The 56884-nt window shown below is 61.7% G+C and carries 55 protein-coding genes (1 of these 55 only partly in view); 32 read left to right on the top strand and 23 right to left on the bottom strand.

Annotated features, from left to right (window positions below):
* Positions 1-59 precede the first annotated feature (59 nt).
* Entirely contained in the window at positions 60-353 is a 294-nt protein-coding gene (locus tag ACN9MX_RS06935; protein WP_426387435.1) for a hypothetical protein, read from the top strand.
* On the opposite strand, the gene ACN9MX_RS06930 is transcribed toward ACN9MX_RS06935, so the two are convergent.
* A complete protein-coding gene (locus ACN9MX_RS06930; RefSeq protein WP_363735854.1) occupies positions 348-809 on the bottom strand; it encodes a winged helix-turn-helix transcriptional regulator in 462 nt (153 codons plus the stop codon). The two genes, ACN9MX_RS06935 and ACN9MX_RS06930, sit on opposite strands and share 6 nt — an antisense overlap.
* 46 nt (positions 810-855) lie before the next feature.
* On the opposite strand from ACN9MX_RS06930, the gene ACN9MX_RS06925 reads away from it, so the two are divergent.
* Positions 856-1794 (top strand): aromatic alcohol reductase, encoded by a 939-nt coding sequence (locus tag ACN9MX_RS06925; RefSeq protein ID WP_426387434.1) that lies wholly within the window; start codon positions 856-858, stop codon positions 1792-1794.
* Positions 1795-1916: 122 nt separating this feature from the next.
* On the opposite strand, the gene ACN9MX_RS06920 is transcribed toward ACN9MX_RS06925, so the two are convergent.
* Positions 1917-2930 carry a LacI family DNA-binding transcriptional regulator gene (locus ACN9MX_RS06920; RefSeq protein ID WP_426387433.1) on the bottom strand — a complete coding sequence of 338 codons (1014 nt, stop codon included), beginning with the start codon at positions 2928-2930 and terminating at the stop codon, positions 1917-1919.
* A 182-nt stretch (positions 2931-3112) separates the two neighbouring features.
* On the opposite strand from ACN9MX_RS06920, the gene ACN9MX_RS06915 reads away from it, so the two are divergent.
* The 3 genes from ACN9MX_RS06915 (at position 3113) to ACN9MX_RS06905 (ending at position 8887) form a co-directional block, all read left to right on the top strand.
* Positions 3113-5338, top strand: a complete 2226-nt coding sequence (locus tag ACN9MX_RS06915) for a TonB-dependent receptor (RefSeq protein ID WP_426387432.1) — start codon at positions 3113-3115, stop codon at positions 5336-5338.
* A gap of 137 nt (positions 5339-5475) precedes the next feature.
* The gene (locus ACN9MX_RS06910) at positions 5476-7629 is read left to right on the top strand and encodes a beta-glucosidase (protein WP_426387431.1); all 2154 of its coding nucleotides are present in this window, start codon (positions 5476-5478) and stop codon (positions 7627-7629) included.
* A gap of 307 nt (positions 7630-7936) precedes the next feature.
* Positions 7937-8887 (top strand): glutathione S-transferase family protein, encoded by a 951-nt coding sequence (locus tag ACN9MX_RS06905; protein ID WP_426387430.1) that lies wholly within the window; start codon positions 7937-7939, stop codon positions 8885-8887.
* Between the two features lie 191 nt (positions 8888-9078).
* Here ACN9MX_RS06905 and ACN9MX_RS06900 read toward each other — a convergent pair whose 3' ends face one another.
* The 5 genes from ACN9MX_RS06900 to ACN9MX_RS06880 form a co-directional block, all read right to left on the bottom strand.
* The gene (locus tag ACN9MX_RS06900) at positions 9079-9819 is read right to left on the bottom strand and encodes a GntR family transcriptional regulator (protein ID WP_426387429.1); all 741 of its coding nucleotides are present in this window, start codon (positions 9817-9819) and stop codon (positions 9079-9081) included.
* A 193-nt stretch (positions 9820-10012) separates the two neighbouring features.
* Complete coding sequence (locus tag ACN9MX_RS06895; RefSeq protein WP_426387428.1) at positions 10013-11128, bottom strand: CobW family GTP-binding protein; 1116 nt, start codon at positions 11126-11128, stop codon at positions 10013-10015.
* Between the two features lie 8 nt (positions 11129-11136).
* Entirely contained in the window at positions 11137-12249 is a 1113-nt protein-coding gene (locus ACN9MX_RS06890; RefSeq protein WP_426387427.1) for an NADH:flavin oxidoreductase/NADH oxidase, read from the bottom strand.
* Between the two features lie 50 nt (positions 12250-12299).
* Positions 12300-13181 carry an NAD(P)-dependent oxidoreductase gene (locus ACN9MX_RS06885; protein WP_426387426.1) on the bottom strand — a complete coding sequence of 294 codons (882 nt, stop codon included), beginning with the start codon at positions 13179-13181 and terminating at the stop codon, positions 12300-12302.
* 31 nt (positions 13182-13212) lie between these two features.
* The gene (locus ACN9MX_RS06880) at positions 13213-13584 is read right to left on the bottom strand and encodes a DoxX family protein (RefSeq protein WP_363828260.1); all 372 of its coding nucleotides are present in this window, start codon (positions 13582-13584) and stop codon (positions 13213-13215) included.
* Between the two features lie 468 nt (positions 13585-14052).
* Between ACN9MX_RS06880 and ACN9MX_RS06875 the strand changes: the two genes are divergently transcribed.
* From ACN9MX_RS06875 to ACN9MX_RS06830, 10 genes are all read left to right on the top strand, one after another.
* Entirely contained in the window at positions 14053-15306 is a 1254-nt protein-coding gene (locus ACN9MX_RS06875) for a M24 family metallopeptidase (protein WP_133654752.1), read from the top strand.
* Between the two features lie 132 nt (positions 15307-15438).
* A complete protein-coding gene (locus ACN9MX_RS06870; protein WP_426387425.1) occupies positions 15439-17904 on the top strand; it encodes a TonB-dependent receptor in 2466 nt (821 codons plus the stop codon).
* A gap of 181 nt (positions 17905-18085) precedes the next feature.
* Positions 18086-19291, top strand: a complete 1206-nt coding sequence (locus ACN9MX_RS06865; RefSeq protein WP_426387424.1) for an MFS transporter — start codon at positions 18086-18088, stop codon at positions 19289-19291.
* Positions 19292-19423: 132 nt separating this feature from the next.
* A complete protein-coding gene (locus tag ACN9MX_RS06860) occupies positions 19424-20353 on the top strand; it encodes an N-acyl homoserine lactonase family protein (RefSeq protein WP_426387423.1) in 930 nt (309 codons plus the stop codon).
* A 104-nt stretch (positions 20354-20457) separates the two neighbouring features.
* A complete protein-coding gene (locus ACN9MX_RS06855; RefSeq protein ID WP_426387422.1) occupies positions 20458-21651 on the top strand; it encodes a cytochrome P450 in 1194 nt (397 codons plus the stop codon).
* A 69-nt stretch (positions 21652-21720) separates the two neighbouring features.
* The gene (locus tag ACN9MX_RS06850) at positions 21721-22113 is read left to right on the top strand and encodes a RidA family protein (protein ID WP_133654757.1); all 393 of its coding nucleotides are present in this window, start codon (positions 21721-21723) and stop codon (positions 22111-22113) included.
* Between the two features lie 110 nt (positions 22114-22223).
* Positions 22224-22604, top strand: a complete 381-nt coding sequence (locus tag ACN9MX_RS06845; protein ID WP_363755228.1) for a DoxX family membrane protein — start codon at positions 22224-22226, stop codon at positions 22602-22604.
* A gap of 140 nt (positions 22605-22744) precedes the next feature.
* On the top strand, positions 22745-23926 hold the full coding sequence (locus ACN9MX_RS06840; protein WP_363735869.1) for a cytochrome P450: 1182 nt from the start codon (positions 22745-22747) through the stop codon (positions 23924-23926).
* 123 nt (positions 23927-24049) lie between these two features.
* On the top strand, positions 24050-25546 hold the full coding sequence (locus tag ACN9MX_RS06835; protein WP_363735870.1) for a purine-cytosine permease family protein: 1497 nt from the start codon (positions 24050-24052) through the stop codon (positions 25544-25546).
* Positions 25547-25605: 59 nt separating this feature from the next.
* A complete protein-coding gene (locus tag ACN9MX_RS06830) occupies positions 25606-26376 on the top strand; it encodes a cyclase family protein (protein WP_133654761.1) in 771 nt (256 codons plus the stop codon).
* A 126-nt stretch (positions 26377-26502) separates the two neighbouring features.
* Here ACN9MX_RS06830 and ACN9MX_RS06825 read toward each other — a convergent pair whose 3' ends face one another.
* Both ACN9MX_RS06825 and ACN9MX_RS06820 read right to left on the bottom strand, forming a co-directional pair.
* Complete coding sequence (locus ACN9MX_RS06825; RefSeq protein WP_426387421.1) at positions 26503-27228, bottom strand: GntR family transcriptional regulator; 726 nt, start codon at positions 27226-27228, stop codon at positions 26503-26505.
* A gap of 3 nt (positions 27229-27231) precedes the next feature.
* On the bottom strand, positions 27232-27774 hold the full coding sequence (locus ACN9MX_RS06820; protein ID WP_363828270.1) for a VOC family protein: 543 nt from the start codon (positions 27772-27774) through the stop codon (positions 27232-27234).
* Between the two features lie 147 nt (positions 27775-27921).
* Here ACN9MX_RS06820 and ACN9MX_RS06815 point away from each other — a divergent pair, with 147 nt between their 5' ends.
* From ACN9MX_RS06815 to ACN9MX_RS06800, 4 genes are all read left to right on the top strand, one after another.
* Positions 27922-30111: an alpha-ketoacid dehydrogenase subunit alpha/beta gene (locus tag ACN9MX_RS06815; RefSeq protein WP_426387420.1), complete on the top strand. Its 2190-nt coding sequence runs from the start codon at positions 27922-27924 to the stop codon at positions 30109-30111.
* Positions 30112-30128: 17 nt separating this feature from the next.
* On the top strand, positions 30129-31412 hold the full coding sequence (locus tag ACN9MX_RS06810) for a pyruvate dehydrogenase complex dihydrolipoamide acetyltransferase (protein ID WP_426387419.1): 1284 nt from the start codon (positions 30129-30131) through the stop codon (positions 31410-31412).
* Positions 31413-31425: 13 nt separating this feature from the next.
* Positions 31426-32874, top strand: coding sequence for an NAD-dependent succinate-semialdehyde dehydrogenase (locus ACN9MX_RS06805; RefSeq protein ID WP_426387418.1), 1449 nt, complete (start codon positions 31426-31428; stop codon positions 32872-32874).
* A gap of 160 nt (positions 32875-33034) precedes the next feature.
* A complete protein-coding gene (locus ACN9MX_RS06800) occupies positions 33035-33463 on the top strand; it encodes a GlcG/HbpS family heme-binding protein (protein WP_426387417.1) in 429 nt (142 codons plus the stop codon).
* 176 nt (positions 33464-33639) lie between these two features.
* Here the strand turns inward: ACN9MX_RS06800 and ACN9MX_RS06795 are convergent, their stop codons facing one another.
* The 8 genes from ACN9MX_RS06795 to ACN9MX_RS06760 all read right to left on the bottom strand — a co-directional run bounded on the left by ACN9MX_RS06795 (position 33640) and on the right by ACN9MX_RS06760 (position 39707).
* A complete protein-coding gene (locus ACN9MX_RS06795) occupies positions 33640-34899 on the bottom strand; it encodes an NAD(P)/FAD-dependent oxidoreductase (RefSeq protein WP_363755222.1) in 1260 nt (419 codons plus the stop codon).
* Positions 34896-35855 carry a carbon-nitrogen hydrolase family protein gene (locus ACN9MX_RS06790; protein WP_426387416.1) on the bottom strand — a complete coding sequence of 320 codons (960 nt, stop codon included), beginning with the start codon at positions 35853-35855 and terminating at the stop codon, positions 34896-34898. The genes ACN9MX_RS06795 and ACN9MX_RS06790 overlap by 4 nt, the downstream gene beginning before the upstream one ends.
* A 131-nt stretch (positions 35856-35986) precedes the next feature.
* Complete coding sequence (locus tag ACN9MX_RS06785) at positions 35987-36586, bottom strand: GNAT family N-acetyltransferase (RefSeq protein ID WP_426387415.1); 600 nt, start codon at positions 36584-36586, stop codon at positions 35987-35989.
* Complete coding sequence (locus tag ACN9MX_RS06780) at positions 36583-36987, bottom strand: ketosteroid isomerase-related protein (protein WP_426387414.1); 405 nt, start codon at positions 36985-36987, stop codon at positions 36583-36585. Before ACN9MX_RS06780 ends, ACN9MX_RS06785 begins: the two co-directional genes overlap by 4 nt.
* Positions 36987-37298 (bottom strand): 2Fe-2S iron-sulfur cluster-binding protein, encoded by a 312-nt coding sequence (locus ACN9MX_RS06775; protein ID WP_363734394.1) that lies wholly within the window; start codon positions 37296-37298, stop codon positions 36987-36989. Before ACN9MX_RS06775 ends, ACN9MX_RS06780 begins: the two co-directional genes overlap by 1 nt.
* Before the next feature lie 3 nt (positions 37299-37301).
* Positions 37302-38144: an S-formylglutathione hydrolase gene (gene fghA / locus ACN9MX_RS06770; protein WP_426387486.1), complete on the bottom strand. Its 843-nt coding sequence runs from the start codon at positions 38142-38144 to the stop codon at positions 37302-37304.
* A 9-nt stretch (positions 38145-38153) separates the two neighbouring features.
* Entirely contained in the window at positions 38154-38561 is a 408-nt protein-coding gene (locus ACN9MX_RS06765; RefSeq protein ID WP_363734395.1) for a VOC family protein, read from the bottom strand.
* 33 nt (positions 38562-38594) lie between these two features.
* Entirely contained in the window at positions 38595-39707 is a 1113-nt protein-coding gene (locus ACN9MX_RS06760) for an S-(hydroxymethyl)glutathione dehydrogenase/class III alcohol dehydrogenase (RefSeq protein WP_363734396.1), read from the bottom strand.
* Positions 39708-39897: 190 nt separating this feature from the next.
* Between ACN9MX_RS06760 and ACN9MX_RS06755 the strand changes: the two genes are divergently transcribed.
* Positions 39898-40794, top strand: coding sequence for a LysR family transcriptional regulator (locus tag ACN9MX_RS06755; RefSeq protein ID WP_363755216.1), 897 nt, complete (start codon positions 39898-39900; stop codon positions 40792-40794).
* Positions 40795-40860: 66 nt separating this feature from the next.
* Here ACN9MX_RS06755 and ACN9MX_RS06750 read toward each other — a convergent pair whose 3' ends face one another.
* Complete coding sequence (locus ACN9MX_RS06750; RefSeq protein ID WP_426387412.1) at positions 40861-41877, bottom strand: LLM class flavin-dependent oxidoreductase; 1017 nt, start codon at positions 41875-41877, stop codon at positions 40861-40863.
* A 250-nt stretch (positions 41878-42127) separates the two neighbouring features.
* Between ACN9MX_RS06750 and ACN9MX_RS06745 the strand changes: the two genes are divergently transcribed.
* Positions 42128-42892: a FadR/GntR family transcriptional regulator gene (locus ACN9MX_RS06745; protein ID WP_363734399.1), complete on the top strand. Its 765-nt coding sequence runs from the start codon at positions 42128-42130 to the stop codon at positions 42890-42892.
* Positions 42893-42955: 63 nt separating this feature from the next.
* Here ACN9MX_RS06745 and ACN9MX_RS06740 read toward each other — a convergent pair whose 3' ends face one another.
* Positions 42956-44260: a sugar MFS transporter gene (locus ACN9MX_RS06740; RefSeq protein ID WP_363734400.1), complete on the bottom strand. Its 1305-nt coding sequence runs from the start codon at positions 44258-44260 to the stop codon at positions 42956-42958.
* A gap of 175 nt (positions 44261-44435) precedes the next feature.
* Between ACN9MX_RS06740 and ACN9MX_RS06735 the strand changes: the two genes are divergently transcribed.
* The 3 genes from ACN9MX_RS06735 (at position 44436) to ACN9MX_RS06725 (ending at position 47509) form a co-directional block, all read left to right on the top strand.
* Positions 44436-45533: an aldose epimerase family protein gene (locus ACN9MX_RS06735; RefSeq protein WP_426387411.1), complete on the top strand. Its 1098-nt coding sequence runs from the start codon at positions 44436-44438 to the stop codon at positions 45531-45533.
* Positions 45534-45546: 13 nt separating this feature from the next.
* Positions 45547-46404: an SMP-30/gluconolactonase/LRE family protein gene (locus tag ACN9MX_RS06730; RefSeq protein ID WP_426387410.1), complete on the top strand. Its 858-nt coding sequence runs from the start codon at positions 45547-45549 to the stop codon at positions 46402-46404.
* A gap of 91 nt (positions 46405-46495) precedes the next feature.
* Complete coding sequence (locus ACN9MX_RS06725) at positions 46496-47509, top strand: 50S ribosomal protein L11 methyltransferase (protein WP_426387409.1); 1014 nt, start codon at positions 46496-46498, stop codon at positions 47507-47509.
* A 114-nt stretch (positions 47510-47623) separates the two neighbouring features.
* Here ACN9MX_RS06725 and ACN9MX_RS06720 read toward each other — a convergent pair whose 3' ends face one another.
* Genes ACN9MX_RS06720 through ACN9MX_RS06705 form a run of 4 tightly spaced genes read right to left on the bottom strand, consistent with a single transcriptional unit; the run spans position 47624 to position 50265 of the window.
* Entirely contained in the window at positions 47624-48166 is a 543-nt protein-coding gene (locus ACN9MX_RS06720) for an NUDIX hydrolase (RefSeq protein WP_363734404.1), read from the bottom strand.
* Positions 48163-48840, bottom strand: coding sequence for a TPM domain-containing protein (locus ACN9MX_RS06715; RefSeq protein ID WP_363734405.1), 678 nt, complete (start codon positions 48838-48840; stop codon positions 48163-48165). Before ACN9MX_RS06715 ends, ACN9MX_RS06720 begins: the two co-directional genes overlap by 4 nt.
* Positions 48840-49655 (bottom strand): TPM domain-containing protein, encoded by an 816-nt coding sequence (locus tag ACN9MX_RS06710; protein ID WP_426387408.1) that lies wholly within the window; start codon positions 49653-49655, stop codon positions 48840-48842. Before ACN9MX_RS06710 ends, ACN9MX_RS06715 begins: the two co-directional genes overlap by 1 nt.
* A 7-nt stretch (positions 49656-49662) precedes the next feature.
* Positions 49663-50265 carry a LemA family protein gene (locus ACN9MX_RS06705; protein ID WP_363734407.1) on the bottom strand — a complete coding sequence of 201 codons (603 nt, stop codon included), beginning with the start codon at positions 50263-50265 and terminating at the stop codon, positions 49663-49665.
* A gap of 101 nt (positions 50266-50366) precedes the next feature.
* Here ACN9MX_RS06705 and mscL point away from each other — a divergent pair, with 101 nt between their 5' ends.
* From mscL to ACN9MX_RS06665, 8 genes are all read left to right on the top strand, one after another.
* Positions 50367-50795: a large conductance mechanosensitive channel protein MscL gene (gene mscL / locus ACN9MX_RS06700; RefSeq protein ID WP_363734408.1), complete on the top strand. Its 429-nt coding sequence runs from the start codon at positions 50367-50369 to the stop codon at positions 50793-50795.
* A gap of 135 nt (positions 50796-50930) precedes the next feature.
* The gene (locus tag ACN9MX_RS06695; RefSeq protein ID WP_363734409.1) at positions 50931-51206 is read left to right on the top strand and encodes a hypothetical protein; all 276 of its coding nucleotides are present in this window, start codon (positions 50931-50933) and stop codon (positions 51204-51206) included.
* 145 nt (positions 51207-51351) lie between these two features.
* Positions 51352-53742, top strand: coding sequence for a chemotaxis protein CheA (locus tag ACN9MX_RS06690; RefSeq protein ID WP_426387407.1), 2391 nt, complete (start codon positions 51352-51354; stop codon positions 53740-53742).
* Positions 53739-54176, top strand: a complete 438-nt coding sequence (locus ACN9MX_RS06685) for a chemotaxis protein CheW (RefSeq protein WP_426387406.1) — start codon at positions 53739-53741, stop codon at positions 54174-54176. The genes ACN9MX_RS06690 and ACN9MX_RS06685 overlap by 4 nt, the downstream gene beginning before the upstream one ends.
* A 98-nt stretch (positions 54177-54274) precedes the next feature.
* Positions 54275-54640: a response regulator gene (locus ACN9MX_RS06680; protein WP_133654787.1), complete on the top strand. Its 366-nt coding sequence runs from the start codon at positions 54275-54277 to the stop codon at positions 54638-54640.
* Between the two features lie 78 nt (positions 54641-54718).
* Positions 54719-55798, top strand: coding sequence for a chemotaxis protein CheB (locus tag ACN9MX_RS06675; RefSeq protein ID WP_426387405.1), 1080 nt, complete (start codon positions 54719-54721; stop codon positions 55796-55798).
* Entirely contained in the window at positions 55798-56706 is a 909-nt protein-coding gene (locus ACN9MX_RS06670; RefSeq protein ID WP_363826521.1) for a CheR family methyltransferase, read from the top strand. Before ACN9MX_RS06675 ends, ACN9MX_RS06670 begins: the two co-directional genes overlap by 1 nt.
* Positions 56707-56830: 124 nt before the next feature.
* Positions 56831-56884, top strand: partial view of an N-acetylmuramoyl-L-alanine amidase gene (locus ACN9MX_RS06665; RefSeq protein WP_363826518.1) — the beginning only. It continues 645 nt past the right edge of the window; the window shows 54 of its 699 coding nt (coding positions 1-54); its start codon is at positions 56831-56833; its stop codon lies off the right edge, out of view.

The raw sequence follows: 56884 nt of genomic DNA, 5'->3' as shown, positions 1-56884 counted from the left end.
CGATTGCTGCGGGCGGGAAGTGCTCTCATTCGGCGCCGACAGGGCGCCGTCGTCCAAGATTGCAAATTTGCCTCGGTACGCCAAATAATGGCGGTGCGGTCGTTACGGCCGGCGGCCTGATCTTCATCGCGGCGTCGACGGACGATTTGTTCAAGGCCATCGACATGAGGACCGGTAAAATCCTCTGGCAGCAGGCGCTCCCCGCCGGCGGTCAGGCGACGCCGATGGTCTATGAGCAGAATGGGCGTGAATATGTCGTCCTGATGACCGGGGGCCATCACTTCATGAAAACGCCGATCGGCGATCAGGTAATCGCCTGGGCGCTCCCTGTCGCGAAGGACGGGGTTCTATGACGCCTTGCCCAGCTGAAGGCTGTCGAATGTCTCCCGGGCCTTCCGAAACCGCTCCGCATTCTCGACGATCCATGTCCATAGAGGGACCATCCGGACAAGCAGCTCAAGGCCGGAATCGGACAGCTGATATTCGACGCGAGGGGGCACCTCCTCGAAATCGTGGCGGATCACCAACCCGTCGCGCTCCAACTGGCGAAGGGTGCGGGTCAGCATTCGTTGCGTAACGCCATGCATGCGCCGGCCGATTTCCGCATGGCGCAGTTGGCCGTACACGCCGAGCGTGTGAATGACGCCCAGCGACCAGCGATTGCCGGCATGGGCCAGAACCTCTCGCCGCAAGCCGTCGTCGTCGTCTCTCAGGCCGTCGCAAACGGTCTGAGAATATTCGAGAATGTCCTCCGGATTCAATAATCCGGCCCCAGTATCACGCATGTGCCTTCTTTCGCGCTTGTCCATGGATCGCCATATCAAGGCGGCAACCAATGCTGAATAGGTCAGAATTATGAATGATGCAGTTTCCATCGTGAAGTCACGGAACATTCTCGTGCTGGGGGCCGGCGAACTGGGCCTGCCAGTCTTGCGCAACCTGGCGCGTCGCGCAAAGGACGTCGATGGGGCCAGGATCAGCGTGTTGCTGCGCGCCAGTGCCGTCGAGTCCGACGTGCCCGAAAAGCAGCGGGATGTCGCCGAAATCCGTGATCTGGGTATCGAGATCGTCGTGGGCGATCTGGTGACAAGCTCGATCGATGAACTGGCGTCCGTATTTTCGCGCTATGACACGGTGATCGGATGCGCGGGCTATGCCGCCGGGATCAACACGCCCATGAAATTGGCCAAGGCTGCTTTGCAATCGGGCATACCGCGTTACTTCCCGTGGCAGTTTGGCGTCGATTTCGAAGCGATCGGTCGTGGCAGCCCGCAGGATATCTTCGACGCCCAGCTCGACGTGCGGGAATTGCTGCGCTCGCAGAGCAAGACCGAGTGGGTCATCATTTCCACCGGCATGTTCATGAGCTATCTGTTCGAACCGGAATTCGGCGTCGTCGATCTGAAGAACAGCGCAGTCCATGCCCTTGGCAGCCTCGACACCGCGGTGACGCTGACCACGCCCGATGACATCGGGGTGCTGACCGCGGAAATCGTGTTTTTCGAACCGACCATCCACAACGAGATCGTATTCCTTGCGGGCGATACCGTCACCTATGGCGAAGTCGCGGACAAGCTGGAAGCTGCCCTTGGCCGTCCCTTCAGCCGGTCGGAATGGACCGTACCCTTCCTGATGGAAGAACTGGCCAGCGACCCGCAGAACATGATGCGGAAATATCGCGCCGCCTTTGCCCAGGGACGCGGGGTCGCCTGGGACAAGGCCGGAACGTTCAACCAGCGCAATGCCATTCCGGTTACCGACGTGGCGGCGTGGATCGGTTCCAACCTCGCCTGAAGCGATTTCCAGGCGATCGGGACCGATCGCGGGCCAGGAAATCGGTGACGACAAGAAATCCGGAGCGGTCGATCTGAATCAGTTCAGGTCGACCGCTTTGTTTTCTTGCTTACCGCCATGGCTCAGCCGGAGGTGCTTTGCCGGATGATCAGTTCCACCCCATGTTCGATGCATCGGGGTTCGTCCGAGGTTCGATCCAGCAGCAATTGGGTCGCCGAATAGGCCTGATCGACGACGGATTGCCGGACGGTGGTGAGCGGCGGCCAGATCAATCGGGCAATGTCATTGTCGTCGAAGCCGGTCACCGCGATATCCTGCGGTACCCTGATCCCCATTGTGCCCAACACGCTGATCACGCCGGCAGCCATTTCGTCATTGGCGGCGCAGATGACGGTTGGCCATTGCTTGCGGTCCCTGGCCAGCATGTGGCGGGTGGCCTCCGCTCCGGATATGTAGCTGAAGTCGCCATGGGCGAACAGCACGGAAGACCAGTCGATGCCATGGTGATGCAGTCGTTTCCGGAATGAGTCGGCGCGGATTTCCGAGGAGGCGTGGCCCTGAGCCCCTGCGATATATCCGAATTTGCGATGGTTGAGGGCGACGAGGTGATCGACAAGCGCGGATATGCCGTCCTCGTCGCGTGAAATCACGGCATTGGTTCTGCCGATGTCGCGCGCCGGCGACATGCGCACGGTGCGCACCCCGCGACGTTCGAGCATGTCGAGCAATTCCTGGTCGTCGGCCAGGAGCGGGATCAATATGGTGCCTGCGATCCCGACATTGTCGATAAAATTCGCCATGCTGGCGGCGATATGCTGGTCGTCGGGCGAAAATTCCTCGAAGGTCAGATACGTCCCGGCCTGCCGGCATGCCATCGACACGCCCCTCACCACATCGGCAACATAGCGTGGCCAGGGGTTGCAGTTGATGATTGCCACGAGCAGGGACCGGTCGCCGCGCAGCGCGCGGGCGGCCAGGTTGGGACGAAAATTCAGCTCTTCAATGGCACGCCTGACCCTTAAGGCGGTTCGGTCCGACACGCCTGGCTCACGATTGATCACCCGCGAAACGGTGCGTGCCGCCACACCGGCGAGCGCGCCGACATCGTGCAGCGTGGGTTTGGTATCGAAAGGCATGTCGCGAGCCTTCGCGTAGGCCGGCTTTTTTGTCAACGTTGACTGACCTTTGCCATTGGCTCCAATCCGCCAATGTCAACGTTGACATTTTCGATATTGTCAACGTTGACATGCGCTGTTAGGAAATTGCGCTGTCGACGTCAGGGGCGACAAATTTCACCTTAAAAAAGGGGATGTTCTCGATGAAAATTCGCACGGCCTATGTTTCGGTCACCGCGCTTGCCGCAGCGCTTTCCTTTTCGCTTCCGGCCTTCGCCCAAGCGGGCGCGGGTGCAGCACTGCCGGACGGGGAAATCGTCGTCACCGCGACCCGTAACGAGACGCTTGCGTCGAAAACGCCGGTTGCCCTGACGGCCGTCAGCGGCGACGCCCTGCTATCGGCCGGCGTCACCAACCCGACCAGCCTTGGCGAACAGGTGCCCAATCTGTCGATCGACCGTAATAACGGCCTGCAGATCACCATTCGCGGCGTCAGCAGTTCCGACGGCACCGAAAAGGGTGATCCGTCCGCCGCTTTCATGGCCGACGGCATCTATATCGCCCGTCCTCAGGTCCAGGAAGTCAGCTTCTTCGACGTCCAGCGCGTCGAGGTGCTGCGCGGTCCGCAGGGCACGCTGTTCGGCCGCAACACCACGGCAGGCCTGGTCAACATCATCACGAACAAGCCCAAGCTGGGAGAGTTCAATGGTTCGATCGACGCTACATATGGCAATTTCGACACGCAGCAGCTGACCGGAGTCATCAATGTCCCGGTAAGCCAGGGGATAGCGATCCGCGCCGCGGCCAATTACGATCGCCGCGATAATTATCTGGTTGCCGGGCCGAACTGGAATGCGCGCCTGGACCCGTTCAAGAAGAACTTCTCCGGCCGGCTCTCCGCCCTGTTTGATCTTGGTTCTGGTGAACTCGTCCTGCGCGGCGATTATTCGGCTATCAAGGGTACGGGATACAATACGGTTCCCGTCAGCAACTTCTACGCCGATTATCAGACGACCGGCGTTGACCCGCTGTACATTGCGAATGGCAGCAGTTCTGCGGAAAAGCGGACGTTGAACGCGCCCTTCAGCGGGCCGATCGGTTCCGACAACTCGACCTGGGGCATCCAGGCCGATCTCAGCTATGATCTTGGCCCTGTCACTCTGAACTATCTGGGTTCCTACCGTGAGTTCAAGCGGCACGAAGACGGCGCGTTCCTCGTCGATGGCGGCGGCGCTACCATCGCGAATCCCTATGATGGCAGTTACTGGCAAAACAGTCAGGAGCTGCGCTTCTCGACCAATGGCGACGGTCCAATCAAGGCGCAGGCCGGCATTTATTATTTCAAGGAGAAGTCAGCAATCGCGAGCTACCTGCTTGGATTCCTGACGCCGACGCCCGGCGCCACCGGTTACGCTTTCGGTGTCGAGCAGGATCCGACCATTGCCGAATCCTGGGCTGGTTTCGGTCAGCTGACCTACAGCATCACCCCATCGCTACGGCTCACCGGCGGCATCCGCTATTCGCATGACAACAAGTCGCGTATCGGGCAGTTCGTCCAATGCGGCACGGTCGCCTGCGGGCAACCCACCGACCTTAGCACGCCGAACATTGCGCATCGCAAATTCTCCAAGACAACCTGGCGGATCGGCGCGGATTATGATGTGAACGACCGGACGCTGCTTTATGGTGTTATTGCGACCGGATATAAAGCTGGCGGCTTCAACGATGGTTGTGAACAGGGTACGAACAGTGGCTGCACTGTACCCGCCGGAGCGCTCTATTATAATCCCGAAACGCTTACCTCTTACGAAGCGGGCCTCAAGACGCGCTTCATGAACAATGCCGTTCGCCTGAATGCATCGGCATTCCACTATGACTATAAGAGCATACAGCTCAGCCAGTTCTCCGACACGCTGTGTGGCACGCCGTGCCGCGTCACCACCAATGCCTCGTCCGCCAAGATCGATGGCGTTGAACTGGAGGGCGTCATCATGCCGGTTGCGACCAGCAAGTTTGATTTCTCCTTCTCCTGGCTGAACGCGCGTTATGGCTCCTTCATACCAGCGCCGGGATTTGACTGGTCGGGCAAGAAGCTGGATCGGTCGCCGACCTTCGTCGTCACCGCGGGCTATATGCAGACGTTCAATCTTGCCAATGGCGGCAATGTCCAGGCCGGGGTGCGTACGCGGCTTTCGGATGACTATCGCCTCGCTTCGCTGAGCACGGTGAACCAGTTCCGCGTGCCCAGCAATACACGGACCGATCTGCTCTTGACGTACAATGCGCCGGATAACCGCTGGTACCTCCAGGGCTTTGTCCGGAATGTGGAGAACAGCATAGTCGTCACCGCGGCGCAGACCGGCATCTTCGCCTCCGCGCAGCTTGCCGATCCGCGGACCTATGGCGTCCGGGCCGGCGTCAACTTCTGATCCCTGGGATGCCGGGCCTTCGTTCTCCCCCGAAGGTCCGGCAAACATTCATCCAGAATACTTTGGATTGGGAGAGGGCGGTGCCTGCTCATCCAGCCGGTTTCCCCTTCCCCCCTGTTGAAAAGGAATGGCCTTTAATGCGTGCCCTGCTGGCGCTTTCGGCGCTTGTTCTTTCGTCCCCGGTCATGGCGCGTGGCAAGGCAGAAGAGCCAGACCAGAAGGCGGCGCGCCTGGAAGCGCAAATGACCGACGCGGAAAGAATCGGTTTGCTGTCGGCGATCATGCCGATCCCGCTGGCAGGGGTTGAAGTCGACATACCCCCCGGGGTGCCGTTCACGGCCGGCTACGTGCCCGGCATCGCAAGGCTGGGCGTACCGCCGCAACTGTCGACGGACGCCAGTCTGGGCGTCGTCAACCCCGGCCAGCTTCGCGTGGGGGATGTTGCGACCGCCATGCCTTCGGGACTGTCACTCGCATCATCCTTCGATCCCATATTGGCCGAACGGGTCGGCGTGACCATCGGGGCGGAAGCGCGGGCCAAGGGCTTCAACATCCTGCTCGGCGGGGGCATGAACCTGACCAGGGATCCGCGCAACGGCCGCAATTTTGAATATCTGGGGGAGGATCCGCTGCTTGCGGGCATGCTCGCCGGCTATTCCATTCGTGGCATCCAATCGCAGGGCGTCGTCTCAACGATCAAGCATTTCGTCCTCAATGCGCAGGAAACGCAGCGGAACACCGCAAATGCCGTCATTGCCGAGAGCGCGCTGCGGGAGAGCGACCTGCTGTCGTTCAAGATCGGGATAGAGATCGGCCAGCCGGGCGCGGTGATGTGCGGCTATAATCTCGTCAATGGCCAGAAGGTCTGCGGCAACGCGCATCTTCTGGACGATATCCTGAAGGGCGAGTGGAAATATCCCGGCTGGGTCATGTCTGACTGGGGCGCGGTGGGTGACGTATCCTACATCAATGCGGGGCTTGACCAGCAAATGGGTCGCCAGCTCGACGAGCACCCCTGGTTTACCGAGCCGCTCACGGCCGCGGTAGCGAAGGGGGACGTATCGCAGGCCCGGTTGTCCGACGCTGTCCGTCGCGTGCTGCGCAGCCTGTTCGCCATCGGCATTTCCGATGCCTATTCCACCCAGCCGATCGATTACAAAGCCCATGCGAAGACGGCCCTGGAAGCGGCCCGCGAAGGGATCGTCCTCCTCAAGAATGAGGGCATTTTGCCGCTGGCCGCGAGCGCGAAGTCGATCCTGGTCGTTGGCGGCAATGCAGATTTCGGCGTGCTGTCGGGCGGCGGGTCCAGTCAGGTCACCCCCTCGAACGGCGAGATGCGCGTTCTCAAGGGCGGCGAGGGGCCGGTCGAACTGTTCAATCGCCAATCCTATTTTCCCGATGCGCCGATCGCGGCCCTGCGCGCTGCCCTGCCCCAGGCCAGCATCAGCTTTCAGACCGGCTATTCGGCTGAAGTCGCCGCCGCCTTTGCCGCGCGTGCCGATATGGTGATCCTCTTTGCGACCAAATGGGAAGGCGAGTCCTACGATTCCGGGTCCTTGTCCTTGCCGCAGGGGCAGGAGGATCTGATCCGGACGATCGCTGCCGCCAATCCCAATCTTGTCGTCGTTCTGGAAACAGGCAATCCGGTGACGATGCCCTGGCTCGACAAGGCGAAGGCGGTCGTTCAGGCTTGGTATCCGGGGCAGGAAGGCGGACAGGCGATAGCGGATATATTGACGGGGCGGGTCAATCCGTCCGGTCACTTGCCGATGACCTATCCAGCTTCGCTTGATCAATATCCCCGCCGCGCATTGCCGGGCCTGGGCCTGCCGGACAAGACGCCGGTGGAGGTCGATTACAGCGAAGGCGCGGATGTGGGCTATCGTGCCTTTGCCCGCTCGGGAGAAAAGCCGTTATTCCCGTTCGGCCATGGCCTGAGCTACAGCAAGTTCAGCCTGTCCGGACTGTCTGCGGTCAGGGGAGAGAAGCTCCGGCTGAGCTTCACGATCAGGAATGTCGGCGACCGGGCAGGGGCCGATGTGCCGCAACTCTATATGGTGGGGCGCAATGGCGAAAGGCTGCAACGCCTGATCGGGTTTCAGAGGGTCATGTTGAATCCGGGGGAAAGCAAGGCGATCACGCTGACGGTCGATGACCGCCTGCTGGCGAACTGGGGGGACGGCCAGTGGTCGATGCCTGCCGGCAGTTATAGCTTCGCACTTGGCGAGGATGCCGAAAGGCTGGAAGAACCGGTCACGATCCGCCTGGGCGAAAAGCACTGGAAGGATTGAAGGCGATCGAGTTGTGCGTCGAACGCGCGGTCGATGGTGCGCATGGGCGCTTCAGTCTCGCGTCGTTCCAATGAATGTAGGACTCGACTTCATCAAAAAAATCGACAAAATGCGTATTATTGCATGAACTATCGCTCAAATGTGGGGAAATTGAAATTCATCGATATGATGTGATGTCGACGATGAACGCGGATTGACCTGGTGATGGCGGATTATCGGCCCGTCGCCCCTGTCCTTGCGCTTCAATTCGTTCCACCCAAGATTGCGGCCCCGCCACGATCGAGCAGACAGACAATGGGATGATGGCATGGGACTTCTGATTGACGGCGTCTGGCATGAGCAGTGGTATGATACTTCTTCCACTGGCGGCCGTTTCATCCGCAAGGACAGCATTTATCGCAATTGGGTCACAGCGGATGGAGCTGCGGGGCCAAGCGGCAGTGCAGGCTTTGCTGCCGAAGCCGGGCGATATCACCTATATGTCAGTCTTGCCTGTCCCTGGGCCCACCGCACGTTGATCATGCGGGCACTCAAGGGGCTGGAAGACATGGTCAGCATTTCTGTAGTCAACTGGGTGATGCGTGAACAAGGCTGGACCTTTGCCGATGGTCCGGGCGTGATTCCGGATCCTATTCACGGGGCGCTTTTTCTGCGGGAAATTTATACTGCCGACGACCAGCACTATACAGGGTCTGTCACGGTACCCATTTTATGGGACAAGAAGACCGGGAAAATCGTCAACAACGAGTCTTCCGAAATCCTCCGGATGTTGGGCTCCGCCTTCGACGGTCTTGGAGCCAAGCCGGGCGATTACTATCCGCAACCGCTGCGGGCGGAGATCGATCCGCTCAACCAGCGGATCTACGATACGTTGAATAACGGCGTTTATCGGGCTGGCTTTTCCACTAGCCAGGAAGCCTATGCAGAAGCGCTTGGCCCGCTGTTCGAAACGCTGGATTGGCTCGAAAACAGGCTTTCGTCCCATCGCTTCCTTATGGGCGAACAGTTGACCGAGGCCGATATCCGTTTGTTCCCTACACTGATACGCTTCGATCCGGTCTATGTCGGTCACTTCAAATGCAATTTGCGCCGGATCGTCGATTACCCGAATCTGTGGCGCTACACGCGTGAGATTTATCATCTGCCCGAAGTCGCCAAGACTGTGAACATGCAGCACATAAAGGGCCACTATTACCAAAGCCATCCGACGATCAACCCGACCGGTATCGTTCCCCTGGGACCGAAGATCGAATATTAGAGCGAGCTTCGATCTGATTGGATCAGATCGGTAATCCAAACTCTCTGTCTTCCGCGATTTCCTACCAGCGATCGTCTGGAATTGCTCCAGGAAACAGGCAATCGACATTCGGCCCAGGGCATCTTTCGAATGTTTGAAGCAAGTCCTCTGCCTCGCTTCAATTTTCGTGCTTCCAGGACTTCCCTATTCTTTCACGGATTGAGCGATGTGTTTGTAATCGCTTCGAAGGTCTGGGTGTAGTGATGCTGGAGCAGGGTGATCGCGCGATCGGCGTCGCGATTGATACATGCATCGACCAGATCGCGATGTTCCTGCAGCTCATTGCGCTCCAGGACCTGCTCCAGCGCGAGAAGACGGTAGCGTTCCGCGGCGTCGAACAACTGGCCGCTGATCCGCTTGATCCACCGGCTGCCGCACCCGCCGATGAGGGCAAGGTGGAAGTCCTTGTGCCGGCTTTCCCATTCGGAACTTTCGCCCTGGCCCGTCTCCCCGCGATGGGTTCGCGACAGATGATGGAGCGCGAGTATGAGATTCTCCTCCCACGCCAGGTCGAACCGATCGATCGATTCACGAATGGCCAGGCCATCGATCCAGCAGCGCGTCTTGACGAGTTCCTTCAGCTCCTCGGCGCTCACCGGCGCGACACGAAAGCCCTTCTGCTCCTCGAGCGCGACGAAGCCTTCTGAAAGGAGCCGGTTGAGCGCTTCCCGAACGGGGCTGCTGGCCGTGTTGAACCGCTTGCGCACGGCTTCGGCACGGATCTTCTCGCCCGGACGCATCCGCCCGCTGAGAATGTCGGCGCGCAACTGCGCATAGACGGACTGGGTCAATGTCGCCGTTTGCCGCTCGCCAGACCCCTCCGGCGTGGCGATGGTGTCCACTGCAGAAAGGGCCGACTTGTCATTCTTGTCGTTCAGGTACATTTCAATCATCTTGCTCTTTCAGAATGCGGCAAGGCGACAAAGATAAGGGCGTCCGTCGGGAAAGTCGAATCTCTGGAGTGTCCGTAATCGGCCAGCTGAGGCTCCCGCGCAATTTCGAGGGCAGCTTCCGGCCCTTGGTTAAGCTCCGGCCGCCGGGCGCGACACCCCTTGCGGTCTGCAGGTGGCCGGAGCCGAAACATATTCAGATGGGCCTTGCGGGTTCTGCTCCGCCTGCGTTCATGCGTGCGAGGGCGGTTCGGTGTGCGACGCGATCGAGCAATGTCACCATTTCTTCCAGTTCGCCGGCGGGCAGATCCTGGGTGATGAAGACGATGCGCGTGCGCTGATCCTCGTCGGGCCATTCGGGAAGCCAGGTCAGGTTGTGCAGCAGATGCTGCGCGCCCTGGATGACGGCGGGCTGGCCGGGTTCCTCCCTGACATTCACCAGCCCCTTCACCCGGAGCAGATTGGCGCCGAGATGCTTTTCCAGGGACGTCAGCAGCAGGTTCAGAGCCTCGCGCGGGAGCGGCTCGTCCCGGATCAGGTTGAACGACGCGATGCCACTGTCATGCGCATGCGCTTCATGGCCATGCTCCGCGTGATGCGTTGCGTGGGCTGAAGCCGCGCCAAGGGCGGCCTCCATCCAGCTTTTCGCGGCTTGTGGATCCTCTCTCGGATCGGCCATCAGCTTGCGCATCACGCCCACCGGATCGGCCGCCAGATCATCGCTTTCCAGCACAGGGGCGGTGCGGTTGATCTGGCCCAGCCGGGCGATCAGCGCCGCCTTGCGCGCCGCCCGCTCCGCAGGTTCCAACAGGTCCGTCTTGGTCAGGAGAATGCTGTCCGCCAGCGCGACCTGCCGCACGGAAACGGGATGATCCGCCAGGGTAGCCTCTGCGTTCACCGCATCGACGGTCGCAACGACCGCGCCCATCCGGAAGAGCCCCTCAAGCGTGGGTTCGGACAGGAAAGCCTGGAGGATGGGGCCCGCCTCGGCCAGGCCGGAGGTTTCGATGACGACGTGGTTGAAATCGACCTCGCCGGCCTCACGGGCATGATAGAGCCGGTTGAGGGTCTGGATGAGGTCGCCAAAGACCGTGCAGCACAGGCAGCCATTTTCCAGCACCATGATCGTATCGTCGCTCGCCGTGGTGAGGGCGTGATCGATCCCGATCTCTCCAAACTCGTTTATGATCACGGCGGTGCGCGTCATCGCCGGATCGCGCAGGGCGCGATTGAGCAATGTGGTCTTTCCGCTGCCGAGAAAGCCGGTCAGCACTGTGACCGGCGTCCTCATATCCTGTTTGGGAGTCAGCATGCGCGCGCTCAGGCAGGTGCGCGGTGGTTGGGATACAGCTGCGGGCGAAGCGCGGGCCTGGCCATGCCGTATTTGGGCGCATAGTCGGTCGTCGCGCCGAGCTCCTCGGCAGCGTGCCATGCCCAGCGAGGGTCGTAGAGCGCGTCGCGGCCGATCATCACGAAATCGGCCTTGCCGGAGGCGACGATCTCTTCAGCCTGCTGGGCGCTGCCACCGATGAGGCCGACCGACATGGTCGGGATATCCGCTTCCTTGCGGATCCGTTCGCCGAACGGCACCTGGTAGCCGGCCGCCAGCGGAATTTGCTGACGGTGATCGAGCCCGCCGGTGGTGACGTCGATGAAGTCGCATCCGAGCGCCTTGAGCGCCTTGGCGAACTCGACCGCCTCGTCGGGGTTGAAGCCGCCCTCGACCCAGTCGGTCGCCGACACGCGAATGCCCATCGGCTTGTGCGCGGGCCATTCCGCCCGCATCGCCTTGAACACCTCGAGCGGGAAGCGCATGCGGTTTTCCAGCGACCCGCCGAACTCGTCGGTGCGCTGGTTGGCGAGCGGCGAGAGGAACTGGTGGATGAGGTAGCCATGTCCGCCATGCATCTCGATCAGGTCGAAACCGATCCGTTCGGCGCGCGCGACGGCCTGGCGGTGGGCTTCGATCAGGTCGAGCATCTCGGCCCTGGTCAGCGCGCGGGGCGCCGGAAAGTCACCGAACGGGATGGCCGACGGTCCGACCGTTTCCCAGGCGCCTTCCTCTGCGGTCAATGCCTTGCCGCCCAGTGCCGGCGGCTGCTGCGATCCCTTGCGCCCGGCATGCCCGATCTGGATCCCCATCTTGGCGACGCCATAGGTGCGGCAGAAATCCACGACCCGCTTCAGCGCGGCCTCATTCTCGTCCGAACACAGGGTGGCGCAGCGCGGCGAGATCCGGCCGTCCAGCGCGACGTTCGTCATTTCGACCATGACCAGGCCCGCGGCGCCCATCGACAAACCGCCCAGATGGGCCAGATGCCAGTCATTGGCAGAGCCCTCGTTGGAATTATACTGGCACATGGGCGAGACCACGATGCGGTTGGAGAGGGTGAGTTCGCGCAGCGTAATCGGCGAAAAGAGCTTGCTGGTCATGGGTTGAAGGCTTTCTCTTGATGGTTGAGCAGATAGGATTGGGTTGAAAATCAGGCAAGTCCGCTGGCGCGGGCCTGGGCGAGGGCCATGACGATCCAGTCCCGCTCGGCATCGCCATCGGCGATCGCGCGCACCAGTCGCTCGCGGCAGACCTCGGCGCTGGGCAGGGGAACGCCATTGGCAACACCCGTGGCGAGGGCGAGATCGACATCCTTGAGGGCAAGGGTTGCGGTGAAGCCGACATTATCCCAGCTGCGATCCAGGATCGCGCGCGAATAGCCGCTATAGGCCGGACCGGAAAACAGACCCTCGATCAGGATATCGCGCATCGCTTCGGGATCGGCTCCGGACTTCTCGACCAGGCTGAACGCCTCGCCCATGACCTCGATCGCGCAGGCCAGCACCATATTGTTGGTGAGCTTGAGCAGCGAGGCGGTGGCGGGATCGGACCCGGCGGCGAAAGTCCGCCTGCCGATGGCGTCGAACAGCGGTTGCGCGTGCGCGACGGCGTCGGCGGGTCCAGCCGCGATGATGCCGAGCTGCCCGGCCGCCACGGCAGTAGGCCGGCCCAGCACGGGCGCTGCGACGAGCATCTGGCCGGCCTTCGCATGCGCGGCGGTCAGGTTGCGGATCGTGTCGCTGCGGTGGGTTCCCATCGCGATGTGCAGGCCGCCGGGCGGCAGGCTCTCGATCAGGCCGCCCGGGCCCTGGGCGACCTGTGCCAGGGCTTCGTCATTGGCGAGCATGGTGATGACAGGCGCGCCAAGCGCGGCGGCCTGCGCGATCGAATCGGCCTGCGTCGCACCCAGGTCAAGCAGTTCGCGCAGCCGATCCGGCGTGCGGTTCCACACCACAAGGTCATGGCCCGCATCCAGCAGCCGCCGGGCCATCGCCTGCCCCATGCGTCCAAGACCTATGAAAACTACCTTCATTACAAAACTCCGTGTCCACCGCGCCCGTCCATCAATGCGAGCCGTAATAACCGACAACCGCACAGCATAGCGCCCAGAACACTGGCCATTCGCTCCCGCCAATATGCCATAACCACCGGCGCGAAACTTTGAAGTTCGCGGCTGCGGCGACAAGCAGGTAAACGCACCCGAGATAAGCGGCGTAAACCGGCAGGATGCCGAGCATCAGGCAGGCTGCCAGTACAATCTCGAGTCCCATGGCCACATAGGACCAGAACTGGGGCGGGTTCAGGCCGGCCTGCTTGAAGAAGGCTACCGAGGCCTGACGCGCAGTGATTTTCCCAACCACATGAGGGATGAAGAAGGCGCCGCACAAGACCCTCAGCACGGCATAGCCATTCGTCATGTCGAAGGCGCTGTCCACGGCGCATTCCTCCACTGCCTTTGGGCACGCCGGCCCGCCATTATCCGCCCAGATCATGCTGCCACGATCCCACTCTGTTCGCTTTCCGGCGTTCAAGGTCGGGGCTGGCATAATTTAATATGGAGAGGCGCTTGACAGCGCAAGAAAAATCGACAAGTTTTGCTCAAAGGCCAAAACTAACGAAATTAATGCCTATAAATTTCATTCGTGCGAAATTACTCACGACGGCATCAAGGCGCCGGGCAAGGCAAGCCCATAGGGAGGTTCATGAAGTCGAAGGCTGCAGTCAGGAATGGCTTTGAGGGTCAGAAATACCTTTCGCCTCAATCCGCAATCATCGTCCACTGATTCTGTCTTAGAATTAATGAATTCCACGAATTAGAAGTATTGGTTTAAATATTGGATTGGCGATCTAATGTGATCGCATGTCGGAATTACGCTTTAGGCGTCCGAGAGGGAAAGCTGATAATGAAGTATAATCGACCACATGCTGGCGCAAGCTTCGGCACCCAGGCTAAAGACTGGGAGCGCGGCATCGATTACGACCGCTTGTTCAAGGCAAGATTGAAGCGGGCGCAGGAGGCGGTACGTCACGCGGGCCTTGGTGCGGTATTGTGCTTCAATTTCGACAATATCCGCTATGTTACGGGTACGCATATCGGCGAATGGGCGCGCGACAAGTTCATGCGCTATGCGCTTTGTCCGGCCGAAGGACCTCCGTTTCTCTGGGATCCGGCGCCGCCCGCCAAGCGGCTGTCGTCGCCGTGGATCGCGGACAATGTGGCCGCGCCGATCTCGACCATGCAGGGCGGACTTCCGCCGTGGATGAACGTGCAGGGCGATTTCGCAAAGCAGATCAAGAAGGCGCTCGTTCATTTCGGGATCGAAAAGCAGCCGCTCGGCATCGATATCATGGAACTTCCGATGCTCCGGGCGCTCGAGGCCGAGGGTATCGAAGTGGTGGACGGACAGCAGGCACTGCTGGACGCCCGCGAAATCAAGACGCCGGACGAGATAGAATTGCTCAAGATGGCTGCGGCAATGGTGGATGCCACTTATGTGGACATCGCCAAGGCGATCAGGCCGGGCACGCGCGAAAACGAACTCGTGGCAATCGCCAATGACAATCTGTTTCGCATGGGGTCGGAGCGCGTCGAATGTGTCAACTCGGTTTCGGGTCCACGCGGCCGCCCGCACTCGCACACATTTTCCGATCGCATGATCCAGCCGGGCGACATGGTGTTCCTGGACATCATGCATTCGTTCAACGGCTACCGGACCTGTTACTACCGGACCTTCATTTGCGGGGAGCCCAACAAATATCAGATCGATGCCTATGAGAAGGCGTCGAAATGGATCAGCGCCTCGATCGACATGATCCGGCCGGGTGTCACGCCTGACGAGATTGCGGATGTTTGGCCGGATGCCACCGAATTCGGCTATCGCGACGAGGCCGAGGCGTTTCTCCTGCAATATGGTCACGGCGTGGGCCTGTCGCTGTGGGAGCGACCGATCATTTCCAAGCGCTATCGCGGCCAGAACCAGCCACTGCGCGAAGGCATGGTGTTCGCGCTTGAAACCTGGTGCGGCGCCGAAGACGGATCGGGTGCTGCCCGCATCGAGGAAGAAGTGGTTGTTACCAAGGACGGTTGCGAAATCATTACGAACTTCCCGTCGGACCGACTCATTTCCTGCGGCCTGCCGGGATGCGAGATTTTCTAGTCTCCCATGTTGAGCACCTTGATGAGAAATAATGAACGGATACGAATATTTGGTTCGATTGATAAATAACAAAAAAAGTTCGGTTCTCGCAGGGGAAAATTGGGTCTTATTATAACTTTAAGGGGAATAATAATGAAGAAAGATCTTAGAATCCGAACAAGCCTACTTTGCGCAGTTGCAATTGGCGCGCTCGCCAGCCCTGCATTGGCGCAGGACGAGCCCGCCGCCGCCCCCGCGCAGGATCAAGCGGCTCAAGATCATGCGGACACGGGCGGCTCGGCCTTGTCGGGCGAGATCATCGTGACGGCGCAGCGTCGCGAGCAGAGCATCCAGAAGGTGGGTATCGCCATCACCGCCTATTCCGGCGAACAGTTGCGCGCGCTCAACGTGACCGATTCACGCGAACTGGCGGGGCTTACGCCGGGCGTGCACCTCGGTGGCGCGCTTGCTGGCCAGAACAGCCAGTACACGATCCGCGGCGTGACCCAGAATGACTTCAACGATATCGTCGAGGCGCCGAACGCGGTTTATCTGGACGATGGTTACATCGCGATCGGCCAGGGCCAGACTTTCGCCCTGTTCGACATCGACCGCGTCGAAGTGCTGAAGGGGCCGCAGGGCACGCTGTTCGGCCGCAACGCGACCGGCGGGCTTGTCCGCTACATCACGCGCAAGCCCAATCTGGACAAGGTCGAGGGCTTTGTCGACGTCAATTACGGGCTCTATGACTCCCTGAGCACGCCCGGTGCGTTCCACGGTGAAGCGGCGATCAACCTGCCGATGGGCAGCATGATGGCAACTCGCTTCGCCGTCATGTGGAACAAGGCGCAGCCCTGGCTGCGCAACGAATATCCGGCGGGCGCGGTTGGTGGTTCGCCTGGTCCGGGCGCCGGCGCCAATATGGGCGATGACGATACGCTGGCCGGACGCATGACCACCTTGTTCGAGCCCAATGACAGTGCCCGCGTGCTGCTGTCCGTCAATGCGGCGAGAACCCGGATGGCAACGGCGCCGTATCAGCAGAAGCCAACGATAGGCGTATTCAATTCGGCCGGCGAACTGGTCAATGTTTTGAATGCAGGCCCCAACGAAACGCGCGCTTCGATTGCGGCTGACGGTTCCGATGGCGGTTCGGACCCCGGCAACACTGGCAGCTTCGGTGCTCCCTTCGGCCGTCCGGTCCCCGGCGGCGACTTCTTCGGCTACAAGGATCCCGATGGCAGCGGCCCTCGCACGTCGAGCGACTTTGCCTTCCGCGATCATGGGCGCGTGAGGACCTGGGGCGTCAACCTCAACGGCGAGTTCGACTTGAGCGACAGCGTCAAATTGGCGGCGGTGAGCGACTACAAGCATTTCTACAAGATCGCTTTCGTGGACACGGATTCTGGACCGGGCAACCAGTCCGGCGTGTATCAGGGCGTTCGTGCTTCCACCTTCAGCCAGGAAGTCCGCCTGTCAGGGAAGACCGATCTCGTCGACTGGACGGCGGGGCTCTATTATCTGCATATCAAGGCGAACTCGCGTTCGGGACTGAAATTCCCCGTGGGCAGCGTTGTGCCGGGGGCGCCATTTGATGTCGGCGCCGATGCGACGCTGAAGACTAATTCCTACTCGGCCTTTGGCCAATTGGATTGGCACATCGCCCCGCAACTCACCTTGATCACCGGCGCGCGCATCATTCGCGAACAGAAGGATATGAGCTTCTTCCAGGGAATATGGGGCACCACTGACTCGCGTGAGACGCAGATCGGGACACCGATCGTCATCGGCCCGATATTCGGTCCGAACGGGCCGACCGGTTATTCCGACAAGTCCAAGAAGACGCTCTGGGCAGGCAAGGTCCAGCTCGACTTCCAGGTCAACCCGGATCTGCTCCTCTATGCAGGCATCAACCGCGGCGTGAAGGCGGGCAGCTACAACGCTCCCGTTCCGGGCGGTCTGCCGGTTCCCACCAGCGCGCTTCCCTACAAGGCGGAAACTCTCACCAACTATGAGAGCGGCATCAAATATACCTTCCCGGACGGCAAGACACGGTTCAACGCATCCGCATTCTACTATGATTACAAGAACTATCAGGCATTCCTCTTCTCCGGCGTTGGCGGCATCGTCATCAATGCCGACGCGAGAACGATCGGTGGCGAAGCCAACCTGTTCACCTCGCCGGTCAGGGGCCTCGATGTCGGGCTTGCCGTGTCCTACTTCGATGCGAAGGTGAAGGATGTGCCGCTTCGTGCCGGAGGTCCGATCAGTCGCGACGTCCAGCCCAACTATGCGCCGCCGCTTCAGGGCAGCGCCATCCTCCGGTATGAATGGGAAGCTCTTGGCGGCAAGCTGTCGGTTCAGGGCGACGCCAGCTATACCGATCCCTTCTTCTACAACCTCCGCAATTTCGACGCGGACAAGTTTGGCAGGACTGTGATGGTCAATGCCGGTCTTGGCTGGTCGAACGAAAGCTGGGAACTGAACTTCCGCATCAGGAACCTCACCAACGTGCACCAGGGTGTCCAGGGCTTCGACCTGGCGACTTTCTGCGGTTGCAACGAGGTTTCCTACAAGCCGCCCCGCTTCTTCCAGCTCGGCGCGCGCTACAACTTCTGATTGCATCAGTCGTGAAAACGGTTCGCGCCCGGAAAAGAAGAAACAGCGCGATGAAAGTATGGATGAGCGTCCCGGCCGGTCTGACGACCGGCCGGGACATAAGGCGATCGGGCACTAGAAGGAGGCGGTGATGGCAGGTTATCCGGCCAGCGATTACGATCCGGGTTACGAGTGGAAGGCCGTGGCGCTGCTGAGCCTCGGATTCGGCCTTGTGGGGCTGGACCGCTGGATCATCGCTCCGCTGGCGCCCGCCATCATGCGGGACCTTGGGATCAGCCTGCCGCTCATCAATGTCCTCATCGCCATCCTGGGCACGACCTGGGGCGTGGCCGCAGTTGCCATGGGCAACCTCTCGGACCGGATCGGTCGTCGCAAGGTCATGCTGCCGGCTCTTCTTATCTTCTCGCTCGCTTCTGCGTTCAGTGGTCTGGCCGGCGGCTTCACCAGTCTGCTTTTGATCCGCGGTCTGATGGGCGTGTCGGAAGGTGCCTTTTGTCCGGTGAGCTTCGCGGCGACTGCGGAAGCATCCAGGCCCTCCCGCATAGGGTTCAATCAAGGCCTGCAGCAGAGCATGTTCGCCTTGTTCGGATTGGGGATTGGTCCCATTCTCGCGACCTGGCTGCTCGGCTTCACGTCGTGGCGTGGGGTTTTTGCCATTGTCGGACTGCCTGGCATCATTCTCACGATTCTGTTGTGGAAGGTTATCAGGGAACCCGGCCAGAACCAGAAGACCATTGGCACGCCCGCACCGCCGACATCGATCCGCGAGGTCCTCATGGTGCGTAACATCCGCCTTGCAATGGTCGGTTTGCTCTGCGCGATGTGTGGCATTTTCGTGGTCAGCGCGAATGTGCCAATCTATCTGGCCGAATATTTGAAGTTGCCGTCGATGCAGGTGGGGCTTGTGACCTCGGCCATCGGTTTTGGCGGATTTGTCGGCCTTTGGATGCTCCCGGCCTTGTCGGACATCTTTGGCCGCCGGGTGATGGCGATCCTCGGCTTCACGGGTGGCGCTGTATTCACCTATTGCTTCATCTCGCTGGGTGCGCAGCCAGGCTACCTGTTTGCCTCGCTGTTCGGAGCGACTGCTTCCAGCTTCGGGGTTCTCTCTCTGCTCACCGGGCCAGTCGCCGCAGAGTCCGCGCCCCCGGGGATGCTCTCTACTGCTTCGGGGTTGATCATCGGTGTCGGGGAGATCTTCGGAGGCGGCGTGGCGCTGCTTCTCGCCGGCTATATCATCGGAACCTTCGGGATTCAGTATATGCTCTATCTGGCGCTCGGTGGGCTGATGCTTGGTGCTGTCCTGATGTGCGGCCTGGTCGAAACCGCACCGCGCAAGCGCCAGAAAAGTCCACGGTGGAGCGAGGAAGCAATCGCAGATGGCTGACCTTGCCCGCCATGTTTGCTCGAGGAGGCGTTTGGCCCGACCTCGCATATGCGCCGGGCAGATTGGGCCAGCGTCTTCGCCAAGATGGGTTTATAACTATTCGCTCGACAGAATATCCTGGAGTTTTGTGCAATGAGTACCCCAATCATTGGTCTCGGGCCGCGGCTTGATACCGATTACTCGATCTGGCCTTTGGCATATTGCCAGTCGGAAATGCCGCAAGATTTCTTTGGTGGCTCCATCAAGTTCAGCAATATGGGCACAATTCGCGTGCCAATGATCTACACATTGCTGGTCGGTGGCGAAGTCGGTGGCAAACAGCACGTCGCCTTGGTCGATTGCGGTTTTCGCAATGACCATTGGGCGGCGAAATACGGGTTTGCCAGCTGGGAGGAGCCGCGTGACGTGCTGGCCCGCGTCGGTTTCACGCCCGAAGATGTCGAAGTGATCCTGGTTACCCACATGCATTTCGATCACATTGGAAATTTCGAGGCGTTTCCCAATGCCAAGCTGTACATCCAGATCGACGAATATCTCGGCTGGTCGGACATTGTGTGCTCCGCGCACCAGTATGAGACCGAAGAGGAAAAGGCTTTCATCTTTTCGTCGTTCGATCCCCAGGATCTGATCCGCGCCGCACAGGGCGTAGCCGAGGGGCGCGTGCGTTTCATTCGCGGTGACGAGGAGGTTCTGCCGGGCATCACGGCGCGGCTGGCCAAGGATAGCCACACCTTCGGCAGCCAATGGTTCGAGGTGCAGACCCGCAACGGCCCGTTCGCCGTCGTTGGCGACGTTGTCTACTGGTATTCGAACATCGAGAGCATGTGGCCTTCGGGCTATCATCAGGGCAACGTGATGAACCAGTTGAGCGTCTTCCGCCAGATTCGGGAGACGTTGAAGCAGAAGATCGACCGGGTCATTCCTGGGCACGATCCCAAGGTGTGGGATCGCCATAATTCATGGGTGGCACCGAGTGGGAATCCGATCGCGGAGGTTAACCTGCGTCAGGGCGACACCACAAGGCGGCCTGACGTATCTGCCCAGAAAATCATTCACACCTGAGGAGCCGATCGCCCGTTCATGCTGTCGAATCCGGGAAGACCGAACAGCGCGCAAACCGGAATGCGCCGCATGATGAATGTCAAACTGTTTTGAGGACTAAGACTATGGTGGCTTCGATCCCCATTTCGGATGTCAATCCGTTCGAGCTTGAACGGCGGCTAGAGCCCTACGCGTTCTACGAAGAACTGCGGGAGATGGGCCCTGTCGTGCACCTGCGAACGCTCGATCTCTACGCGGTCAGCCGCTTCGCCGACGTGCGCCGGGTCCTCGCCGATCAGCGGGTTTTCTCGTCTGCGCAAGGCGTTGTGCAAAATGCCGCGATGAATGCAGCGATGGCGGGGTCGATCGTCGGCACCGACCCGCCGGAGCACACCCGCCTGCGCGCGATCCTCGGCCGCCCGTTGACGCCGGCGCGGCTCGCCCCGATGCGCGACATGCTCTCCGAGCTCAGCGCACGGCAGGTCGAGCGCATCCTGGCAAACGGTAGCGAGGTAGAGGCGGTGTCCCAGATCTCCTGTCACCTGCCGCTCTCGGTAGTTACCGAGTTGGTCGGGATGCCTGACGATGCCACCGACCGCATGCTTCCCTGGGCTGCCGCCAGTTTCAATGGCATGGCCCCCGATATCATGCCCGGCACGGCTCCGGCGCTGGCCACGATCGGCGAGATGATGGGCTACATCGCGGACCCCAGCCTGCCTGGCAGGCTGCGGCCCGGCAGCTGGTCCGCCCAGCTGCACGAGGCATCGGTGAGCGGCGAGATCGACTACGAGCAGTTTCTCAGCATGCTGCAGGGTTATCTCATGCCATCGCTCGACACGACGATCTTCGCGATGTCTAACCTGCTGTGGCTGCTGGCGAACAATCCGGACCAGTGGGAATTGTTGCGTTCTCGCCCCAATCTCATTCCCCGTGCCATTCACGAGGCCATCCGGATCGAGAGCCCGGTGCAGTTCTTCTCCCGCGTGGCGACCGAGGATACCGAGATCGATGGCACGCCCATCAAGGCGGGTTCGCGCGTGTTCGTCATATATGCTGCGGGCAATCGCGATCCCCGTCGCTTCGAGAATCCGGACCGTTTCCAGATCGAACGCGACAGTACGGATCACATCGGCTTCGGGCATTCGGCGCACCGGTGCGTGGGTATGAACCTGGCGTTGATGGAAATCACCGCGATGCTCACGGCGCTCGTCGGCAAGGTTAGGGCGATCGAACTGATCGATGCCAAGCGGGCCGACAACGCCATCCTGCGCGGTTTCGAGAAGCTTTCGCTCCGCTTGGTCCCGTTGTCAGGCGGTTAGAGAACGACTGCACCGCAGTTGAAACCGATCTTCAATCCCAAACCCTTCAATTTATAAAGGACGGATATCATGTTTGTAGTTAGAAATCCCCAGTCGATCGCCAACCCGGTGGGGGCATATAGCCATTCGGTCGAGATTCCGGCCGGTGCGCGCATCCTGTCGATCGCTGGACAGGCGGGCATCCGGCCCGACGGAACTCTGGCTGAGGGTTTCGAGGCGCAGCACGAGGAAATCTGGAAGAACGTTCTGGCCATTCTCGCCGAAGCGAACATGGGTCCGGAAAACCTGGTTCACCTCAACGTCTATTCGACCGATGCCAGCGCTATCCGCTTCCTGGCGCCGCACCGGAAGAAGTATCTGCCTGAAGGTTACCTGCCGACCTCGACCTGGGTTGTGGTGTCGGCGCTCGCCAATCCCAACTGGGTCGTCGAGATGGAAGCCATCGCGGCAAAGGTCGACTGATCGCTTCGCATTTGCCCCTGGCCGCAACACTGGCCAGGGGCAAATGCAGGCATTTCGAGCGGGGAAGGCCTCAATGTTGCGAATTTGAGGCGGTACACTGGGAGGGTATTGTGAACGCCATCGTTTTTCCGGATCTCACTGACGCTATAGTTCAACTTCGCATTATCTGTGGTCTCCTGTTTATTCCCCACATCCTTGCACAGTTTACTGCCAAGGATGCCGTCTTCGGCTTTTTCGAGGCCGCTGGGCTCAAACCCGCGTGGCTTTTTGTGCGGACTGCGCTGGTCGTTCAGACGCTCGTACTGCTCGGTTTGGTACTGGGAATCTACGTATTCTACGCAGCGTGGCTGGGCGGCATCTTCATGATCTGCGCGGGGTTGGCAGCGTTCAAAGTCTCCAAGGGACGTTGGGTCTGGAACCTGGGTGGTTGCGAGTTTCACATGTTCTGGGGTTTGTGCTGCATCATCGTCGGGCTTCACAGTCAGGCGTAAGGTGTAGGCACATCGAACACCCCGCTCAGGTGCTGAGACAACCGAGCGCGCAGTCAAGTGGTGCAGGCCCGTTCGCTACGACGCCCATCGCCGCTGCGGAGAAGCCGCTGTCAATCTGAAATAAATCCCGGAGTACCGATATGGCAGTCAATATTCCTGACGTGGACGTCGATGTTTTCGCACCGGAGGCGCTGGCCAATCCGTTCGAGAACTATCGAATTTTCCGGGACACCGCGCCGATCGTGCGTCTTCCCAAATATGACCTCTACGTCATGTCGCGGTTTGCGGACGTGCAGGGAGCCCTGAAGAACAATATGCTGTTTTCCTCCGGAAGCGGCGTTGCGATGAACGACCTGATGAACAAGGCGATCATGGGCAGCACGCTCTTCACGGATGCCCCTTACCATAGCGAACTGCGTTCGATTGTCAGTCGACCGCTCGCGCCCGCCCGATTGGCCGAGCTCCGCCAGCGCCTTTACAGCCTCGCGGAAGAGCTGGTCGAGAGCCTGGTTGCGAAGGGTGATTTCGATGCCGCGGCCGAACTCGCGCCATTTCTGCCCGTTACAGTGGTCTCTGAACTGGTCGGTCTGCCCGAGGAAGGGCGTGAACGGATGCTCATATGGGCGAGCGCGGTGTTCAACTCCTTTGGCCCAAGGGGCGTTGAGCGAACCGAGGCCGCGTTTCCGATCATGGAAGAGATGGTGACCTATGCACGCAGTTGCACCGCCGATCGCGTGAAACCTGGCAGCTGGGTTGCCAAGCTGTACGAAGCGGCAGAGGCTGGTGAGCTCCGCCCCGAGCAGGTCGGGCCGGTCATGGGCGATTATCTCGGCCCGAGCCTCGACACGACCATTCTTGCAACGGGCAGCATGATCGCCCTGTTCGCGCAGCACCCCGACCAGTGGGACAAGCTGCGCGCGAGCCCATCGCAGATCCCTAACGCGATCAACGAAGCCATGCGGCTCGAGGGGCCGGCGCAGGGCTTTACCCGCGTGTTGACGGACGATTTTTCGGTCGAAGATCAACGGCTCAACAAGGGTGATCGGGTCCTTATATTGTTTGCATCCGCGAATCGCGATGAACGGCATTGGGAAGACCCGGAACGGTTCGATATCACGCGCCGAGCCGCCGAGCAGGTGGGCTTCGGCCACGGCATTCACATGTGCATGGGCGCAAACCTCGCCCGACTGGAAATGTCGGCGATACTCTCGGCATTGATACCCCGGGTCGAGCGGTTCGAGCTTCACGATGCAGAGCGCATTTTGAACAACGTCCTGCGCGGTTACAAATCGCTCAAGCTGACCGCGCATGCGGTGAAATAAACTGCCACCGGTCGGCCCGATCCACGGCCTTACCGTGGATCGGGCGGACGAGGTTTCTTACCAACCTTGGCCCGCGAAGGGGTATTCGATGCAAGTGAGCAACCTGACGAAGGGACTTCTGCAGTGAGCGCTGAAAGCCTTTCGGAAACCATCGAGGACCACGCCCTTGAACGCGTGCCGGACGACGCCCGTCAGGGATGGTTGGCCCTGTCATGGAACACGGCAGGCGTGGTGGTTTCGCTGGTGCAGTTGTTCTTCGGCGCGCTGGTGACATTTGTCGCGGGTTTCAAACTCGCGCTTCTGGCCGGCGTCATCGTTGCGATCGTGTGCATCCCGCTGAGCTGGGCCAGCGCCCATGTCGCCTATCGTACGGGCCTCTCCAGCACAGTGCTTTCGCGCTATTTCGCCTTCGGTCGTCGCGGCTCGGTCGTCGCTTCCCTCATTTTCTCTTTTATGATCATCGGCTTTCTCGCGCTTGAGAATGCCCTTCTGTATCGCGGCTTCATATTCTATTTCGAGCTTGCGGACACCGTCACGACCCGTATCGTCATCTACGGACTTATGACGTTGGCCTGGATCCTGCTGACATCATACGGCTTCAAACTGATCGCCAAGGCTTCGTCGGTCACGCTGACACTGTCGTTGGCTGTGCTGGCCTATATCACTTATCTGGTGGTGTCCGGCGGCAAGCAGCCCGTTGGTGAACTGCTCTCGTTCGGATCGCAATTTTCCCCGGACGCGTTGCAGCAGATGGGGGCGGGCAGCGAGATGGGCAAATTCATCTTTGCCGTCAACGTCCTGTTCGGAGCCGCCTGTGGCATGGCGCTTTTCGGTGCGGATATTGCCAGATATGCGCGCCGCTCGGTTGATGCCGGCGTGTCGACGACGTTCGGCGTGCTGTCCGTCCTGCTGATGCTCTGCGTTGGCGGGATCATCATGTATGCCGGTGGGCCGGCGCTGGTGGATTATTATGTCAACCACACCGGCATGACGGTGGAGGCGGCGCAGAAGGCGTCTCTGCAAAATCCGGACAGCATCGTTGCTGCGTTCGTCGTTCTGGGCGGCGCGTTTGGGGCAATCCTACTCGTTCTGGCGCAGGGGAAGACACAGGTTCTCAACAATTATAGCGCGTCTCTTTCGCTCTCGAACCTGTTCGACGCGTTGAACCTGAGGATGGGGCGACTGACCTTCGTCATTCTGGCCAACATCATCGCGCTGCTCATGCTCTATGGGCATCTCCTCGAACTGATCGAACTCTGGGTCACGTTCCTCGGTGTCATCGTAACGGCCTTCGCGGGCATCATCGTGGCGGACTATTATGTCGTCAAGGCGTGGCTGGGGAAGGAATCGACGATCGTCCCAGAGACGCCTGAGAACATCAACTGGGCCGGTGTCGTGACCCTGGTCGCTTCGGTTGGCCTTGTGCACTATGTCCTCGCGAAGATCGTGCCGATCGAGGCCGTCATGACCTTGTTCCTGTCGATGATCATCTATCCGATCCTGCGCACCACGGTGCTGAAGCCGAGCCTTCCGCATTCTTCCGCGGCCGTCCTTGAACCTGGCGCGGCGCCCCGGCGGCTTGGTGACGCGGTGGCGATTTCGGATGGCGAAACAGGCTGACCGGCGTCGAAAGCGTCGGTGAATTTCCAGAGACAATAGACCTACCAAGGAGACTAACGATGGCAATCTTGCAACAACTGGCCCAGGCTTTGTCGGCGGGGAGCGTCGAGGTCGTCGACCTGACGCACACGCTGGAGGAACGCACGCCGATCATTCCGCTTCCCGAGCCCAATCATCAGCAGTGGCCTTTCCACATGGAAGAGATTTCCCGCTTCGATGAGCGTGGGCCGGACTGGTACTGGAACAACTTCAGCTGCGGCGAGCATACCGGCACGCACTTCGATGCGCCCGTCCACTGGATTTCCGGCCGGCATTACGAGGATGGTGCGGTCGACACGATTCCCGTGAAGCGGTTCATCGCTCCCGCCTGCGTCATCGACATTACCGATCGCGTCCATGAAGACTATCTCACCACCGTCGAGGACATCGAGAAGTGGGAAGCCGAACATGGCCGCATCCCCGCAGGATCCTGGGCACTGATCCGCACGGGTTGGGCATCGCGCAACTATACCGACGCATTTCTGAACGTCCGTGAAGATGGCGGCCACTGGCCGGGCAACCATCCCGAGGTTGCCAAGTTCCTGGCGAAGGAGCGCGATGTTATCGGTGTGGGAACAGAGCCGGTGGGCACGGACTCAGGGCAGTCCTCCACCTTTGCGGAACCGCTGCCGTGCCACTACAACATGCATGGAAACAACAAATTCGGCCTGTCGAGCCTGAACAACCTGCACCTCCTGCCGCCTACCGGGGCAATGCTGATCACACCGCCGCTCAAGATCAAGAACGGTTCGGGCAGCCCCTGCCGCGTGCTGGCGCTGGTCGAGCGCTGAGTTGTACCATATCGGCGGCCGTCAGCACTTGCTGGCGGCCGCTGGCTGGATTGACATAAGCTGCAGTGAAAACTGGCAAATTCAGCCGATATTAGACTTCATTCCACCAACATCGTTAAGTTGCCACTATACGCTCTTCCGACGTCTTTTGCGGGGCGATTCGGGATTGGGAAACATATCCGAGCACTGCGCCAGTTCGCACCGGGTACGACGGATATGCTCCGTCAGCAAATGCGCCGCACCCTCCGTGTCACGCCGCCTTATGGCATCGACCATGAGCCTGTGTTCTGCATGTATGATCCAGTTGCGTTCGCGACCCAGCAGGCTGGTGAACGCGCGGCGATAGTGCTGCGTCGTGTTCCAGAAGCGCTCGATCATGGCGAGCAACTGCTTCATTCCAGCGTCCGCATAGGACGCCAGATGAAACATGCGATCCAGTTTGAGGAAGGTTTCGGTGTCCGTTGATGCGGCCATGTCTTCAACCAGCCGCTCGAGCAGATCTATGTGTTCGTCGGTCATGTTAGGGATTGATTGCGCCAAGGCCAGGGGCTCCAGCCGTTCCCTGATCATGTAGATTTCCAGGCATTCCGCCAGGTCGACCCTCGCCACCCAGGCGCCGCTGCTCGGTTTCAGCACGACGAGCCCGTCACTCTCCAACCGGCCGAGCGCGACGCGCACGGGAATCCGGCTTACCGAGAAGCGGGCGGCGAGCTCTTCCTGACCGATACGGCTGCCAGGGGGCAGTTCACCCGCGAGGATCAGCGCGCGTATGCCTTCCGTAACGCGGTCGGTGGTGAGCGACGTCTCATGCGTGCTCGTTTCCGCGGGTGCTGTCCTGTCGATCGTCTCCACTCCTCAGGCGGCCGGATCGGCAGGGTGCCACAACCGTCGGGTGGTAGTCGACTCATAGCCCTTGCCTCCCGGAAAGCTCACCAACTCCAGTTGCATATCCCAGGGCGTGAGGAAATAGACCCATGTCTGCCCCCCGCTGGGGCCCGTGGCGCGGACGGTCGGCTCGCCCAGAATGCGCAGCCCGTGCCGCTTCAGATGCGCCAGCGCGAGATCGAAGTCATCGACGTAGAAGGCGAGATGATGGCCGCCGACATCGCAATTGCGGGGCGGCACCGCGTTCCGGCCGTCCCCGTCATATTCGAAAATCTCGAAATTGGGGCCAAAGCCGCATCGGAAGAAGCGCAACTCGCGCACGCGGGTGCGGGCGGGAACATTGAGGTGATGGACCATCCAATCGCCCTCGGCATCCTCGATCGGTCCGAGTGAATAGAAATATTCGCATCCGATCACGTCGACGAAGAAGCGCGTGGCCTCTTCAAGGTCCGGTACCGTGAACCCGATATGCTCCACGCCCCTCAGCCCCGGAAGCCCGCCGCGATGTTCCATGAATGTCTCCAATTGGATTCTATTCATGGAAAATTGTGCAAAATCGATGGATCAGTCAAGAAAAAATGCCAAGATCGGATCCAATCATTGACATTTCCCCGCCATCATGGTTGTTCGGCGGCGCAAGATGACCGGATAGGATACACCGTGAACGCAATCATCACTGAGCCTTTGCAGCCGAGCACTCCATGGGTGTCGCTGGCGACCAATTCCGCCGCGTGGGCAGCCGCTGATCCCAAGCTGCTCGACTCGATGTTGACGTCGATGGTGCTGATCCGCGCGTTCGAGGAGAAGGTGCTGGAACTGGCGGGGCAGGGCCTTGTCCACGGCCCCGCCCATTCTGCGATCGGGCAGGAAGGGGGCGCGGTCGGATCGGTGCTTGCCATGCGCGGTTCCGACCAGATCAACGGTTCGCATCGCGCGCACCACCAGTTCCTGGCGAAAGCGCTGCATTATGTCGCACCGCAGGGACTGGAATCCGCGGCTCCGTTCGGCGATGACGTCAGGACGATCGCTGATCGCACGATGTCCGAAATCCTCGGGCTGGCGCGTGGCTATTGCAAGGGCCGGGGCGGTTCCATGCACCTGCGTTGGGCGGAATCAGGCAATCTTGGCACCAACGCGATTGTCGGCGGTGGCGTTCCAGGTGCGGCGGGTGCCGCCTGGGCGCACAAGCGCGCTGGCACCGGTGATGTGGCCTTCACCTATTTCGGCGACGGCGCGGTCAACATCGGGTCCGTGCTGGAAACGATGAACCTGGCGGCGGCGTGGAAGCTGCCGCTGTGTTTCTTCATCGAAAACAACCGCTATGCAGTATCGACCACGGTGGAGGAGGCAACCGCTGAGCCCAGGCTCTCCTCGCGCGGGCTGGCTTTCGGCATCCCCGCCTGGAAAGTCGATGGCATGGATCCCCTCGCTGTATATCTGGCGTCCGAAGCGGCGGTGAAGGCGATGCGCGCGGGCGAAGGTCCGACCATCATCGAAGTCGACGTCTATCGCTATTTTCACCAGAATGGGCCACTGCCCGGCAGCGCCTTCGGATATCGGAGCAAGGATGAGGAAAAGGCTTGGCGCGCGCGCGATCCCATTGACCGGGTCGCGGCGGAAATGGCGGCTCGCCAGCTGATCGGCGATGAGCAGGTTGCTTCGCTGAGGGCGCGCGCCGCGGCGCTGATGGAAGAGACGGCAGCCGAGCTGGTCGAGCAGCATGAAGGCAAGCGGCGCATTGTCCCGTCGCTGTGGCCTTCTCCCGATTTCCGCGACTTCGGTGTGCGTGGCGACCTGTCCGAACTGCGGGATGTCCGCTATGTGGAGCAGGAGGAGTTTACCGGCGAGATCACCGAGAGCCGCTTCGTCGACGTTGTTGCCGACGTGATGGAACGGCGCATGCGGGAGGATGACGGCATCGTCGTCATGGGTGAGGACGTGCACCGCCTGAAGGGCGGCACGAATGGCGCCACCCGCGGATTGTCCAGCAGTTTCCCTGATCGGGTTCTGGGCACGCCGATCGCCGAGAACGCCTTTGTCGGCCTGGCGGGCGGGATCGCGATGGACGGCCGCTTCGTGCCCGTGGTCGAATTCATGTATCCCGATTTCATGTGGGTGGCCGCTGACCAGGTGTTCAACCAGATCGGCAAGGCGCGCCACATGTTCGGCGGGGACGGCGAAGTGCCCCTCGTGCTCCGCACCAAGGTTGCCATGGGCACCGGCTACGGGTCGCAGCATTCGATGGATCCAGCCGGCATCTTCGCCACGGCGCCGGGCTGGCGGATCGTCGCCGCCTCCACGCCTTATGATTATGTGGGCCTGATGAACAGCGCGCTGCGGTGCAAGGATCCGGTGCTGGTGCTCGAGCATGTCGACCTGTACAACAGCAAGGGCCCCGCGCCGGTGGGCGACCTCGACTATTTCATCCCGCTGGGCAAGGCGAAGCGGGTGCGGACGGGTCAGCATCTGACCGTCCTGACCTATCTGGCGATGGTGCGGCCAGTGCTGGAGGCGGTGGAGAAGCTGGGCATCGATGCCGATGTGATCGACCTGCGGAGTCTGGACCGGGCTGGGGTCGACTGGGCCCTGATCGAGCAGTCGATCGACAAGACGGGCAACGTCCTGATCGTGGAGCAGGGCGCGAACGGCACCTCCTATGGCGGCTGGCTGGCCGCTGAAATCCAGAACCGCTGCTTCGACATGCTCGACCAGCCGGTCCAGCGCGTGCACGGGAGCGAAGCGTCGCCCAGCATTTCCAAGGTGCTGGAATCCGCGGCCTTTGCCGGACCGGAAGATATCGAGGCTGGGCTGCGCCTGGCAATGGCCGGCCAGGGCCGGCCCCTGGCCTGAACGCGCGAGGAATAGCAATGCCACATACGATCGTGATGCCGGCCTTGTCCGCCGGCATGGAAGAAGCGACCATCGCGCGCTGGCTGAAATCCGTTGGGGATGCGGTTGCCGTCGGTGAAGTCATCGCCGAAATCGAAACCGACAAGGCGACCATGGAACTGGAGGCGGAGCGGGCCGGTACGATTGGCAGGCTCGTTGCCGCCGAGGGAGCGACGGTTGCCCTCAACGCACCCATCGCCCTGCTGCTCGCCGAGGGTGAACAGGCGGACGATCTCGGCGCCGACGCGGTAGAGGTCGCCGGGGACGACAAGGCCCCTGCTCAACAGGCACCCGCCCAACCGGCTTCTGTCGCGAAGCAGGTGTCTGCCGCAGCAGGATCGTCCACGGATGGGCTGGCGCATCGCCGCAGTCCCGCTTCCCCGCTCGCCCGCCGGCTTGCCCAGGAAAAGGGCGTGGAGATTGAAAGCCTGAAAGGCAGCGGCCCGCGGGGTCGCGTCGTGCGGGTGGACATAGAGGCCGCAGCCGCAGCGCGTCCGGAGCCGGCCCGCGCATCCGCGGCTGACGTGGCGCCGTCGTCGAGCCCGACACGGGCACGCCCGGCGGCACCGGTCGATCAGCCTCGTGACGAAATACCACTGACCAACATCAGGAAGGTGATTGCTCGCCGGCTGACCGAAGCGAAATCAACGATCCCGCATTTCTACCTGGAGGCGGATTGCGAGATCGATGCGCTTCTCGATCTGCGGGAAACGCTCAATTCGCAAGGCGAGGGGCAGTACAAGCTTTCGGTCAACGATTTCGTGATCAAGGCTGCCGCGCTGGCGCTTCGTCAGGTCCCGGAGGCGAATACGGCCTGGACCGACGATGCGATCCTTCAATTCCACAATGTCGACGTCTCTGTCGCGGTTGCGACCGATGGCGGCTTGATCACGCCGATCGTCAAACAGGCCGATCGCGCCGGACTCGCCAGCATCTCGGCAGAGGTCAAGGCACTGGCGGCGCGCGCCCGCGACGGTCTCCTTCAGCCTGCGGAATATCAGGGTGGAAGCTTCACGATTTCCAATCTGGGCATGTTCGGCGTGAAGGCTTTTTCCGCGATCATCAATCCGCCGCAAAGCTGCATTCTGGCAGTGGGGGCTGCCGAGCGCCGGCCGGTCGTCCGGGGCGACGCCTGCGTGCCGGCGACCGTCATGTCCTGCACATTGTCCGTCGATCACAGGGCCGTCGATGGCGCTGTTGGTGCGCGATACCTGGCCGCGTTCAAGGCGCTCATCGAGCAGCCCTTGCGCCTGATGCTCTGATAGGAGGTTTTCCATGACTTTGCCTTTAAGGGATCCGTCCCTCCTGAAAGATCAGTGCTTGATCGGTGGTGCATGGATCGGTTCACCCGAAATCGACGTGACTGACCCGGCCAGCGGCGCGAAAATTGCCGCTGTGCCGAACTATGGCGCGGATGAGACACGGCAGGCCATCGAGGCCGCAGAGGCTGCGCTTCCCGGCTGGCGGGAACGGACTGCGGCACAGCGTTCGCAGATTCTGCGGCGCTGGTATCAGGCGATACTTGATGCCGCCGACGATCTGGCGCTGATCCTGAGCAGCGAGCAGGGCAAGCCGATTGCCGAAGCACGCGGTGAGATAATCTACGCCGCCAGCTTCATCGAATGGTTCGCGGAAGAAGCCAAGCGCACCTATGGCGAGGTGATCCCCAGCCCACGCACGGACGCGCGGATCGTGGTGATCCAGCAGCCGGTCGGTGTCACGGCTGCGATCACGCCATGGAATTTCCCGGCTGCGATGATCACGCGCAAGGCGGGGCCGGCGCTCGCCGCTGGATGCACCATGGTGTTGAAGCCCGCCATGCAGACGCCGCTGACGGCTCTGGCCCTGGCTGCCCTGGCCGAGCGCAGCGGCGTGCCTGACGGCGTTCTCAATGTCGTGACCGGGCGGTCGCGCGAGATTGGCGGCGAACTGACGTCCAACCCGACGGTGCGCAAGATAAGCTTCACGGGATCGACCGAGGTCGGCCGCCTGTTGATGGAGCAAAGTGCCGCGACGGTGAAGAAGATGTCGATGGAACTGGGCGGCAACGCGCCTTTCATCGTGTTCGATGACGCGGACATCGATGCGGCGGTCGAGGGCGCTATGCTGTCGAAATACCGGAACAGCGGCCAGACCTGCGTCTGCGTCAATCGCATCTATGTGCAGCGAGCGGTGGCCGACGCATTCATCGAGAAGCTGGCCAAGGCTGTCACGGGCTTGCGCGTTGGCCGCGGAACCGATGAAGGCGTGACGCAAGGTCCGCTGATCGACAACGCTGCAGTCGCCAAGGTCGAAGAACATGTCGCCGATGCGGTGGCGAAGGGCGCCAGGCTGGTCGTGGGCGGCAAGAGGCACGCGCTGGGCGGAAGCTTCTTCGAGCCGACCGTGCTGGCGGGCTGTTCGACCGAGATGCTTGTAGCGCATGAGGAAACCTTCGGACCTGTGGCTTCCATCTTCCTGTTCGATAAGGAGGAGGAGGCGGTCCAGCTGGCCAACGCCAGCGAGTTCGGACTGGCCGGCTATTTTTACAGTCGCGACCTTGGTCGGGTGTGGCGCGTCGCTGAAGCGCTTGAATGCGGTATGGTCGGCATCAACACCGGCCTGATTTCGAACGAGGTGGCTCCGTTCGGTGGAATCAAGCAGTCCGGCGTCGGGCGAGAGGGTTCATCGCACGGGATCGCGGACTATCTCGAACTCAAATATCTGTGCATGGCCGGCATCTAGTCCTGCCCTGTCATTCGGTGAAGACGCAGGCCGGAACTAAGCTGTGCTGCGATCCAGTTCGGCCGAGCGGAGGGGCACGCTGCTCCTCCGTTCGGTCGAACCGGTTGACCGGACAACCCGCCGCCCGATTCCCGGTACCCCATTTCAACAGGAGTTACTCATGAGTGTGATCACCCTTGATCAGGCGAATACCATCATCGCCGCTGCCTTTGCCAAGGGCAAGGAGCTGAACCTCAAGCCGCTGTCGATCGCGGTGCTGTGCCCGGGCGGTCATCTGATCGCCTTCCAGCGTGCTGATGGCGCTTCGACGCTGCGTCCGCAGATTGCTACCGGCAAGGCTTCGGGTGCGCTCGCGCTCGGCATCAACTCGCGGGCAATCGCTGACATGGCTGCTGAGCGTCCGAGCTTTGTCGCTTCGCTGGGCCCCATTGCAGCGGCAGGCATCATTCCGGCGGCGGGCGGCGTCATCGTCAAGGATGCTGCCGGCAAGATCGTGGGCGCCATCGGCATCACCGGCGACACGTCCGACAATGACGAGGCGGCTGCACTCGCGGGTATTGCAGCGGCCGGTCTGGTCGCACAGGGCTGATACTAGCCACGCGGCAGTCCACAGGACTGCCGTCAAACTGCCCATGCTTCTGCTGTCGCCCGGCAGCTATGTGGTAGAACCGCTTTGTTGGAGCGGGGTCGATCTGATTTAATCAGACCGACCCCGCTCCAGATTGATTCCGGGCGACCGACACCTGCCGCTGATCGGGAAATGGTTCAGGCCGAATATTCGCCCACTTCTTTGAGCGGGACGCCGGGGTCGGCGAGCTGTGCCTGGTCGAGCAGTGCGCCGGAAATGACATGGGCTCGGCCCTGGACATAATCCTTGACCGCATTGACGCAGTCGAGCGCGATGAGCCTGCCGGATTTGAGATAGAGGACAGAGAAGCTGCGGGTTGCCGGGTCGCCGCGCAGGATCGTCTGGTCATGCCCTGTTGAAAGGCCCACGGTCTGGAGCTTCAGGTCATATTGGTTCGACCAGAACCAGGGCACGGCATGATAGGGTTCTTCCTTGCCCATGATATGGCTGACCGCCGTCTTCGCCTGGTCATTGGCGTTCTGAACCGATTCAAGCCGGATCTGCGCGCCGCGGGCGAAGCTGTTGGCATGGGCGGCGCAATCGCCCACCGCATAGATGTCGGGCAGGCTGGTGCGGCAATATTCGTCCACATCCACGCCATTGCCGCCCACGGCGCCCGCCGCGATCAGCGGGCCGGTTTCCGGGATAATGCCGATGCCCACGATGACCATGTCGGTCTCGATCCGCTCGCCATCCTGCATCAGCACGGCGGTCGCCCGAGGACCCGCATCGCCATCGGTCACTTCGATGCAGTCCATGCGCGCGCCGGTGCGCAGGTCGACGCCATGGGCGCGATGCTCCGCTTCGTAGAAGCGCGACAGCTCCTCGCCCGCAACGCGCGCCAGCACGCGGTCCAGGGCCTCTAGCAGCACGACCTTCTTGCCGAACTTGCTCAGCACCGCGGCCGCCTCCAGCCCGATATAGCCGCCGCCGATCACCGTCACATGGTTGATCTGGTCGATCTTCGCCATCATCGCGTCGACATCGTCGCGACGGCGCACGGCGTGGACATTGGACGCTTCGGCGCCGGTGCAGGTCAACATGCGCGGCGAGCCGCCCGTCGCCCAGATCAGCTTGCCATAGCCGATTTCCCGATCGCCCGTTTCCTTGCCGCCCATGGTCACGAACTTGCCCACCGGATCCACCGCCTTGACCCGATGGCCCAGCAGCATGTCGATCCCGCGTTCTGCCCAGAAACTCGCCGGCCTGATCAGGATGCGCTCAAAGCTCTTGTCACCCGCAAAATATTCCTTCGAAAGGGGAGGGCGCTCATAGGGCGGATCCTTCTCATCGCCGATCATCCCGATCGACCCTTCAAAGCCAAGCTGCCGCAGCGATATCCCTGCCTGGGCACCAGCATGACCCGCGCCCACGATCAGAACGTCATAATAACTCATTCGTTCAGCCCTTCAACCAACGGCAGGGTGCTGCCATTCTGCCTCTCTACAGGTTCCACCGCATTGTCATTGGCGATGCCGGCGGGCATCGATGCCTGGCCGACCATTTGTTCGGGCCAGTGCCGGAAAGGCAGGACGCTGCCGTTCCGCCGCCACTCATCGACTTGAGTCAGATCGACATCCGCGAACAACCATTGACCGTCATTGGCATGGCCGATGGCAAAGATGCCGTCATCCGGGGTGATGCCATCCGGCGGGCCATAGACGCCCGCCGCGCCGTAATTTTCATCGAGCGAGGGTAACCAGGGGGCAAGTCCCACCGTTGGCGCCTGCACCACATAGCATTGATTTTCGAGCGCGCGCGCCTGTCCGCCGATCCGCACCCGCCAATAGCCCTGCATGCTGTCGGTCGCCGAAGGCACGAGGATGATCCGCGCTCCGGCCTCAGCCTGTGCGCGCGCGATCAATGGGAATTCCGAGTCGTAGCAGATGGAGATGCCGACCGGGCCGAAGGGCGTGTCCAGAGTGTTGATCCGCGTGCCGCCCGAAATACCCCAGATTTCGCGTTCGAAGCGGGTCATCACGATCTTGTCCTGCCAGCCCATGCTGCCGTCAGGACAGAAAAGCCGCGCGCGGTTGACGATCAACCCGCGGTCGTCGCGCACCGGGCCGCTGCCCGCCACGATCACCAGCCCATGGCGTCTGGCGAGACGCCGGTGCAGTTCGTCCGCCCGGTCGCTGAGTGCCATCACCAGTTCCAATGAGCGCTGAAGGTCGGATGCAGCCGCCGGATCGCAGCCAGCCAGTTCCATCGCTGCATATTCTGGGAAAAGCAGCAGTTGAGCACCCTGGCCAGCCGCCTCTGCCACCCATAGGCTGATCTTGGCTTCCCACGCTTCATAGCTTGGCAGCAGCTCGATCGGATATTGTGCCGCCGCGATCCGAACTTCTTCCACCTTCGTCCCGTTCCCCCGGTTAATGCCTTTCCGACGGCGGATTTTGATCTGATGGGATCAGATCACCGCCCGAATGCTGCATTCCTCGTATTTCCTGACCGGCGATCGGTTCGGATCGCCTGGAAATCATTCTAGAATTTCTTGATCCAGAAGCGCATGAGATGTTCGCTATCCTGCACATCCCCGACCTCCTTCCACGACAGATGCGTGTCGTAGTGAGGCGCAAGGCGATAGCCGCGCTTTTGCCAGAAATCATGCAAATCCCGCGCGTCATCGGGACGGCGCGGATCGTTTTCCTCCCGCACCACAGCGCAAAAGGCGGTGCAATCCGCACCGGCTGCTTTGGCTGCAGCCTCCCGTTCGTCGAAAAAGCGATGGCCGATGCCCTGTCCGCGAAATTGCGGAAGCAGAACCGATTCCCCGAAATAGTGAGTCGTTCCGATATCGACCCCGGCAGCCAGAAAGGGTCGCTTGATCACGTCCGATTGCGTCGCCATGGGTGAAGCGGTCGCCATGCCGACGGGAATGTCGCCGACCCGCGCGACGATGACGATCGCGTCGTCAGCGCTCAGAAATTCGTCCAGATAGGCCGCCTCATAATCCAGGCTGCCGTCATAGAGATAGGGCCACGTCCTGAACACAGTCATGCGCAGCGTCGCGAGCGCGCGCAGCGACAGGTCGTCGCGGCCGATCCGCTCTACCACCAGCGGCGCGGCCTGATCGGCCATCATGCCGCTTCGCTGACCTGCCGCAGCCAGTCGGCGAGGTTGTAATGGTTGCTGACCCGCGCGATCCGGCCGTCGACAATGTCGAAAAAGGCGCCGACCCGAAGCCGATAGCGCTGACCGTGCGCGGGCGGAAGATCGCTGTCGGTCAGGAGATATTCGCCCTGCAGCTGGAATTCGGCCGCCGCGCGGGTACCGTCCGACGAACTCAGGAAGACCGGATCTATCACCTGCTCGCGGTAGCAGCGGTTCATGTGATCGAGAAACGCAGCGAAGGCGGCCTTGCCATGGCGCGGTTCGCCCTGCGAGGGCTCATGCACGACATCCTCCGTCAGCAGGTCGAGCATGGCCCCGGCATCGCCACGGTTGAAGGCGGCATAATAGCGGGACAGAAGGGTTTCGTTCATCAGTCCTCCGGCGCGATGGTGACGCGCAATCCATCCAGTTCCGCCGTCAGCGCAATCTGGCAGGATAGGCGCGACAGGCCATTGCGATGGTCGCTGCTGTCGAGCAGGTCATTCTCGTCTTCGCTGACCGACGAGGTTTCGGGGCCTTCCTCCACATAGACATGGCAGGTCGCACAGGAACAGCATCCGCCGCAAAGCGCGAGCAGCTCGTCAAGGCCATTGTCCCGGATCGCTTCCATCAGCGACAGACCAGCCTCGGCCTGCACTGCATGTTCGGTGCCGTCGCGACCAGTCACGAAAATCTGAACCATCAATCAATCCTTGCTGAGGCGGGCCGCATGCCAGCGCAAATGGTCGGCCATGAAAGTTGAAATGAAATAATAGCTATGGTCATAGCCTTCGCGCAGGTTGAGCGTCAGGTCGATGCCTGCCGCCTCGCAAGCGCTTTTGAGAAGTTCCGGCCGCAATTCCTTTTCCAGGAAAGGATCCGCGCTGCCTTGGTCGACCAGCAGGTCCGGCACGCGGGCGCCGTCCTCGATTAGCGCCACCGCATCATGCAGGCGCCATGTCGCGCGATCTTGGCCCAGATAGCCGGTCAGTGCCTTTTCCCCCCAGGGCACCTGGCCAGGTGCGACGATGGGCGCAAAGGCCGACACCGACGCATATTTGCCCGGATTGCGGAGCGCGACGGTGAGGGCACCGTGACCGCCCATGCTATGGCCCATGATCGACTGGCGATCCATGTCCACGGGGAAATTTTCTGCGATCAGGGCAGGCAGTTCTTCGGTCACATAGGACCACATCCGATAATGGCGATCGAAGGGCGGCTGCGTCGCGTCGACATAGAAGCCGGCACCCAGACCGAAATCATAGGCTCCAGCCGGATCATCCGGCACGCCTTCTCCGCGCGGCGAGGTGTCGGGCGCGACGAAGATCAGGCCGAGTTCCGCGCAAACCGCGCGAAACTCGCCTTTTTCCGTAACATTGGCGTGGGTGCAGGTCAGCCCGGACAGATACCAGACGACCGGCAGCTTCGTCCCGGGCTGATGGGGGGGAACGAAGACCGAAAAGGTCATCTCTGTCCCGGTGGCGGCAGAGGCATGTTTATACACGCCCTGCTCACCGCCGAAGGACCGGTTCGTGCTGACCTGCTCCATCGCCATGGGTCAGTTGCCGTCCGTGAAGGTGTAGGCGCAGACCTTGTTGCCTGCCGGATCGCGCAGGTAACCGGCATAGGCGCCGGGCAGGTGGCCGCGCGGACCGGCTGCACCCTCATCCGTACCGCCGGCGGCCACTCCCGCCGCATGGAAGGCATCGACCTCTGCCGGGCTGGCAGCGGAGAAACCGATGGTGACGCCGTTGCTGCTGGGCTCGCCGCCATTGCCGGGCTTCAGCACCAGGAATGCGGGCTTGTCCTTGCCGTAGAGGAAGCAGCTGTCGCCAAAGGGACCCATGTTCTTGATGCCGAGCGCACCGAGCGCCGCGTCATAGAACTTCGTCGATGCGGCAAGATCGCTCGCGCCGATGCATGTATGCGAAAAGACCTCGTTTCCGGAAATCACTGGATCGGCCATTTTTTCTCTCCTTGCAGGTGGAAGTAACTAGGGTCAGAAGACGACGACCGAGCGGATGCTCTTGCCGGCGTGCATCAGGTCGAAAGCGGTATTGATCTCTTCCAGGCCCATGACGTGGGTGATCATCGGGTCGATCTCGATCTTGCCGGTCATGTACATGTCGACGATCTTGGGAACGTCGGTGCGGCCCTTGGCGCCGCCGAAGGCGGTGCCGCGCCAGTTGCGGCCCGTCACGAGCTGGAAGGGACGGGTCGAGATTTCCTTGCCCGCCTCGGCCACGCCGATGATGATCGAGGTGCCCCAACCGCGATGGCATGCCTCCAGCGCGGTGCGCATCACCTCGGTATTGCCGGTCGCGTCGAACGTATAGTCGGCGCCGCCGTCGGTCAGTTCGACCACCTTCGCAACGGTTTCCTCGCGCGAGAGGCCCTTTGAATTGAGGAAGTCGGTCATGCCGAACTTGCGGCCCCATTCCTCGCGATCGGGGTTGAGGTCGACGCCGATGATCTTTTTGGCGCCGGCAAGGCGCGCGCCCTGGATCACGTTGAGGCCGATGCCGCCGAGGCCGAAGACGACGACATTGTCGCCGACCTGAACCTTGGCCGTATTGATGACCGCGCCGACGCCCGTCGTCACGCCGCAGCCGATGTAGCAGCTGGACTGGAAGGGGGCGTCCTCACGGATCTTCGCCACTGCAATCTCGGGCAGGACGGTGAAGTTCGAGAAGGTCGAGCAGCCCATATAGTGGAAGATCGGCTGGCCCTTGTAGGAAAAGCGCGTCGTGCCGTCAGGCATCAGCCCCTTGCCCTGCGTGGCGCGGATCGCGGTGCACAGGTTCGTCTTGCCGGACAGGCAGCTTTTGCACTGGCGGCATTCGGGCGTGTAGAGCGGGATCACATGGTCCCCCGGCTTCACGCTGGTTACGCCGGGGCCAACCTCACGCACGATGCCCGCGCCCTCATGGCCCAGGATCGAGGGGAAGATGCCCTCGCTGTCGAAACCGTCCAGCGTATAGGCGTCAGTATGGCAGATGCCGGTCGCCATGATCTCGACAAGAACCTCACCGGCCTTGGGGCCTTCCAGGTCCACTTCCACGATCTCTAGCGGCTTTTTTGCTTCAAAGGCGACTGCGGCGCGGGTTTTCATGTCTCAGTCCTCATTCCGTTCGGATTTTTTAGAAGCGAGCATGCCGTGGCATGGCTGGTAAGCTTCGCGCCCATGCGAATGATGGCAGCAAACCACGGAAGGCCCTCTTGATGCCGGACACTAGCGCTTTTTCAGCGAAGTGATAATATGATCTTTTCGCAAAAGTTTATTTCTCTGAAGGGATAATGAGATGTCCGCCTGGGACGGTATCGACGAGTTCATCAGCGTCGCTACGACGGGGTCCTTCACACACGGTGCAAAGAGCCTGGGAATGTCGACAACCCATGTCAGCCGGTCGATCATGGCCCTGGAGCAACGGCTCCAGGCGCAACTTTTTCACCGCACCACCCGCACCGTCAAACTGACGGACACAGGTCGCATTTTCCTGGAGCGATGTGAGCGCATTGCTCAGGACAGGGATGAAGCAATTGCGCTTGTCGGGGACAGTGGAGACCTGTTGGGCGAACTGCGCGTTACATGTTCGACAGCGCTGGGCGAGCGGTTCGTGGCGCCGATCATCCGACGCTTTGCCATGCAGCATCCCAAGCTGAACGTGATCATCGAACTGTCCAATCGTGTCATCGACCTGGTTGGCGAAGGGTTTGATCTCGCGATAAGAACAGGTTCGGTAAGTGATACCCGGCTGATAGCGACACAGGTGGCGTCTCGAAGCCTCTACACCTGCGCCGCGCCAAGCTATCTTGCATCTGCGGGGCGCCCGAAGCGTATCGAGGACCTGGCGTCCCATGAATGCATCGCCGGTACGGCGGCGACATGGCATTTCAAGGTCAGCGAACGCGAAATCATCCATCGACCCAGGGGGCGCTTCAGGTGCAATAGCGGCCATGCCGTGATGGAAGCCTGCGTTTCGGGTCTGGGCATTTGCCAGTTACCTGACTTCTACGTCCTGCCCTATCTCAAGCATGGCATGGTGGAACTGCTTTTCGATGATCTGCAACCCAATGACGAGCCGATCTGGGCGGTCTATCCGCAGCGTCGTCATCTGTCGCAGAAGGTCCAGCAAGTCGTGAATTGCCTGGTGCACGAGCTTGGGCCGGCCATCAACAGTCGTCGAACATTGGCTTGATACACGCCGCGCACTGCGTCGGAATTGCCGCAGTGCGCGCGCTCCAGCCGCATCGGCGCGTCCCAGTCAGCGCCAGCCCAGCGCGGGCGCGACATGGGTCAGGATAGCCTCCAGCACATGGGCGTTATAGTCGACGCCAAGCTGGTTAGGCACGGTCAGCAACAGGGTGTCGGCCTCGGCAATGGCTTCGTCCTCCCGCAACTGTTCGATCAGCCTGTCGGGTTCGGCAGCATAGGATCGACCGAAAACCGCGCGCATATTGTCGATCACGCCGATCTGGTCCGCGCTGTCATCCCGTCCGAAATAACGCCTGTCGCGTTCGTCAACGAGCGCGAAGATCGAGCGCGACACGGACACCCTTGGCTGGCGATCATGACCGGCAGCGGCCCAGGCTTCGCGGTAGGCCCGTATTTGCCTGGCCTGCTGAATGTGAAAGGGTTCGCCGGTCTCGTCGGCCTTGAGTGTCGAGCTTTGCAGGTTCATGCCCATGCGCGCTGCCCATTCCGCGGTTGCGTTCGATGCCGAACCCCACCAGATCCGGTCGCGCAGCCCAGCCGAATGTGGCTCGAGGCGCAGCTTGCCGGGCGGATTGGGAAACATCGGGCGTGGGTTGGGCTCGGCAAAACCCTCGCCCTTGAGCAATCTGAGGAATACCTCGCCATGCCGCCGCCCCATGTCGGAGCCGCTTTCACCTTGAGCCGGCGCATAGCCGAAATGGCGCCATCCATCGATCACCTGTTCCGGCGATCCCCGGCTGATGCCAAGCTGTAGCCGCCCGCCGGCGATGAGGTCCGCCGCCCCGGCATCTTCGACCATGTAGAGGGGGTTTTCATACCGCATGTCTATGACGCCGGTGCCGATTTCGATCCGCTTCGTGCGAGCGCCGATGGCCGCCAGCAATGGAAAAGGCGAAGCGAGCTGGCGCGCGAAGTGATGCACGCGAAAATAGGCTCCGTCGAGTCCCAGTTCCTCAGCCGCGACCGCGAGGTCGATCGATTGATGCAGGACATCCGACGCTGTGCGGGTCTCCGAGAAGGCTGCGTCGGACCAGTGACCGAAGGAAAGGAATCCGATCTTCTTCACAAGCGCTCCCATTTTTCAAATGGTGGCGGTCAATATGCGCCGCCCGCCAGCGTGGCAATGCCTTTTCGAGCAGCTTCGGTCGAGTTGAATCGGGTCGCCGTTCCGGATTGGGTTTTGCACGTCCAGCATGGCAACCGCCTCTGGCCCTGCATGATCCTGGCCGCCTTGTGACATCGCTATGATCGAAAAGACTATGACATGTTTCGCCTTATCCGATGGACTGCTAGGAAAGCGGGGCGGAGGCGCATCAATGGCTAAAGAAAAACAGCTTTCCAAGGGGACGGCAGAGGGTGCTGGCGGTGCATCGAAGGAGGTGCGTGGTCCTGGCAGGCGCTTGCACGGCGCGATTGCGCACAAGCTGGGAACGGCGATATTGTCCGGCCAATATGCTCCGGGCGATGTCTTGTCGGGTGAAGTCGCCTTTTCCGAGGAACTGGAAGTGTCGCGCAGCGCCTATCGCGAGGCGATACAGGTGCTGACCGCAAAGGGGCTGGTCGAAAGCAGGCCCAAGGCGGGGACCCGGGTATTGCCGCGCAATCGCTGGAACCTGCTGGATCCCGAGGTGCTGGCCTGGGCCTTTGCCGGGGAACCGGACGTGCAGTTCGTGCGCGATCTGTTCGAACTGCGGGCCATAGTCGAACCCGCGGCGGCTCGACTCGCGGCGCAGCGACGGACCAAGGAAGACATCAGGCTGATGAAGGACGCCCTGGCTGCCATGCGCCGCCATACGCTGGCGACCGATGCCGGGCGCGGGGCGGACCGCGACTTTCACAATGCGATCCTGAATGCGACGCGCAACGACGCATTGCGGACGCTATCGGCCAGCATCGGCGCGGCGGTGAACTGGACCACCCAATACAAGCAAAGGGCACGCGCCTTGCCGCGCAATCCCATTCCGGACCATGCCCGCGTGTTTGACGCTATTGCGGCCGGAGACGCAGCCGCAGCGGCGGAGGCTATGGGCGTGCTCGTCGACCTGGCGCTGGAGGATACGGCGAGTGCCATGGCACGGTGACGGGATAAGGAAAAGGCCGAAGCGGACATCCCGCTTCGGCCTTTTCCGACTTCGAGCTTTCCGTCACCCGATCTGCTGATCAGGCAGCGCGTGGGTCGGCCTGGACCCCCAAAGTGCGTAGAAGAGGATATAGAGTTCGCACAGCGCCGTCAGCAGGAAGCTGGTCTGCAACCCGAAATGGTCCGCCAGCCAGCCCTGTACCACCACCAGCGCGCCACCGGCGATGGCCATGATCAAAAGACCCGATCCTTCCTCGGTCAACGGTCCAAGCCCCTTGATGCCGAGGGTGAAGATCGTCGGGAACATGATCGAGTGGAACAGGCCGACCAGGATCAGCGACCACATGGCGACCGGCCCCTGAGCGAAGACGGTGATCATCATCACGATGAAGGCGCCGACGGAAAAGGCAGCCAGCACCTTGCCCGCATCGATCCGCTGCATGATCGCCGATCCCGCGAACCGGCCGACCATCATGCCACCCCAGAGGAAGGTCAGGTAACGGCCCGCCTGTTCATGGGTAAGATTGGCGATGTCGGGTTGGCTGACGAAGTTCACGAACAGGTTGGCGACGCCGATTTCCGCGATGAGGTAGATGAAGATCGCCGGAATGCCGAACACCAGATTGCGGTGCGCCCAGAGCGAATGTTTCTTCCGCTCTTCCTTGGCGAGGCGCGTCGCGGCCGCGCCCATGGCGGGCAGCGGGAAACGCGCGATCACGACCGCCAGCACGACCAGCACGACGGCAACCAGGCCATAGGGCAGGATCACCGACTGGGCGTCGGCCAGCCGCTCAGCCTGCGTCAGCACGATATCGCCCTGCGCGGTGCCGCCCTTCGATCGGCCAAGGATCAGGTAAGCGCCGAACATCGGAGCGAGCATGGTGCCGGCCGAGTTCATCGCCTGGACCAGGTTCAGGCGCGAGGACGCGGTTTCCGGTTTGCCGACCACCGCTACATAGGGGTTGGCAGCCACCTGAAGCAGGGTGATGCCGCTGGCGATCACGAACAGCATGATCAGCGTCACGCCATAAGAGGGGATGGACGCCGCCAGCATCATGCCCAACGCGCCTGCCGCCATGATCAGCAGGCCGGTGACCAGCGACTTCTGGTAACCGACGCGTTCGATCAGCTTGGCCGAGGGAATGGACGCGACGAAATAGGCGATGAACCATACCGACTCGATCAATGTCGTCTGCGTATAGCTGAGCTCGAACACGCTGCGCAGGTGCGGCAGCAGCGTGTTGTTGATGACCGTGATGAAGCCCCACATGAAAAAGAGGCTGGCCAGCAACGTCAGGGCAGGGCCGTAGCGCGTGCCGGGATTATGGGCCGCGGCGGGCGCCGCAGTGGGGGAAATGGGTCCTGCCATTCATCCTTCTCCGGAAGAGTCGAAACGGGGCGCACCTGAACGGGGTTGCGCCTGATTATTTTGTATGAGTATATCTCCTCCAACGGCGCGTCAATCGCGTCAAGGGAGGAACCGCATGCGAAAGGCCTTTATGAACAGATCGGTGTTGTCAACGTTGTCATACGGTGCTGCCCTCATGATGACAAGCTCGACAGTGGTGGCGGCGGAGGCGAGCCGCGCGCCGGCCGGCACGCTGGCCGATGGAACCGCGATCGAGTCAATCACGCTGAAGAACGGGCAGGGCGTGTCGGCCACCATCCTCACCTATGGTGCGACGCTGCAGAAGCTGGCCGGGCCGGATCGCAATGGCCGGATCGCGGACGTCCTGCTGGGCTATGATGATCTTGCCGGCTATGTCGACCATCCCAATTATTTCGGCGTGACCGTCGGCCGTTATGCCAACCGCATCGCCGGGGGCAGGTTCACGCTGGACGGCAAAAGCTATCAATTGCCGCTCAACGACAAGGTCAATTCGCTGCATGGCGGCGGCAAGGGCTTCGACAAGCAGCCATGGAGAGTCGTGTCGCTGAAGGATGGGCCGACCGCCACGCTGGTCCTGGCCCTCACCAGCCCGGACGGCGACGCCGGCTATCCGGGGCAGCTCGACGCCACCGTCACCTATACGCTGGACGAGGCAGGTAATCTGGGCATCGCCTTCGACGCGAGGACCAGCAAGCCGACCATCGTCAACATGACCAACCATGCGATCTTCGATCTGGCGGGTGAAGGGTCGAGGGACGGCGCGCTGGGCCATCTGCTGACCATCCCGGCCAAGGCGTTCACTCCCGTGGACGCCAATCTGATCCCGACCGGCGAACTGAAGCCGGTGGAGGGTACGGTCTTCGATTTTCGCGCGCCGCGTCGCGTCGCGGACGGGATCCGCGACGGGCGCGATGCGCAGATCGTCGCTGGACGCGGCTATGACCATAATTTTGCATTGGACAAGGGTGCGACCAAGGCGCCCGAACTTGCCGCGCGTCTGGAAGATCCGGCTTCGGGCCGCGTGCTCGACGTGCTGACCACAGAACCGGGCGTGCAATTCTACACGGGCAATTTCCTCGATGGCACGCTGATCGGCAAGCAGGGGCATCTCTACCGCATGGGCGACGGCATTGCGCTGGAGCCGCAGAAATTCCCCAATTCGCCCAACCAGCCCAAATTCCTGTCGGCGCGGGTGGATCCGGGCAAGCCCTATCACCATCAGATGGTCTACCGCCTGTCGGTCAAGCGCTGAAGGGATGTCCGGCATGGCTGAATGGCGCAAGATCGACCGCGGCGTGCGTGATACGCTGGGCGAGGGGACTTTATGGTCGGCTCGGGAGAATGCGGTCTATTGGACCGACATAGTCGCGCCGGCGCTCAATCGTCTGTCGCTCGCCGACGGCGTCATCCAGCGCTGGGCCATGCCCGAACCGCTCGGCTGGGTGGTTGAACGGGCGGGCGGGGGCTTCGTTGGCGGCTTCCAGAGCGGGTTCAAATGGTTGACGCTCGATCCTCTGACGATCACGCCGCTGGGCGATCCCGAACCGCATCTGCCCGGCAGCCGCATGAACGACGGCAAGGCGGATGAGAGCGGCGCCATCTGGTGCGGCACCATGGACATGACGGGAGGGCAGGACGTTGGCTTGCTCTACCGGCTCGATCCTGATGGCGGCTGGGCGATCGCGGACAGCGGCTATCGCGTGCCCAATGGTCCCGCCTTCTCGCCCGGCGGTGACTGGCTCTATCACAGCGACACGGCGCGGCGGCAGATATACCGTTTCTCCCGGACGGCCGGCGGCGGCTTGGCAGACCGCCAGCCTTTCATCCGTTTTGCCGAGGAGGATGGCTATCCCGATGGCATGACCGTCGATGCCGACGGGCATCTTTGGGTCGCCCATTGGGGCGGCGGACGGATCAGCCGATTCACGCCGGAGGGCAGGCTCGATCGATCGATAGCGCTGCCTGCCGGACAGGTGACGAACATCTGTTTCGCCGGAGACAGATTGGATCGCATGTTCGTCAGTTCGGCGGCAATCGGCCTGCCGGAAAGCGAGCATGATGGTGCGCTTTTTGAAGTCTTCCCCGGCACGCATGGGCTGCCGACGAACCTGTACGCGGGGTAGGCGGCAGGCTGGACGGGTCGATGGCGGTCATTTTCCGCCATCAAGCCTGTCCTGCTTTCCCTTCATTCGCCAAAGGTCTAAAGGCGGCGGCATGAACGACCTTGCCATATCATCGCCGCCAGCCGTCAGGGGGCAAAGCTGGAAAGTCACCTTCCCTTGCACGCGCGCCGAGGCCGAGGCGCTGGATGGCGACATCGCCGCCTTTGCCCTGATGGATCGGCCCCCCGTGCTGATGACCAGCGAGGCGGAACCCGACAATGAACATAGCTGGCGGTTGGACGCCTATTTCGAAGGTCGGCCCAGCCAGGCCGCGATCCGGCTGCTCCGTTCGCTTGTGCCCAGCGCCGCCGGCGTCAAGCCGCTGGTCGAGCAATTGCCGGACGAAGACTGGGTAACGCTCAGCCAGCAGGGGCTGGAACCCGTCACTGCCGGGCGCTTCCATGTTCGCAACCTGTCCAGTGATCCTGCGGCGCCCGGCCATGTCAATTTCCTGATCGAGGCGAGCCGCGCGTTCGGAACCGGCCAGCATGAAACGACGGCGGGTTGTCTGATCATGCTCGACCGCATGCGCCGGATCGGCATGCGCTTCGGCAATGTCGCGGACATCGGCACGGGAACAGGCCTGCTCGCCTTTGCCGCGCTGCATCTTTGGTCGCACGCCTATGCAACCGCGTCTGACATCGACCCGGTCGCGGTCGAGATCAGCGCAGCCAATGCGGCAGTGAATGGCGTTACCCTTGGCAAAGGCCAGGGGCAACTGGCGCTCTACGCGGCGGCGGGGGTGGATCACCCGGCGATCGCGACGCGCGCGCCTTATGACCTGCTGATCGCGAATATCCTGGCCGGTCCGCTGATCGAACTTGCCCCGTCGCTCTGCGCGATGGTGGAGGAAGGCGGCACCATCCTGCTTGCAGGCTTGCTGCAGGAACAGGCCGACGCGGTGCTCGCCGCCTATCGTGCCCAGGGGATGCGTCTGGCCGAGCGTACCGACCGGGGCGATTGGCCCACGCTCCGCCTGCGCAAGCGGCCCCGGATCGGGTGGAAACGACCGACGCGCATAGACGGCAATGCTCGCGGAGAAGCCCCCGGCTTTGGCAGTCTCTGATCCGACGGCGGGAGGCATTTGGAGCGCCGTTGCATCAGATGCAGGTGGCGCGCTCCGGACTCATATTGTCGCATCGTCATAAGTGGATGATCGATTTCCACTTATGACAATGTCCTAATCCACAAATCCTGCGCCAAGCAGCAGAAGCAATTTCACGTCGATGGCGAAACCGTCCTTCCGCCATGCCGCGATCCTTTCATGGATGGCGTTCAGCGGGACGCGATGAACCCGGATGTCCTCGCCCTCCACACCGCCGCCTTCTCCGGTTTTCACCAGGTCATGCGCCCGGAACAAGCTGAAGCTCTCCGACACCATGCCGGGTGAGCTGTAATATTCACCCAGATTTTCCAGACGGCCCGGACGGTAGCCGGTCTCCTCCTCCAGTTCCCGGGTAGCGGCCAGCATGGCTTCCTCGCCTTCCTCCTGGTCGCCCACCAGCCCGGCGGGAAGTTCGATGCAGCGGCGGCCCAGCGGTACGCGGAATTGGTCGACCAGCAGCACGTGCCGTCCATCTGCCGCCTCATCCACGGCCAGGATGACGGCGGCATGGATGCCCCGTGCCCTGCCCACATATTCCCAGCGCCCCCGCCGCTTGGCCGTGATGAATCTCCCCTCCCACATGATCTCTTCGGGGGAGGTTCCGTCATGTTCGCTCATAGTTCGATCAGCCTGTCGGGCAATTCGTTGGGATTGTCGCCGGTCGCGGGAAAATGTTCGGCCAGCACCCGGCCGACCTGCCGTACAGCTTCCGCCATGCCTTCAGCGGCGCGACCTGCCTGTGCACCATCCACCAGCGCGGCCATCGCCTTGCCCCAGACCTCGGGCGCGACCTTTTCATTGATCGCTGCATCCGCGACGAGTTCCGCCCGATGTTCATCCAGCGAGAGATAGATGAGCACGCCGGTCCGCCCGCGCGTTCGTCCCTGCGCAACAGCGCGGAACAGCGTGATGGCGCGGCGGCGCACACGGCGGGCCTTGGTGGCCTTTGGCGTCAGCGCCATGCGCAGCGGCATCCAGGCGAGCGCATAGCGGACGATCAGGAATTTGAGGATCAGCAGGCCCAGCAGGACCGTCAGCAGCTTCCAATCCTCGATCTCATGTTCCCAGCTTTGCAGCAGCCAGGAACAGAGGCGGCGAAATTGCTGCGGGAAGGCTGCCGCCACCGAAAGGGCAAGGAACACCACGCCTATCGCCCAGTGCAGTCCGGCGTCATGATAGGCGTCGGACCGGCGTGCCACGATGGTGACGATCTCACCATCGGTAGCCTTCTCCGCTTCGACGACGGCGGCCGTTACGTGGTCGCGATCGGCTTCGTTCATGATCAGGCGCATCACCAGTCTCCCGAGGCGCCGCCGCCGCCGAAGCTGCCGCCGCCGCCGGAGAAGCCGTCGCTTCCGCCGCCCCAGCCCCCCCCGCCCCAGCCCGATCCGCCCCCGCCGCCCCAGCCGGAATCGCCGGGCCCCCAGAGGATGATCGGTCCTGATCCACCCCGATAGCGGCGTCCTTTGCCTCGTCCGGCAAGCATGGCGACGATGATCATCGCGACGACGATGAGCCAGAATATCAGCATGAATGTCCCGCCATCGTCCGACGCGTCGCGTGCTTTGGCCTCGGCCTGCGCCGCAAGTGCCCTGGCTTCTTCAGGCGGCAGGCTCAGCAGCTTGCCAATCGCATCCACCCCTGCATCGATGCCGCCCGGCAAGTCGCCTGCCTTGAAACGGGGCGTGATGTCGTTCCGGATGATCTGGGAAGAGAGCGCATCGGTCATGATGCCCTCCAGGCCGTAGCCGACCTCGATCCGGACCTTGCGCTCCTTGGGGGCAATGATCAGCAGCGCGCCGTCATTCCTGTCCTTGGAGCCGATGCCCCAGGCGCGGCCGAGCTGATAGCCATAATCGGATATGTCATAACCCTGGAGGTCCGGCAGGGTCGCAACCACCAACTGACGCCCGTTCTGCTTTTCCAGCGCAGCAAGCTTGTCGGTCAGGGCCTGTTTCTGCTGCGCGGACAGCAGGGAGGCGTCGTCCACCACCCGCCCTGTCAGCTTGGGAAAGGTCTGGGCCTGCGCGGCAGGCGCAATTCCCGCCATCCCCGCGGCAGGCAGGAAAGCCAGCAGCGCGAGGATCAGGAGCAGGCGGCGGAGCATCACCGGCTCAGTTGCCGAAATCGACCTTCGGCGCCTCTTCCGCGCCTGGCGTCGTGGCCTGGAACGGGGTCATGGGTTTGGCGCCATGGATGATCTTGGCGCCGATCGCATCGGGGAAGGTGCGGATGCGGGTATTATAGGCGCGCACCGCTTCATTATAGTCGCGGATGGCGACAGCGATGCGGTTCTCCGTTCCTTCAAGCTGCGACTGCAGATCAAGGAAATTCTGGTTGGTCTTGAGCTCGGGATAGGCTTCGACCGAAGCGAGCAGACGGCCCAGCCCTTGGCTCAACTGCGCCTGCGCCTGCTGGAACTGCTGCACCTTGGCTGGGTCGGACAGATCGGCCGCAGTGACCTGGACCGAAGTCGCCTTGGCGCGGGCTTCCGTCACCTTTACCAGCGTGTCCTGTTCCTGCTTGCCCGCGGCCTTCACCGTGGCCACGAGATTGCCGACCAGATTGGCCCGGCGCTGATATTGGGCCTGCACGTCGGCCCATTTGGCCTTGGCGACCTCTTCTGCGGCAGGGACGCTGTTGATGCCGCAGGCGCTGAGCGCAAAGGCGCCCAACAGAGGCAGGAGGAAAAGTCGGAACTGGCGCAGGATCGTCATTGAACATCCTCAAGCTTGTTTCGTGTGACGAAATAGGCGGTTGTTGAAGCCTGCGCAACGGTCCATGCTGTCAATATCGCAATCAGGACAAGGGGTTCGCCATGGGGCTGATTTCCGAATTCAAGACGTTCATCAATCGCGGCAATGTCATGGACCTGGCCGTCGGCGTGATCATCGGCGGCGCGTTCGCAACCATCACCAAGTCGCTGACGGACGATCTGATCATGCCGGTCGTCGGCTATATCTTCGGGGGCGCCGACTTTTCCGGCTATTTCATCCGGCTGGGAGAGATTCCCGCCGGGTTCAAGGGCAATCCGAACAGCTATGCCGATCTGAAGGCCGCCAATGTCGCCATGTTCGGCTGGGGTGAATTCCTGACGGTCTTCGTCAATTTCCTGATCCTGGCCTTCATCATCTTCCTGCTGGTCAGGGCAGTGAACAAGCTGATGCCCAAGCCCGATGAGGCGCCGGCGGCCACGCCGGAGGACGTGCTGCTGCTGCGCGAAATTCGGGATTCCCTTAAAAAATAAGTCGTTTCTGCGACGAAAGGAGCCTGCGGCGGGAACCATATTTCCCGCGACCAGTTGATGGGCGTCAGGGTTCCGGGCATCCGGTCCCCTTGCCGAATGACGTCAGCCCATGGGGGCGCAACAGGAGAAAACGCCGTGAAAACCTTCGTATCAGTCCTTGGCCTTGCCAGCCTGATCGCACTTGCTGCGTGCGATTCCAAGCAGGAGAACAAGGTCGAGAACGCGTATGAGAATCAGGCGGACGCCATCGACAACCAGGCTGACAATATGGAAGCGATGGCCGACAATCTGAGCGGCAATGCCGAAAATGCCGCTGAAAACGCTGCCGACGCGCTGGAGAACAAGGCGGATGCCACCCGCGAAGCCGGCGAGAAGGCGGCCGACGCGGTTGAGAAGAACCAGACGCACTGATCCAGGCTTTCTACCCGAGCCGCAGGGGGCGTCGCGACGGTCTGTCGCGGCGCCCCTTTTCCTTTGCATTGCGGGATCGGTCCTCTTTAACGGGGATTTAACCACGGCTGCTTCATGGTCCGCCGCCTATCCATGAGGCGGTGGAATGGACGAGTTACTCCAGGAATTCATATCGGAAACGCGCGAGACGTTGGAAGCGTTGGCGGGGGAGGTCGTCGCCTGGGAAGCAGACCCTGAGGACCGCGATCGCCTGGATGCCATTTTCCGCTTCTTCCATACGGTGAAGGGGAGTTGCGGTTTCCTGAACCTGCCGCGCTTCGAACGGTTGAGCCACGCCGCCGAGGATGTTCTTTCGGAAATCCGGGCGGGCAAGCGGATTGCCGATCCTGCTACTGTCAGCGCCGTGCTGGGCATCATGGATCGCATCGCGGAACTTGCCGAGGCGGTGGCCATTGGCGCCGCGTTGCCGCAGGAGAATGACGATTATCTGATCGCGGCCCTGACTGGCAGGCTCGCTGAGACGGAACCCACCGTAACGGACGAGGAGATGTCGGCGCCGATTGTCATGCGGACTTCCGCGGGACAATCGGCGCCGCGTACGATCCGCTTGCCGCTGTCGCTGATCGACCAATTGATGAATGGCGTGTCGGACATGGTGCTGGCGCGGAACGAACTGTCGCGCAAGCTGCGAGAACGGTCGACTGATCCGGAACTGGAAAGCGCCTTCGAACGGCTGTCGACCTGCGTCGCTGACATGCGTGACGCCATTTCCAAGACTCGGATGCAGCGCGTCGATCGATTGTTCACTGCCATCCCGCGCATGGTTCGCGACCTCAGCAGGGAATTGGGCAAGCGCATTGACCTCAGCCTTGAAGGCGGCGATGTCGAAATGGATCGCGAAATGGTCGAGATGGTCGTCGACCCGCTTACCCATATCGTCCGCAACAGCATCGACCATGGCATAGAAGCGCCCGAAAAGCGCCGCGCGCTGGGCAAGCCCGAGGCGGGGCGGCTGAGGCTGGAGGCGCGTCAGTCGGGCAATCAGATCGTCATCGAGATTTCCGACGATGGGCAGGGCATCAATACCGGCCGCCTGGTCGACAAGGCGGTGGCGGCGGGTCGCCTGACGCCGGATGGCGCAGCGCGAATGAGCGAGGCGGAAAGGCTCGACCTGATCTTCCACCCCGGCCTTTCGACCGCGAACCAGGTCACGGCCATTTCCGGACGCGGCGTCGGCATGGATGTGGTCCGCGCGAATGTGGAGCGGATCGGCGGGGTCATCGCGCTCGACAACCGTCCGGGCTGCGGGCTGACCATAACCTTGCGGGTGCCGCTGACGCTGACGATCATTCCGGGACTGATCGTGCGAGCAGGCGACCTGCATTTCGCCATTCCGCGCGCTGCGGTCGTGGAAATATTGCATGACAACAATGAGATGCTGACCATCGCGGAAGTGGGCGGCGCCAAGATCGCGACGATCCGGTCGGTCCGCCATTCGATGATCGACCTGGAAGATGTGCTGGGCATGGAACGGGTCGCGCAGACTGGACCGCGCGTATTGATGGTGGTGCGTTCCGCAACCGGCGTTCCCTTTGCCATGGGCGTGTCGGCGGTCGAAAATCACGAGGAATTGGTGATCCGTCCTGCCTCGCCGCTTGTGATGGCGTCGGGTGTCTATGCCGGCATGACCTTGCCCGACAATGGTAAGCCGATGCTGTTGCTGGATGCGGCGGGACTGGCCAATGCGGCGCGTTTACCCAACATCGTCGACGACCAGGCGGAGGGCCGGGCGGGGCAAAAGGAAGAAGCGCAGGGCGTCGAGATGGTGTCCGCCTTGCGGTTCGAGGAATATTCGGGGGAGTGGCGACTGCTCAAGCTCTCGCTGATCGAGCGGGTGGAGGACATCGATGCCCGGCTGTTCGGCCAGTCGGGCGGGCGCGGCTTCGTGCGGCTGGACGGACGGCTGGTGCCGGTGGCCAATGGCCATCACGCCTTTGCCGGGGAGAAGGTCGCCGCGCTCCGCCTGCGCGATGGTACGCGGGAGGCCTGCTACCCGGTCGCCGCGGTTCTGGATATCGTGGAAATGCCTGCCGTGCCGGACATGGTGGCGATGCACGGCTTGTTGAGCGGCGTCGCCGTGATCGATGGCGAGCATCTGGAGGTGATCAACCCGTTCGCCCTCTTCGCTGGACTGCCGGAACAGCCGATGGTGGAGCGGACTGGGGGGCGCTGTCTGCTGGCCGACAGCGAGGATGGCTGGACCCGTGAAATATTGGCGCCGCTGCTTCGCCAGGCCGGGCATGAGGTGGTGATGGGCCTGCCCGCTGGCGAGGCGGTCGACCCGCAGGATGTGGTATTGTTCACCGGATCGGACACGTCGCCGGCCAACGAACTTCTGGGCTGCCGAATTGTCCAGTTGCGCGCGACGCCTCGTCCGACCGGCCCCCAGGACAGCAGCATCTATCGCTACGATCAGGACGCGCTGATGGCTGCGCTCGCTGGATCGGGGCGTCAGGCCGGGAGGACAGCCCAATGAACCAGCTTTACCTCTTCGCCACGTTGGCCGGTACGAGAATCGCGGTAGAGACCCGGGAGGTCGAGGCGGTGGTCAAGCTCACCGACATTTCGCCCGTGCCTGGCATGGGCGCACATGTCGCCGGCCTTTCCGCGCTGCGGAGCCGCGTGTTGACGGTCATCGACGTCGCGGCGCTGGTACGGGGGCGCAAGACACCCGCACAGCAGCGTGGCTTTGCGATCATCGCCGACATCAGTGGCCATAGCTATGGGTTGATGGTCGACGCCGTGCACGACATCTGCCAGGTGCCGGTGGGCGAATTGCCGTTGCGCGGCCAGTTGGACCCTGCCTGGATACCCTATGCTCGCAGCCTGGTGGAGCATGAGGGGCAACCCTATCTGCTCGTGTCGCTGAGCGGCTTCATTGAGGGCTGCTCGGTCACGCAGGCGGCATGATTTCGGATGGGCATGACGATCTCGTGCCGGCGTTTACCAAATCCTCGCCTTTGCTGATTAGGACTTGCACGGATGGGACGCAAAATAAGGGACGCATTATGAAAAACTGCCTGGTGGTGGATGATTCCAAGGTCATCCGCAAAGTCGCCCGCCACATATTGGAATCGCTCGACCTGTCGGTGAGCGAGGCGGTCGACGGCCGTGACGCCCTTACGCAATGCGAGACATCGGTCCCCGACGTGGTGCTGCTGGACTGGAACATGCCCGTGATGAGCGGCATGGAATTCCTCCAGGCGCTGCCGGATGCCAAGCTCTCCTCTCGGCCCAAGATCATCTTCTGCACCACCGAAAATGGCATCAGCCATATCAAGGCCGCGGTCGAAGCGGGCGCAGACGAATATGTCATGAAGCCATTCGATCGCGAAACTCTGGAAAGCAAGCTGACGATCGTCGGCGTCATCTAGGCGTCGCGTCCGGATTCGGTGCCCCCGTCGGCACTCCTTGCTTGTTCAGTTCGCCTTTGTTCAGAAAGACTTGCTTCGATGACTGTTCACGTGCCGATCATGGCCTTCAGCCGGGGTGAGGATGCGCCGCTGCGCACCCTCATCGTCGACGATTCGGTCGTGGTAAGGACGGTCATAGAGCGGATATTGAATGCCGATCGCAGATTTTCCGTCACGCACAAGACCAATAGCGCCGAACATGCGCTCGGCTATTTGCGGGACCATGAGGTCGACCTGATCCTGCTCGACATAGAGCTGCCGGGACAGAGCGGCCTCATGGCACTGCCGGCAATCCTGAAGACCAATCCGCGGGCCAAGGTCGTGATCCTGTCCGGTAATTGCGGGGAGGGGAGCGCCGCGGCAGTCGAAGCTCTGGCCCTGGGTGCCAGCGACATACTGGCAAAGCCAGGTAGCGGCAGTTTTGGCGAGCAGTTTCCACAGGCGCTGATGGACCGGCTGTCGCGCCTGTTCAGCGGCAACGCCATGGCTGTCGCGGTTCAGCCGCCCCAGCATATCGGCCCGCAGCAGGTGACCCAGCCACTCGCCTGCCTCGGCATCGGTGCATCGACCGGAGGCATCCACGCGCTGGGGCGGCTTTTCGCGGGCCTGGCTGATCCATTGGGCGTGCCGATCCTGCTGACCCAGCATCTTCCCGCCAGCTTCACCCATTATTTCGTCGAGCAACTGGGACGCATGACATTCCTGCGCGTCAAGGTGGCGGAACAGGGCGAAATATTGGTCCCTGACGTCGTCTATGTCGCGCCGGGCGACGCCAATCTCCAGCTTCGACCAGGTCTTTATGGCCGGGTTTCCGTGGTGCTGAATGCGCAGCGCACGCCCACCGGCAACCTGCCGGGCGTCGACCCGATGTTCGCCAGCATGGCGCAGGCCTATGGCGCCGGCGCGGCGGGCGTGGTGCTGACGGGCATGGGGCGGGACGGGACAGCGGGTGCGCGCGAAATCGTCGCGGCCGGCGGATGGATCGTGGCGCAGGATGAAGCAAGCAGCGTCGTTTGGGGAATGCCCGGATCGGTCGCCGGAGAAGGATTGAACTGCGCCCTGCTCGAACCCCATGCGATCATGGACTTCGTGGCGCGAAGAGGAAAGAACAGAAACTGATGGCATTGCCCCCTTCGGCCGACTCCCTTTCGTCCGGTGCCGCTTCGCCGGTCCCTGCGGCACGCGGCGCGGCGCGCATTTTTTCCGGCCTGCTGGAGGCGCGCACTGGGCAGGTTTTGTCCGAAAACCGGGCATGGCGGATGGAGACGGCGCTGAAGCCCGTGCTGCGCGCCCACGGCCTGGGTGACATGGATGCGCTGGCGGCCCGGCTGATCGCACATAAGGACGCGGCGCTGGAAAACGACGTGGTCAATGCGCTGCTGAACAATGAAAGCAGTTTTTTCCGCGACCTCCAGATTTTCGACATGATCCACCGCCATATCCTGCCGCGCATTCATGCCCAGCGATCCGACAGGACGCTGCGCATCTGGAGCGCAGGCTGTTCGACAGGGCAGGAAGTCTATTCGCTGGCGATCCAGCTCTGCAACGATATGGCGAAGTGGCGCGGCTGGCGGATAGAGATATTGGCGACCGATATTTCCACTGCGGCCATAGCCCAGGCAAAAGCAGGCATCTTCACCCAGATGGATGTGCAACGCGGCTTGCCGGTGGGCGACCTGCTCAAATGGTTCGATCCTGCGGGCGATGACTGGCGAGCCAATTCGGCTCTGCGGCAGATGATCGATTTTCGAACCGACAACCTGTTCGACGCACGTGCGCCGCTGGGGGAATATGACCTTCTGCTCTGCCGCAACGTGCTCCTCTACTTCACCCCCGAACGCCGGCAGTCCGTACTGCGCCTCCTCGCGCGGCACAGCCATTCCGGCTCGGTCCTGCTGTTGGGCGCGGGCGAGACGGTGATCGGTCACAGCGAGGACTTTGTGCCTCATGCGGAATTTCGCGGCGGCTATGGACGCCGCGCCGAGGCGGCGGGGCAGGGGAATGAAGAGCGGCGGCGGGCGATCTGATCGATCTGATAGCTGCCGCGGGAAAATGCCGCAGCCCGCTTGATTGGCCTGCCGCTGTCGGCCATGGTCTGTTCGCGCCCTATCGAGGCGTTGACGGACGAATGCGAGCGACGGGCCTCTGGCGATGAACGACTTTCCCATGATCGACACGCCATCACCCAATTTCGACGAACGCGGC

It is taken from the genome of Sphingobium sp. R-21, assembly GCF_049913335.1.
Classification (GTDB): domain Bacteria; phylum Pseudomonadota; class Alphaproteobacteria; order Sphingomonadales; family Sphingomonadaceae; genus Sphingobium.
The sequence above is the reverse complement of the archived record's forward strand: the minus strand, read 5'-3'. Positions and strand labels throughout refer to the sequence as shown.

Excerpts from the sequence above, each read along its gene's own strand:
- ACN9MX_RS06720 (WP_363734404.1), bottom strand. The coding sequence starts at position 48,166 with ATGAGCGAACATGACGGAACCTCCCCCGAAGAGATCATGTGGGAGGGG.
- ACN9MX_RS06890 (WP_426387427.1), bottom strand. The coding sequence starts at position 12,249 with ATGACCAGCAAGCTCTTTTCGCCGATTACGCTGCGCGAACTCACCCTC.
- ACN9MX_RS06885 (WP_426387426.1), bottom strand. The coding sequence starts at position 13,181 with ATGAAGGTAGTTTTCATAGGTCTTGGACGCATGGGGCAGGCGATGGCC.
- ACN9MX_RS06710 (WP_426387408.1), bottom strand. The coding sequence starts at position 49,655 with ATGCTCCGCCGCCTGCTCCTGATCCTCGCGCTGCTGGCTTTCCTGCCT.
- ACN9MX_RS06805 (WP_426387418.1), top strand. The coding sequence starts at position 31,426 with ATGACTTTGCCTTTAAGGGATCCGTCCCTCCTGAAAGATCAGTGCTTG.
- ACN9MX_RS06755 (WP_363755216.1), top strand. The coding sequence starts at position 39,898 with ATGTCCGCCTGGGACGGTATCGACGAGTTCATCAGCGTCGCTACGACG.
- ACN9MX_RS06765 (WP_363734395.1), bottom strand. The coding sequence starts at position 38,561 with ATGGCCGATCCAGTGATTTCCGGAAACGAGGTCTTTTCGCATACATGC.
- ACN9MX_RS06775 (WP_363734394.1), bottom strand. The coding sequence starts at position 37,298 with ATGGTTCAGATTTTCGTGACTGGTCGCGACGGCACCGAACATGCAGTG.
- ACN9MX_RS06830 (WP_133654761.1), top strand. The coding sequence starts at position 25,606 with ATGGCAATCTTGCAACAACTGGCCCAGGCTTTGTCGGCGGGGAGCGTC.
- ACN9MX_RS06675 (WP_426387405.1), top strand. The coding sequence starts at position 54,719 with ATGACTGTTCACGTGCCGATCATGGCCTTCAGCCGGGGTGAGGATGCG.
- ACN9MX_RS06740 (WP_363734400.1), bottom strand. The coding sequence starts at position 44,260 with ATGGCAGGACCCATTTCCCCCACTGCGGCGCCCGCCGCGGCCCATAAT.
- ACN9MX_RS06735 (WP_426387411.1), top strand. The coding sequence starts at position 44,436 with ATGATGACAAGCTCGACAGTGGTGGCGGCGGAGGCGAGCCGCGCGCCG.
- ACN9MX_RS06930 (WP_363735854.1), bottom strand. The coding sequence starts at position 809 with ATGGACAAGCGCGAAAGAAGGCACATGCGTGATACTGGGGCCGGATTA.
- ACN9MX_RS06690 (WP_426387407.1), top strand. The coding sequence starts at position 51,352 with ATGGACGAGTTACTCCAGGAATTCATATCGGAAACGCGCGAGACGTTG.
- ACN9MX_RS06895 (WP_426387428.1), bottom strand. The coding sequence starts at position 11,128 with ATGCTGACTCCCAAACAGGATATGAGGACGCCGGTCACAGTGCTGACC.
- ACN9MX_RS06725 (WP_426387409.1), top strand. The coding sequence starts at position 46,496 with ATGAACGACCTTGCCATATCATCGCCGCCAGCCGTCAGGGGGCAAAGC.
- ACN9MX_RS06840 (WP_363735869.1), top strand. The coding sequence starts at position 22,745 with ATGGCAGTCAATATTCCTGACGTGGACGTCGATGTTTTCGCACCGGAG.
- ACN9MX_RS06685 (WP_426387406.1), top strand. The coding sequence starts at position 53,739 with ATGAACCAGCTTTACCTCTTCGCCACGTTGGCCGGTACGAGAATCGCG.
- ACN9MX_RS06785 (WP_426387415.1), bottom strand. The coding sequence starts at position 36,586 with ATGATGGCCGATCAGGCCGCGCCGCTGGTGGTAGAGCGGATCGGCCGC.
- ACN9MX_RS06780 (WP_426387414.1), bottom strand. The coding sequence starts at position 36,987 with ATGAACGAAACCCTTCTGTCCCGCTATTATGCCGCCTTCAACCGTGGC.
- ACN9MX_RS06915 (WP_426387432.1), top strand. The coding sequence starts at position 3,113 with ATGAAAATTCGCACGGCCTATGTTTCGGTCACCGCGCTTGCCGCAGCG.
- ACN9MX_RS06745 (WP_363734399.1), top strand. The coding sequence starts at position 42,128 with ATGGCTAAAGAAAAACAGCTTTCCAAGGGGACGGCAGAGGGTGCTGGC.
- ACN9MX_RS06810 (WP_426387419.1), top strand. The coding sequence starts at position 30,129 with ATGCCACATACGATCGTGATGCCGGCCTTGTCCGCCGGCATGGAAGAA.
- ACN9MX_RS06730 (WP_426387410.1), top strand. The coding sequence starts at position 45,547 with ATGGCTGAATGGCGCAAGATCGACCGCGGCGTGCGTGATACGCTGGGC.
- ACN9MX_RS06920 (WP_426387433.1), bottom strand. The coding sequence starts at position 2,930 with ATGCCTTTCGATACCAAACCCACGCTGCACGATGTCGGCGCGCTCGCC.
- ACN9MX_RS06905 (WP_426387430.1), top strand. The coding sequence starts at position 7,937 with ATGGGACTTCTGATTGACGGCGTCTGGCATGAGCAGTGGTATGATACT.
- ACN9MX_RS06850 (WP_133654757.1), top strand. The coding sequence starts at position 21,721 with ATGTTTGTAGTTAGAAATCCCCAGTCGATCGCCAACCCGGTGGGGGCA.
- ACN9MX_RS06680 (WP_133654787.1), top strand. The coding sequence starts at position 54,275 with ATGAAAAACTGCCTGGTGGTGGATGATTCCAAGGTCATCCGCAAAGTC.
- ACN9MX_RS06715 (WP_363734405.1), bottom strand. The coding sequence starts at position 48,840 with ATGCGCCTGATCATGAACGAAGCCGATCGCGACCACGTAACGGCCGCC.
- ACN9MX_RS06870 (WP_426387425.1), top strand. The coding sequence starts at position 15,439 with ATGAAGAAAGATCTTAGAATCCGAACAAGCCTACTTTGCGCAGTTGCA.
- ACN9MX_RS06910 (WP_426387431.1), top strand. The coding sequence starts at position 5,476 with ATGCGTGCCCTGCTGGCGCTTTCGGCGCTTGTTCTTTCGTCCCCGGTC.
- ACN9MX_RS06820 (WP_363828270.1), bottom strand. The coding sequence starts at position 27,774 with ATGGAACATCGCGGCGGGCTTCCGGGGCTGAGGGGCGTGGAGCATATC.
- ACN9MX_RS06925 (WP_426387434.1), top strand. The coding sequence starts at position 856 with ATGAATGATGCAGTTTCCATCGTGAAGTCACGGAACATTCTCGTGCTG.
- ACN9MX_RS06860 (WP_426387423.1), top strand. The coding sequence starts at position 19,424 with ATGAGTACCCCAATCATTGGTCTCGGGCCGCGGCTTGATACCGATTAC.
- mscL (WP_363734408.1), top strand. The coding sequence starts at position 50,367 with ATGGGGCTGATTTCCGAATTCAAGACGTTCATCAATCGCGGCAATGTC.
- ACN9MX_RS06705 (WP_363734407.1), bottom strand. The coding sequence starts at position 50,265 with ATGACGATCCTGCGCCAGTTCCGACTTTTCCTCCTGCCTCTGTTGGGC.
- ACN9MX_RS06855 (WP_426387422.1), top strand. The coding sequence starts at position 20,458 with ATGGTGGCTTCGATCCCCATTTCGGATGTCAATCCGTTCGAGCTTGAA.
- ACN9MX_RS06670 (WP_363826521.1), top strand. The coding sequence starts at position 55,798 with ATGGCATTGCCCCCTTCGGCCGACTCCCTTTCGTCCGGTGCCGCTTCG.
- fghA (WP_426387486.1), bottom strand. The coding sequence starts at position 38,144 with ATGGAGCAGGTCAGCACGAACCGGTCCTTCGGCGGTGAGCAGGGCGTG.
- ACN9MX_RS06800 (WP_426387417.1), top strand. The coding sequence starts at position 33,035 with ATGAGTGTGATCACCCTTGATCAGGCGAATACCATCATCGCCGCTGCC.
- ACN9MX_RS06760 (WP_363734396.1), bottom strand. The coding sequence starts at position 39,707 with ATGAAAACCCGCGCCGCAGTCGCCTTTGAAGCAAAAAAGCCGCTAGAG.
- ACN9MX_RS06900 (WP_426387429.1), bottom strand. The coding sequence starts at position 9,819 with ATGATTGAAATGTACCTGAACGACAAGAATGACAAGTCGGCCCTTTCT.
- ACN9MX_RS06795 (WP_363755222.1), bottom strand. The coding sequence starts at position 34,899 with ATGAGTTATTATGACGTTCTGATCGTGGGCGCGGGTCATGCTGGTGCC.
- ACN9MX_RS06875 (WP_133654752.1), top strand. The coding sequence starts at position 14,053 with ATGAAGTATAATCGACCACATGCTGGCGCAAGCTTCGGCACCCAGGCT.